General features: G+C 46.9%; 52 protein-coding genes (2 of these 52 cut by a window edge). 32 read left to right on the top strand and 20 right to left on the bottom strand.

Translation table 11 applies throughout. The features are described 5' to 3' along the window. Nucleotides 1-23, top strand: partial view of a hypothetical protein gene (locus L1285_RS13845; RefSeq protein WP_046004443.1) — the final stretch only. The gene continues 289 nt to the left of window position 1, outside the view; the window shows 23 of its 312 coding nt (coding positions 290-312); its start codon lies off the left edge, out of view; its stop codon occupies nucleotides 21-23. Then, nucleotides 20-1,633, top strand: coding sequence for a PepSY-associated TM helix domain-containing protein (locus tag L1285_RS13840; RefSeq protein WP_235412804.1), 1,614 nt, complete (start codon nucleotides 20-22; stop codon nucleotides 1,631-1,633). Before L1285_RS13845 ends, L1285_RS13840 begins: the two co-directional genes overlap by 4 nt. Before the next feature lie 79 nt (nucleotides 1,634-1,712). Here L1285_RS13840 and L1285_RS13835 read toward each other — a convergent pair whose 3' ends face one another. Further along, complete coding sequence (locus L1285_RS13835; protein ID WP_235412803.1) at nucleotides 1,713-2,234, bottom strand: TetR/AcrR family transcriptional regulator; 522 nt, start codon at nucleotides 2,232-2,234, stop codon at nucleotides 1,713-1,715. A 223-nt stretch (nucleotides 2,235-2,457) separates the two neighbouring features. Here L1285_RS13835 and L1285_RS13830 point away from each other — a divergent pair, with 223 nt between their 5' ends. The 5 genes from L1285_RS13830 to L1285_RS13810 all read left to right on the top strand — a co-directional run bounded on the left by L1285_RS13830 (nucleotide 2,458) and on the right by L1285_RS13810 (nucleotide 8,366). Further along, entirely contained in the window at nucleotides 2,458-2,667 is a 210-nt protein-coding gene (locus L1285_RS13830; protein WP_235412802.1) for a hypothetical protein, read from the top strand. Nucleotides 2,668-2,786: 119 nt separating this feature from the next. Next, nucleotides 2,787-3,269, top strand: a complete 483-nt coding sequence (gene purE, locus L1285_RS13825) for a 5-(carboxyamino)imidazole ribonucleotide mutase (protein ID WP_046004439.1) — start codon at nucleotides 2,787-2,789, stop codon at nucleotides 3,267-3,269. Between the two features lie 2 nt (nucleotides 3,270-3,271). After that, nucleotides 3,272-4,420: a 5-(carboxyamino)imidazole ribonucleotide synthase gene (locus L1285_RS13820; RefSeq protein ID WP_235412801.1), complete on the top strand. Its 1,149-nt coding sequence runs from the start codon at nucleotides 3,272-3,274 to the stop codon at nucleotides 4,418-4,420. 225 nt (nucleotides 4,421-4,645) lie between these two features. Next, nucleotides 4,646-5,587 carry a YeiH family protein gene (locus L1285_RS13815; RefSeq protein WP_235412800.1) on the top strand — a complete coding sequence of 314 codons (942 nt, stop codon included), beginning with the start codon at nucleotides 4,646-4,648 and terminating at the stop codon, nucleotides 5,585-5,587. 304 nt (nucleotides 5,588-5,891) lie between these two features. After that, nucleotides 5,892-8,366 (top strand): S9 family peptidase, encoded by a 2,475-nt coding sequence (locus tag L1285_RS13810; protein WP_235412799.1) that lies wholly within the window; start codon nucleotides 5,892-5,894, stop codon nucleotides 8,364-8,366. 43 nt (nucleotides 8,367-8,409) lie between these two features. Here the strand turns inward: L1285_RS13810 and rrtA are convergent, their stop codons facing one another. After that, a complete protein-coding gene (gene rrtA / locus L1285_RS13805; RefSeq protein ID WP_235412798.1) occupies nucleotides 8,410-8,982 on the bottom strand; it encodes a rhombosortase in 573 nt (190 codons plus the stop codon). Between the two features lie 82 nt (nucleotides 8,983-9,064). Between rrtA and ggt the strand changes: the two genes are divergently transcribed. The 7 genes from ggt to L1285_RS13770 all read left to right on the top strand — a co-directional run bounded on the left by ggt (nucleotide 9,065) and on the right by L1285_RS13770 (nucleotide 16,259). Continuing rightward, entirely contained in the window at nucleotides 9,065-10,828 is a 1,764-nt protein-coding gene (ggt, locus tag L1285_RS13800) for a gamma-glutamyltransferase (RefSeq protein WP_235412797.1), read from the top strand. Nucleotides 10,829-11,001: 173 nt separating this feature from the next. Further along, nucleotides 11,002-12,696 (top strand): NAD-dependent malic enzyme, encoded by a 1,695-nt coding sequence (locus tag L1285_RS13795; protein ID WP_235412796.1) that lies wholly within the window; start codon nucleotides 11,002-11,004, stop codon nucleotides 12,694-12,696. 187 nt (nucleotides 12,697-12,883) lie between these two features. After that, the gene (locus tag L1285_RS13790) at nucleotides 12,884-13,699 is read left to right on the top strand and encodes an ABC transporter substrate-binding protein (protein WP_235412795.1); all 816 of its coding nucleotides are present in this window, start codon (nucleotides 12,884-12,886) and stop codon (nucleotides 13,697-13,699) included. 90 nt (nucleotides 13,700-13,789) lie between these two features. Then, nucleotides 13,790-14,488, top strand: a complete 699-nt coding sequence (locus L1285_RS13785; RefSeq protein ID WP_235412794.1) for an SIMPL domain-containing protein — start codon at nucleotides 13,790-13,792, stop codon at nucleotides 14,486-14,488. Nucleotides 14,489-14,536: 48 nt separating this feature from the next. Continuing rightward, on the top strand, nucleotides 14,537-14,911 hold the full coding sequence (locus L1285_RS13780) for an MAPEG family protein (RefSeq protein ID WP_235412793.1): 375 nt from the start codon (nucleotides 14,537-14,539) through the stop codon (nucleotides 14,909-14,911). Beyond that, nucleotides 14,911-15,549 (top strand): sulfotransferase, encoded by a 639-nt coding sequence (locus tag L1285_RS13775; RefSeq protein WP_235412792.1) that lies wholly within the window; start codon nucleotides 14,911-14,913, stop codon nucleotides 15,547-15,549. Before L1285_RS13780 ends, L1285_RS13775 begins: the two co-directional genes overlap by 1 nt. A gap of 137 nt (nucleotides 15,550-15,686) precedes the next feature. Next, a complete protein-coding gene (locus tag L1285_RS13770; RefSeq protein WP_046004430.1) occupies nucleotides 15,687-16,259 on the top strand; it encodes a tRNA-(ms[2]io[6]A)-hydroxylase in 573 nt (190 codons plus the stop codon). Between the two features lie 161 nt (nucleotides 16,260-16,420). Here L1285_RS13770 and L1285_RS13765 read toward each other — a convergent pair whose 3' ends face one another. Beyond that, complete coding sequence (locus L1285_RS13765) at nucleotides 16,421-17,371, bottom strand: substrate-binding periplasmic protein (RefSeq protein ID WP_235412791.1); 951 nt, start codon at nucleotides 17,369-17,371, stop codon at nucleotides 16,421-16,423. Nucleotides 17,372-18,096: 725 nt separating this feature from the next. Between L1285_RS13765 and L1285_RS13760 the strand changes: the two genes are divergently transcribed. Genes L1285_RS13760 through L1285_RS13740 form a run of 5 tightly spaced genes read left to right on the top strand, consistent with a single transcriptional unit; the run spans nucleotide 18,097 to nucleotide 23,619 of the window. After that, a complete protein-coding gene (locus L1285_RS13760; protein WP_046004429.1) occupies nucleotides 18,097-18,480 on the top strand; it encodes a response regulator in 384 nt (127 codons plus the stop codon). Beyond that, nucleotides 18,477-19,388, top strand: coding sequence for an AAA family ATPase (locus L1285_RS13755; RefSeq protein ID WP_235412790.1), 912 nt, complete (start codon nucleotides 18,477-18,479; stop codon nucleotides 19,386-19,388). The genes L1285_RS13760 and L1285_RS13755 overlap by 4 nt, the downstream gene beginning before the upstream one ends. 2 nt (nucleotides 19,389-19,390) lie before the next feature. Next, nucleotides 19,391-20,341 (top strand): DUF58 domain-containing protein, encoded by a 951-nt coding sequence (locus L1285_RS13750; protein ID WP_235412789.1) that lies wholly within the window; start codon nucleotides 19,391-19,393, stop codon nucleotides 20,339-20,341. After that, on the top strand, nucleotides 20,331-22,277 hold the full coding sequence (locus tag L1285_RS13745; RefSeq protein WP_235412788.1) for a transglutaminase family protein: 1,947 nt from the start codon (nucleotides 20,331-20,333) through the stop codon (nucleotides 22,275-22,277). Before L1285_RS13750 ends, L1285_RS13745 begins: the two co-directional genes overlap by 11 nt. Nucleotides 22,278-22,281: 4 nt before the next feature. Next, nucleotides 22,282-23,619, top strand: coding sequence for a Na+/H+ antiporter family protein (locus L1285_RS13740; RefSeq protein WP_235412787.1), 1,338 nt, complete (start codon nucleotides 22,282-22,284; stop codon nucleotides 23,617-23,619). A 103-nt stretch (nucleotides 23,620-23,722) separates the two neighbouring features. Here L1285_RS13740 and L1285_RS13735 read toward each other — a convergent pair whose 3' ends face one another. The 5 genes from L1285_RS13735 to L1285_RS13715 all read right to left on the bottom strand — a co-directional run bounded on the left by L1285_RS13735 (nucleotide 23,723) and on the right by L1285_RS13715 (nucleotide 27,493). Further along, nucleotides 23,723-24,634 (bottom strand): hypothetical protein, encoded by a 912-nt coding sequence (locus L1285_RS13735; protein ID WP_235412786.1) that lies wholly within the window; start codon nucleotides 24,632-24,634, stop codon nucleotides 23,723-23,725. Next, nucleotides 24,631-25,155, bottom strand: coding sequence for a GNAT family N-acetyltransferase (locus L1285_RS13730; protein WP_235412785.1), 525 nt, complete (start codon nucleotides 25,153-25,155; stop codon nucleotides 24,631-24,633). The genes L1285_RS13735 and L1285_RS13730 overlap by 4 nt, the downstream gene beginning before the upstream one ends. Nucleotides 25,156-25,369: 214 nt before the next feature. Beyond that, nucleotides 25,370-25,801, bottom strand: a complete 432-nt coding sequence (locus L1285_RS13725; RefSeq protein ID WP_046004424.1) for an acyl-CoA thioesterase — start codon at nucleotides 25,799-25,801, stop codon at nucleotides 25,370-25,372. Continuing rightward, nucleotides 25,798-26,646, bottom strand: a complete 849-nt coding sequence (locus L1285_RS13720) for a M23 family metallopeptidase (RefSeq protein ID WP_442960501.1) — start codon at nucleotides 26,644-26,646, stop codon at nucleotides 25,798-25,800. The genes L1285_RS13725 and L1285_RS13720 overlap by 4 nt, the downstream gene beginning before the upstream one ends. Beyond that, the gene (locus tag L1285_RS13715; protein WP_235412784.1) at nucleotides 26,639-27,493 is read right to left on the bottom strand and encodes a 6-carboxytetrahydropterin synthase; all 855 of its coding nucleotides are present in this window, start codon (nucleotides 27,491-27,493) and stop codon (nucleotides 26,639-26,641) included. The genes L1285_RS13720 and L1285_RS13715 overlap by 8 nt, the downstream gene beginning before the upstream one ends. A gap of 361 nt (nucleotides 27,494-27,854) precedes the next feature. Between L1285_RS13715 and fabA the strand changes: the two genes are divergently transcribed. After that, nucleotides 27,855-28,370, top strand: coding sequence for a bifunctional 3-hydroxydecanoyl-ACP dehydratase/trans-2-decenoyl-ACP isomerase (gene fabA, locus L1285_RS13710; protein ID WP_125779921.1), 516 nt, complete (start codon nucleotides 27,855-27,857; stop codon nucleotides 28,368-28,370). Nucleotides 28,371-28,450: 80 nt separating this feature from the next. On the opposite strand, the gene rmf is transcribed toward fabA, so the two are convergent. The 7 genes from rmf to lrp all read right to left on the bottom strand — a co-directional run bounded on the left by rmf (nucleotide 28,451) and on the right by lrp (nucleotide 36,028). Continuing rightward, nucleotides 28,451-28,621 carry a ribosome modulation factor gene (rmf, locus tag L1285_RS13705; protein WP_046004422.1) on the bottom strand — a complete coding sequence of 57 codons (171 nt, stop codon included), beginning with the start codon at nucleotides 28,619-28,621 and terminating at the stop codon, nucleotides 28,451-28,453. Between the two features lie 516 nt (nucleotides 28,622-29,137). Next, on the bottom strand, nucleotides 29,138-30,427 hold the full coding sequence (gene serS, locus L1285_RS13700; protein ID WP_235412783.1) for a serine--tRNA ligase: 1,290 nt from the start codon (nucleotides 30,425-30,427) through the stop codon (nucleotides 29,138-29,140). An 11-nt stretch (nucleotides 30,428-30,438) separates the two neighbouring features. Then, on the bottom strand, nucleotides 30,439-30,819 hold the full coding sequence (crcB, locus tag L1285_RS13695; RefSeq protein ID WP_046004573.1) for a fluoride efflux transporter CrcB: 381 nt from the start codon (nucleotides 30,817-30,819) through the stop codon (nucleotides 30,439-30,441). 5 nt (nucleotides 30,820-30,824) lie between these two features. Continuing rightward, nucleotides 30,825-32,177 (bottom strand): replication-associated recombination protein A, encoded by a 1,353-nt coding sequence (locus L1285_RS13690; RefSeq protein WP_235412782.1) that lies wholly within the window; start codon nucleotides 32,175-32,177, stop codon nucleotides 30,825-30,827. Further along, entirely contained in the window at nucleotides 32,170-32,826 is a 657-nt protein-coding gene (gene lolA, locus L1285_RS13685) for an outer membrane lipoprotein chaperone LolA (protein ID WP_235412781.1), read from the bottom strand. Before lolA ends, L1285_RS13690 begins: the two co-directional genes overlap by 8 nt. After that, entirely contained in the window at nucleotides 32,826-35,480 is a 2,655-nt protein-coding gene (locus tag L1285_RS13680) for a DNA translocase FtsK 4TM domain-containing protein (protein ID WP_235412780.1), read from the bottom strand. Before L1285_RS13680 ends, lolA begins: the two co-directional genes overlap by 1 nt. A gap of 68 nt (nucleotides 35,481-35,548) precedes the next feature. Further along, nucleotides 35,549-36,028 carry a leucine-responsive transcriptional regulator Lrp gene (gene lrp / locus L1285_RS13675; protein ID WP_046004417.1) on the bottom strand — a complete coding sequence of 160 codons (480 nt, stop codon included), beginning with the start codon at nucleotides 36,026-36,028 and terminating at the stop codon, nucleotides 35,549-35,551. A 139-nt stretch (nucleotides 36,029-36,167) separates the two neighbouring features. Between lrp and ald the strand changes: the two genes are divergently transcribed. The 9 genes from ald (at nucleotide 36,168) to L1285_RS13630 (ending at nucleotide 47,577) form a co-directional block, all read left to right on the top strand. After that, nucleotides 36,168-37,289, top strand: a complete 1,122-nt coding sequence (ald, locus tag L1285_RS13670) for an alanine dehydrogenase (protein ID WP_235412779.1) — start codon at nucleotides 36,168-36,170, stop codon at nucleotides 37,287-37,289. A gap of 136 nt (nucleotides 37,290-37,425) precedes the next feature. Further along, nucleotides 37,426-38,253 (top strand): HDOD domain-containing protein, encoded by an 828-nt coding sequence (locus tag L1285_RS13665; protein ID WP_235412778.1) that lies wholly within the window; start codon nucleotides 37,426-37,428, stop codon nucleotides 38,251-38,253. 84 nt (nucleotides 38,254-38,337) lie between these two features. After that, complete coding sequence (locus L1285_RS13660) at nucleotides 38,338-40,212, top strand: methyl-accepting chemotaxis protein (RefSeq protein ID WP_235412777.1); 1,875 nt, start codon at nucleotides 38,338-38,340, stop codon at nucleotides 40,210-40,212. A gap of 84 nt (nucleotides 40,213-40,296) precedes the next feature. Further along, nucleotides 40,297-40,890: a PilZ domain-containing protein gene (locus L1285_RS13655; protein ID WP_235412776.1), complete on the top strand. Its 594-nt coding sequence runs from the start codon at nucleotides 40,297-40,299 to the stop codon at nucleotides 40,888-40,890. Between the two features lie 54 nt (nucleotides 40,891-40,944). Next, complete coding sequence (locus tag L1285_RS13650; protein WP_235412775.1) at nucleotides 40,945-41,988, top strand: agmatine deiminase family protein; 1,044 nt, start codon at nucleotides 40,945-40,947, stop codon at nucleotides 41,986-41,988. Nucleotides 41,989-41,994: 6 nt separating this feature from the next. Further along, nucleotides 41,995-42,885 (top strand): carbon-nitrogen hydrolase, encoded by an 891-nt coding sequence (locus tag L1285_RS13645; protein ID WP_235412774.1) that lies wholly within the window; start codon nucleotides 41,995-41,997, stop codon nucleotides 42,883-42,885. Nucleotides 42,886-43,001: 116 nt separating this feature from the next. Further along, complete coding sequence (gene mfd, locus L1285_RS13640; RefSeq protein WP_235412773.1) at nucleotides 43,002-46,475, top strand: transcription-repair coupling factor; 3,474 nt, start codon at nucleotides 43,002-43,004, stop codon at nucleotides 46,473-46,475. Next, nucleotides 46,472-47,317 (top strand): CsiV family protein, encoded by an 846-nt coding sequence (locus L1285_RS13635; protein ID WP_235412772.1) that lies wholly within the window; start codon nucleotides 46,472-46,474, stop codon nucleotides 47,315-47,317. The genes mfd and L1285_RS13635 overlap by 4 nt, the downstream gene beginning before the upstream one ends. A gap of 11 nt (nucleotides 47,318-47,328) precedes the next feature. After that, nucleotides 47,329-47,577 (top strand): hypothetical protein, encoded by a 249-nt coding sequence (locus tag L1285_RS13630; protein ID WP_046004408.1) that lies wholly within the window; start codon nucleotides 47,329-47,331, stop codon nucleotides 47,575-47,577. Between the two features lie 123 nt (nucleotides 47,578-47,700). On the opposite strand, the gene L1285_RS13625 is transcribed toward L1285_RS13630, so the two are convergent. Then, a complete protein-coding gene (locus L1285_RS13625) occupies nucleotides 47,701-50,751 on the bottom strand; it encodes an efflux RND transporter permease subunit (protein WP_235412771.1) in 3,051 nt (1,016 codons plus the stop codon). Continuing rightward, nucleotides 50,748-51,872 (bottom strand): efflux RND transporter periplasmic adaptor subunit, encoded by a 1,125-nt coding sequence (locus tag L1285_RS13620; protein ID WP_235412770.1) that lies wholly within the window; start codon nucleotides 51,870-51,872, stop codon nucleotides 50,748-50,750. Before L1285_RS13620 ends, L1285_RS13625 begins: the two co-directional genes overlap by 4 nt. A 212-nt stretch (nucleotides 51,873-52,084) precedes the next feature. On the opposite strand from L1285_RS13620, the gene L1285_RS23875 reads away from it, so the two are divergent. Beyond that, nucleotides 52,085-53,050: an AraC family transcriptional regulator gene (locus L1285_RS23875; protein WP_235412769.1), complete on the top strand. Its 966-nt coding sequence runs from the start codon at nucleotides 52,085-52,087 to the stop codon at nucleotides 53,048-53,050. A 74-nt stretch (nucleotides 53,051-53,124) separates the two neighbouring features. On the opposite strand, the gene L1285_RS13610 is transcribed toward L1285_RS23875, so the two are convergent. Both L1285_RS13610 and L1285_RS13605 read right to left on the bottom strand, forming a co-directional pair. Next, nucleotides 53,125-54,219: a GGDEF domain-containing protein gene (locus L1285_RS13610; protein WP_235412768.1), complete on the bottom strand. Its 1,095-nt coding sequence runs from the start codon at nucleotides 54,217-54,219 to the stop codon at nucleotides 53,125-53,127. Nucleotides 54,220-54,288: 69 nt separating this feature from the next. Further along, nucleotides 54,289-55,158 (bottom strand): LysR family transcriptional regulator, encoded by an 870-nt coding sequence (locus L1285_RS13605; RefSeq protein ID WP_235412767.1) that lies wholly within the window; start codon nucleotides 55,156-55,158, stop codon nucleotides 54,289-54,291. A gap of 177 nt (nucleotides 55,159-55,335) precedes the next feature. Between L1285_RS13605 and L1285_RS13600 the strand changes: the two genes are divergently transcribed. Together L1285_RS13600 and L1285_RS13595 are read left to right on the top strand one after the other, a co-directional pair. Then, entirely contained in the window at nucleotides 55,336-55,704 is a 369-nt protein-coding gene (locus L1285_RS13600) for a VOC family protein (RefSeq protein ID WP_235412766.1), read from the top strand. A gap of 223 nt (nucleotides 55,705-55,927) precedes the next feature. Beyond that, nucleotides 55,928-56,329: an STAS/SEC14 domain-containing protein gene (locus L1285_RS13595; RefSeq protein WP_235412765.1), complete on the top strand. Its 402-nt coding sequence runs from the start codon at nucleotides 55,928-55,930 to the stop codon at nucleotides 56,327-56,329. A gap of 142 nt (nucleotides 56,330-56,471) precedes the next feature. Here the strand turns inward: L1285_RS13595 and L1285_RS13590 are convergent, their stop codons facing one another. Further along, nucleotides 56,472-57,671 carry the final stretch of a M9 family metallopeptidase gene (locus L1285_RS13590; RefSeq protein WP_235412764.1) on the bottom strand. 1,437 nt of this gene lie beyond the right edge of the window, so the window shows 1,200 of its 2,637 coding nt (coding positions 1,438-2,637); its start codon lies off the right edge, out of view; its stop codon occupies nucleotides 56,472-56,474.

The following is a 57,671-nucleotide window of genomic DNA, read 5'->3' as shown; positions in this document are numbered from 1 at the left end:
CAATTTTAAGGGGGCTGTTATGAAAGTCAGAGCGGATATTCTGAAAACCTACCAAAGCTTACACACCTGGACCGGAATAACATCTAGTCTGCTCCTGTTTATCGGTTTCTTTGCCGGTGCCCTGACTATGTTTGCACCTGAAATTGACCGCTGGGCTACACCCAACAAGCATCAAATGGCCAGTATAGACACGGAGCGTTATGATGCGTTGTTGGATACGGTATTGGCGTCACACCCTAAAGCCAGTGATAATGTGATCTTGCATTTTAATGACGCGCTGTCACCTGTGAGCTGGTATGAGCAGGGATCGCCGCGCGGGTTAAGGCTAGATGATATACGCTGGCATGCAACTTTAGATGAAAATGACCAGCTGGTCGCTGAGCAGGTGCCCGTTAACCGCTTATCGGAGCTGTTGGACATGTTGCATCGCACCGCAGGTATTGGCGGTGAAATAGGCCATACACAGTCAGGTGTCTTTGTCCTTGGTATTGCAGCCGGTCTATACTTCCTGGCACTGGTATCTGGTGTGATCTTTTTGCTCCCAACCTTGGTCAAGCGGTTTATGGCGGTCCGTGATCAGGGTGAAAGAAAGCGCTTTTGGCTGGATGGACATAATTTATTAGGGATAGCCAGCCTGCCTTTTCATATTGTTATTGCGTTGACTGTTTGTGTATTCGCTTTTCACGACCTGCTTTATGGTACTTTGGCGCAAGTGTATGGCGATAAACCGCTGTTCCCACGTAATCCGCCATCAAAAATAGAGCGTAACATTGCTGATTTGCCAAAAGTCAGTGAACTGGTGGCTTTAGCGCAGTCGCATGCACCGGGTTATCAGGTGGCTCAGATTAAGCTAAGCAACCTGAATAAGCCTTCTGCGTTTGCGACTATAGATGTGGTTAATGAAGGTGAAGTAGCCAGAGGCGCGCTTCATGATTTTATGTTTATTAATCCTTATACACTAGAAGTGGTGTCCTCCAGTGTGGCTCACCCGGAACAAACCGTTTGGGCGCGACTGGTGTCGAGCTTCTTTGGATTACATTTTGGTAGCTATGGCGGCGATCTGATGCGCTGGGTTTACTTTGTGATGGGCCTTGCAGGTGCCTGTTTGTTTTATTCAGGTAATATACTTTGGCTTGAAAAAAGACGTCAGAAGGGTATACAACAGCGCAGGGCCTATCGCATTATGGGCGCGCTGACCGTAGGTGTTTGTTTGGGCGCATTGACAGGGATAGCGGCTACGTTTGCCAGTAGCAAATGGCTAACACTGCTTCCTGTGAATATCAATCAGGCATATATGTTTGTTTACTACGCAAGTTTTAGCTGCGTAATGATAAGTGCGTTTGTATACGGGCCGGCAAAAACAGCCATAAACTCCTTGAAGGTTCTGGCACTGCTGTGTGTATTGATACCTGTTACTTCTGTACTGGCAGGCTTAGTTCCTGCGGTTAATTTATGGTTTCCAAATAGTGTAGGGACTTTGATGGTAGAGGTGATTGCATTGGCATTTGCCGTTGTGTTTTGGTGGCTGTCAGGTCATGTTAAACGCAGAGCAATGGCTAATGAGCCAGGCAGCATCTGGCATCTTGAAACACCGGATACCGTCACGTCAGAACTATCGGTTAAACACAGCTAAACAGTTAATGTAAGCAGGCAGAACACACGAAAGTTCTGCCTTTTCTTTAGGTATATAAAGAACACATCATACATAATATTTAATATAACAAAGTCAACTTATTAGTGAGAACTCGCAACATGCTTTCTTTGCAGGAAATAGGGTCAGACAGACCTTGTATGAGTGTCATAAAGTAACAGTCCATCATAACCGTCGCTTTTGTGTCGTCATACGCTTGTTCAGCGAACAGGCGTTGTTTAAACATCTCAATCTGCTCGGAAAAATAGGCTTGGTGCCACAGTAAATCACTCAGCAGTGCCTGGCTAAACTCTCTGTGCTGCAAGTAGAACGAAAACAGGTAGCCTGCATAGTGACGTAACTTAAGCCGTGCGGAGTGGTGTTGATCAGCACTGCTTGCTTGTTCAATCACCACATCTATGCGTTGATGCATGGCCGTTTTGAGAATATCAATTTTATTGGGAAAATGGCTGAAGACAGTACCCACCGCAATGCCAGCGGCAGTCGCTATCTGACGGGTAGAGGTGTCTTTGTAGCCGTTTTCGACAAACAGTTGCCAGCTTTCATCCAGGATCAGCTGCTTGGTTTTTTCACTCTTTTTCATTGGTTTCCAGCCTAACCGTTTTCAGCATTATATCACGATAAGAAGTCGCCTTAACATAGCCCGTCATATTTCAGTTGCCATATGCTTGCGTTTAACTGACTGATTAAGAAAGAGTGTTAGCCTTTATCATATCAGTATGAGTAGCTGCTATAACAATATTTATTGACATTTGAGCGCGCTCAATTAAAAATATGAGCGCGCTCAAATATATTAAGGAGGCGATATGTTGCAGCGATTCTTAGGTTATGTTTTGTTTATTCCATTCATCGTTTTTTATAGTTATGTGCTTGGCCCTGTACTCAAAGCCGTTCTGCTGCCAGGCGGACTGGCAATCCTGTTTTTTATTTTGGGACCCGAGGCATTTTTCTCTCACTGGCGCAAAGCCCGTAGCAGTCAATCTGATATTGCCGTGACAAATAACATCCCCGGTTAAACTGCTCTAGCAGAAATGTCGATTCGCTTTGCCGCGCCACTTGGGTATAATACGCCTGAAGTTGGCGCATACCCCAAAAAACTGCGCCTAAATCGTTCAATTTAAACTGAGGAATAATTATGACGGTTGGCATCATTATGGGCTCTAAGTCCGATTGGCCTACAATGCAACACGCAGCAGAAATGTTGGATAAGTTCGGTATCGAGTACGAAACAAAAGTCGTTTCTGCACACCGTACACCTCAATTGCTCGCTGACTACGCATCCTCAGCCGCTGAGCGTGGTATTAAAGTGATTATCGCCGGCGCCGGCGGTGCTGCTCATTTACCGGGTATGGCCGCAGCGTTTACCAGCTTGCCTGTATTGGGCGTGCCTGTTAAATCTAAAACACTTAATGGCGTAGACTCCTTGTTGTCTATCTGTCAAATGCCTAAAGGGGTTGCTGTCGGTACACTGGCAATTGGTGATGCTGGTGCCGCAAATGCAGGCCTACTGGCTGCACAAATTTTGGGCTGTCAGCAAAGTGAAATTTTTGAAAAGGTTGAAGCCTTCCGCAAGGCGCAAACTGAAACCGTTCTGGCTAACCCTAACCCAGCAGAGTAGTAATGAAAGTATTAGTTTTAGGCGCAGGCCAGTTAGCTCGCATGATGAGCTTGTCGGCCACGCACTTAGATATCCAGGTTTCAGCCTACGATGTTGCCACCCAGCAAGTAATTAATCCGGTTACTTTTGAAGCGCACTCAGCCACACTAGAGCAAGCCATTGCGAATGTAGATGCGATCACTGCGGAATTTGAACATATTCCGGCTGACGTGTTAGCTGTGTGCCAGCAAACCGGCAAGTTTTATCCCGGCGCAGAAGCCATCTTAACCGGCGGCGACCGCGGCAAAGAAAAAGCGCTGCTTGAAAAGGCTCAGGTGGCCTGTGCGCCTTATGCCCTGATCACCGAAAAGCCGCATTTTCTGGACGCTATCGACAAACTCGGCAAGCCACTTGTGGTTAAAACCTGTCAGGCAGGGTATGACGGTAAAGGCCAGTGGCGCGTCAAGCATGACGATGAAATGGATGCCATCTGGCAGGAAATGTCTGAGTTTCTGGCTGCCGGTACCGACACCACGCCTCACGCTATTATCGCGGAGCAGATGATCCCGTTCGACAGAGAAGTGTCTATTATTGGCGTGCGAGACCATCACGGCCAATGCCGCATCTACCCGCTAACTGAAAACCAGCACACCAATGGCGTACTGACGCTATCTGTTGCGGGTAAGGAAAAATCAACAATTCAGGCTCAGGCAGAAACGGCTTTCTCGGCCATTGCCAGCGAGCTGGATTATGTTGGTGTACTTGCGATAGAGTTTTTTGATGTCGACGGCACTTTACTGGTCAATGAAATTGCGCCGCGCGTGCACAATTCTGGCCACTGGACGCAACAGGGTTGTCATGTCAGTCAGTTTGAAAACCACATGCGTGCAGTTGCGGGTTTACCCATAGGTGATACCAGCCTTGTCAGACCAACAGCTATGATCAATGTGTTGGGACAGGCGAGTATTCCTACCGAGGTATTAAGTGTGAACGGTGTTACCAGTCACTGGTATGGTAAAGCGGCTAAACCTGGACGAAAGATGGGTCATATCAATGTCTCAGCAAGTAGCTTACATGAACTGGGTGAGCGCCTTGCGGAACTGGCGGAAATACTCCCGGAAGATGCCTATCCAGGCATTGCCCAAACCAGTCATGCATTGATCCTCAATTAAGGATTGCCGACGCCGGGTTTACCCGGCGTCATTTTATCTGATGACCGCGTACGGGCGCTAATACCAATTTGCTTAATTAAGTGTTCTATTTTGAGGCGAGAAAATATGTTCGATAACTAGGCAAAGATTTTGCTATTTAGTTGTTCTAAATGAGAAATTTTTAACACCGTTAGCGTCATATTTGCTCCTTCAAATTGACCAAGTATTAAGTGAAATTGGTATATTATGTTATTAGAACGACCAGGTCTTCACAAAGCCTTATTTCTGTTTGCCTTTTTATTTACACTTTCGCCTTTTGCCAGTGCGTCTTTGGCACTATTTATCGGCCTTGGATTTGCGCTTGTATTAGGGAATCCTGTGACTGATCTTTCCAACACCGTATCAAAATGGCTGTTAAAGATCGCCGTGATAGGCTTGGGGTTTAACGTCAATATCGAAGATGTCCTGGCTGTTGGCAGCAGCTCTGTGGTGTTAACCGTTGTCAGTATCACAGCGACAATTGGGCTGGGTGAAATCCTCAGTCAGGTGTTTCGTCTCAATCGCAATACCGGCACGCTCATCTCATTTGGTACCGCTATTTGCGGTGGCAGTGCGATTGCTGCCATGGCGCCTGTGATCAAAGCAAAACAGGATGAAATCGCGATTTCCCTGAGTGTCGTCTTTGCCTTAAATGCGCTGGGCCTACTCATTTTTCCCTGGCTGGGCCATTACTTTTCACTTACCGAAAGTCAATTTGCGATTTGGAGTGCGCTTGCGATTCACGATACCAGCAGCGTTGTTGCAGCGGCTGCGATATACGGACCGACCGCGTTGGCAATGGCGACCACCATTAAACTCACCCGAGCGATGTGGATAGTGCCTTATGCGGCCATGGCAGGGGTATTCTCGCGCTCTAGTGAAAGAGCCAGTATCCCTTTGTTCATTGTTGGTTTTGTTGCGGCTGCTACTATCAATACCTGGTTGCCCGAGTATCAAGGCGTCTGGTCTGTATTTTACAGCGGCGCTAAGTCAGTGCTGGTTGCCAGCTTGTTTCTGATCGGCAGCGGTGTATCCATGACCATGTTGCGTCAAAGTGGCTGGCGACCATTTGCAATGGCAACTGTGCTCTGGTTTATCGTCAGTGGTGTAATGCTGTTACTGATATTGGACGGCCTGATAGCGCTGTAACCTCAATGGTTCAGGGAGTTACCGGCATGCAGATCAGCAGATTACAAAAAAAATAAAAAAAATGAATTTTTTTGGAACTTATTCAGGCGACCACAGGTCTACTTTTATGAGGCGTGGATAGGCCTCATTTCATACTCGTTGTCCATCAACGACTATGTGAGCGCAGAGAGTATTTGGCCAGTATCTTTACTGGCCTTTTTTTCGCAATAATCGCTCAAACTGGTCATTTGTCTAAAATTGTTCGAATTATCTGTATTCATTTGCTTAAATTAGCACTCAATAGCAAATTTAGATAATTCATAAAATGAAACAATCTCTTACTTCTCTCGCCGTGGCATCAGCGTTATTTCTGGCTGGTTGTCAGGTCACTCAAACAAGTAATAATAAATCAACAGCATACGAAACAGTCCCCCCAGCCGTCATGGCCAGCTCTGAAGCGACAGGAACTGAAAGCATCACGCTCGAACAGGCAATGGCTCATCCCGACTGGCTTGGCAGAAAACCGGAAGGCGCTTTTTGGAGCGCCGATAGTCAAACTGTGTTGTTTAAGCAAAAACAAGTGGGAAGTAAACTAAGAGACACTTTCAGCTATGGTGAGAAAGGGCTTGAGCAAATCGCCTTATCGAACCAGCACCAGATAGGTGCAGGTGATGCGGTTTATTCGCGCGATGGCAAGCTTCAAGCCTACCTCTTTTCAGGCAATGTATTTGTCAAAGATATCACCACCAACCAGGTCACCCAGCTGACACGTTCCAGCAAAAAAGCCGAGCAACTGCAGTTTTTGACCAACGGGCAGCTTGCCTACATTGCAGACAATACCTTTTATGCCATTGATCTGACGTCAGGCCTGACTACAGAGCTTGCTAAGCTCATCACGGCAAACGCGCCACAAGGCGTCACTGAGCCACAGAGTTATCTTGCTAAGGAGCAACACAAGCTCATTGGTTATGTTGCACTTCAGCATAAGAATGCCAAAGACGCGCAAAGCCGAAAAGAGGCGCTGATTGCGCAAAATGATACGCTCGACGAAAACCTGTTTTACCTGGGTGAGGGTCAGCGTATCGTCGAGACCAGCTTATCGCCAGCGGGTGATAAACTCATTGTTGCCACCACCAAAGACGTGCCTGAGCGAAGCGCACAAGACATCATGCCTAATTACGTTACGCAAGATGGCAATATTGACCCCGTTAAAGCGCGTAGTCGTGTGGCAGACAACAAACCCATTGAGCACACGCTGATATTCATTGACCTGAATACCAAAGGGCAACACGCTTTGAGCTACCAGAGCTTGCCGGGTTTTGATGAAGATGTACTGGCCGAGGTAAAAAGCGAAAACGCCCGTGCCCAGGGTAAAACTTACACCAGCAAAAAGTCACCACGTCACATTGCACTGATCCTTGACTGGGCCTGGGATCAGTCTGCCATCCAGTGGAACGCACAAGGTTCTCAAGTCGCAGTGATGGTTGAGGCCTGGGACAATAAAGACCGCTGGATTGCAACCGTTGACTTTGCTAACAATAAGCTGGTATCGCAGCATCGCCTGCACGATAAGGCCTGGGTTAACTACACCCACAATGACTTTGGCTGGCTCAACCATGAAGATACGCTGTATTACCTGTCTGAAGAATCTGGCTACAGCCATTTATATACCAAGCCACTGAAAGATAAGGCGACTCAGCTGACCTCAGGAAAATACGAAGTGTCTGAGCTGACGCTGACCAAAGATGATAGCGCTATCTATTTTAAGGCGAATATAAAGCATCCGGGTGTCTATGAGATATACCGTGTGAATGTGCAATCAGGTGAACTGGAAACGCTGACCAACCTCAATGGTATGACGGATTATGTGCTAAGCCCGGATGAAAGCAAACTCTTGCTGACGCATTCAAAAATAGCCATGCCACCGGAATTGTTTATTGCCGATGCAAAGCCGGATAGTGTAGCCAAACAGATCACCCATACCGTCTCTGAGGCATTCCTGAGCAAAAAGCTCATCACTCCCAAAGTTGTCGCTGTGCCATCCAGTCATACCGACCAACCAATTTATGCCAAGGTTTACTATCCGGCCGATTATCAGGAAGGTGAGCAAGGTAAGACACGCAAAGCGGTGATTTTCAATCATGGTGCGGGCTACTTACAAAACTCACATATGGGGTGGTCCGTTTATTTCCGCGAGTTTATGTTCCATTCTCTGCTCGCCAGTGAAGGCTACGTGGTCATGGATATGGACTATCGCGCATCTAAAGGATATGGACGAGACTGGCGTACTGCCATTTACCGCCACATGGGTAAACCTGAAATTGAAGATTTGGCCGATGGCGTGAACTGGATGGTTGAAAACGTCAACGTCGACAGAGGTGCAGTGGGTACGTATGGCGGTTCTTATGGTGGCTTTATGACCTTTATGGCGCTGTTTACTCAGCCTGAACTATTTCAGGCCGGCGCAGCACTCAGACCTGTCACTGACTGGGCGTATTATAACGATACTTACACCTCCAATATCCTGAACCGCCCGGCGGATGATCCCATTGCGTATCGTCGCAGCTCACCCATTTACTTTGCCGAAGGCCTGAACAAACCTATGCTGATCAATGCGCCTATGATCGATGACAATGTGTTTTTCCAGGATGTGGTTCGGCTGGTGCAAAGGTTGATAGAGCTTGAGAAAGAAAATTATGAAACGGCAATTTATCCGGTAGAGCCGCATGGCTTTGTGCAGCCTTCAAGCTGGCTGGACCAATACCGTCGTATTTATAAACTGTTCAAAGAAAACCTGTAATTTAAAGATGGCGCAGCGCACAGCAGCTGCGCCTTTTTAAGCACTATTTCTTTTGCCACAGCAAGGGCAGGGCCAGCATCACACCGCCAATAGCACCAATTAAATGTGATTCAATCGCAACGCGGGATGAAATTAACTGACCGACTTCATCGCTGGGGCCGGCATATTGCTCCCAGGCGAGTTTACCGAGAATACCCAAAAAGAGCAGCACACCAGTTCTTTCTCCCACTTTAATATCTTTTATTGCTCCCCAGACTATTACGCCATGAAGTAAGCCACTGAGGCCAGTATAAATACGGATATCCGGACAAAAAAGCCAGATGCCCAGACCTGTCCACAACCCAAGCAGCAGCAGATGAACCGCATAAGTTTTTGGCGAGCGGTATTCTGCATGTAACACCCAGATAAACACCACGCCGACCACATTCAGTAGCCAGTGCGTCCAGTTGGTATGAACATACTGGCTGGTCAGGATCCGCCAAAATTCGCCCTGGTCAATCAGCTCACGGTTGAAGGTGAGTAATGCCTGGACAGGTGGCAGCATAAGTACCGCACAAAGAACAATCAAAATTGCAGGTGGCAGAAGGTAGCGAGGCGCTAACGGCAGATCAAACATAATATTTCTTAGAATTTTTTTGCATATTGTGCCTGTTTACTTTTATGATGCCAATCATCTATCAGAAGAATTTCCAGACTCTATGAAATATCGCCTATCACTTGCCACACTGGCGCTCGGCGCCGCATTACCATTCACTTCTTCAGCATTAGACAACAACACCAGAGAAGTCAGAGAGCCCGAAGCCGCGACCGGATTGCAGCTAAAAAAAGAGAAAACGGCTAAAAAGTACATGGTGGTTGCAGCCAATGCCCATGCCAGTAAAGCCGGGCAGTTGATGCTACAACAAGGCGGTAGTGCCATCGATGCTGCCATTGCCGCTCAGCTGGTGCTGACCCTGGTTGAGCCTCAATCCTCAGGCATTGGGGGCGGTGCGTTTATTCTGCATTATGATAAAGAAAACGAATACCTCACCACTTTTGATGGTCGTGAAACGGCACCGAAAGACGCAACCCCGTCATTATTTCTAGACAAAGAAGGCAAGCCGGTTCGCTGGATTGAGGCGGTTGTAGGGGGTCGCTCTGTGGGCACACCCGGGATACTTCATGCGTTAAAACAGGCACATGATAAATATGGCAAGCTCAAGTGGCGTCATCTGTTTAAGCCTGCAATCGAGTTGGCCGAGAAGGGTTTTAATGTGTCGCCCCGCCTACATATGCTGTTAGAAAAGGAGCTCAACCCGGGTCTGACTAAGCTATCCCCGGCCAAAGAGTACTTTTATCCTGATGGTAAACCACTCGAAACCGGCACGCTACTGCGTAACCCGGAGCTGGCCAAGCTCTACCGCGAAATCGCCGAGTTTGGCCTGAAGGGCTTTTATGAAGGTAAAAATGCCGATGATATAGTGCGCGCAGTGCAAAAAGCCGCCATCGCGCCAGGTGTGTTGTCATTGTCCGATCTCAAAAATTACCACAGCAAAGAGCGCGCGCCCATTTGTACCAGCTATCACAGCTACCGTGTGTGTTCAATGGCACCGCCCAGCAGTGGCGGGATTGCCGTGCTGCAGATCTTAAAACTACTGGAAGGTAAAAAGCTCAGTCAATATCAACCGAATGATCCGCAGGCGATTCATTTATTCACTCAGGCTTCGCGCCTGGCATTTGCCGATCGCAACTATTACATTGCCGATCCTGACTTTGTTGAAGTACCCACACAAGGCTTACTCAACCCAGCTTATCTGAAACAGCGGGCCAAGCTCATCACAGACAAGGACAACAAAGAGGTGCCCATTGGCGATCCCAGCAAAGGCACTTTGGCATACGCCATGGACGACAGCTATGAATTACCCTCAACCACGCATCTTTCTATTGTTGATGCCGATGGCAACGCGGTTTCGATGACGTCCTCTATCGAGATGGCTTTTGGCTCAACCGTGATGGTGAACGGCTATCTGTTAAACAATCAGCTGACTGACTTTTCGCTGTCACCAAAAGTGGGGGACTTGTGGGTTGCCAACCGGGTTGAGGCACACAAGCGGCCGCGCAGCTCGATGTCGCCGGTGATGGTATTTAATAAAGATGGCTCACTCAAATTGGTGGTTGGCTCTCCGGGTGGCAGTCGGATCATTAATTATGTTGCACAAACCATCATTGGCGTACTCGACTGGGGACTATCACCACAGCAGGCGATTGACTTGCCAAGGGTGACAAATCGAAACCAATACACCACGCTTGAAAAGGGCACCGAGATCGCAAAATTAAAGCCAGTTTTGGAAGCCAAAGGTCATACCGTCAGGGTCAGAGATCTGAACTCCGGTATTCACGCCATCGAGGTGAAAGATGATCTGTTAGTCGGGGGCGCCGATCCGCGCAGGGAAGGGGCTGCAATGGGTGAATCCAGCGAGTAACCTTGGCGCTCATTCACTAAATAACGTATAATGTACGGCTCTGTTTACGCATTGACCATGTCTCAGCAGAGCCGTTTTTTATTGGTCTGACATGCTTAAAATTCATTGAATTTTAATGCATTTGCGCAATAATAATCCCTTGTACTTAAATTAACGAGTCACAGCTTGTAAATATGACTAAACAATCCGATCCCAATTATCTCTACATTCCATACTCTGGCCCTACGCTTTTAGAAACGCCGCTATTAAATAAGGGCAGTGCATTTAGTCAGCGCGAGCGCGAGAACTTTAACCTGACAGGTCTCGTACCGCCACGCTTTGAAACTATTGAAGAGCAAGTCGAACGCTGCTATCAACAGTTCTCTAGTTTCAACGACAACCTTAACAAGCATATTTATCTGCGTGCTATTCAGGACAACAACGAAACCCTGTATTACCGCCTGGTACGCGACCACCTTGAAGAAATGATGCCAATCATTTACACCCCAACAGTGGGTGATGCGTGTGAAAAGTTTTCAGATATCTATCGTAGTTCGCGCGGTTTGTTTATTTCGTATGAAGAACGTCATCAAATCGATGATATTTTGCGCAATGCAACCAAAAGCAAGGTCAAGGTTATCGTTGTGACCGATGGCGAGCGTATTTTGGGCCTGGGCGATCAGGGGATCGGCGGCATGGGTATTCCAATCGGTAAACTCGCGCTGTATACCGTCTGCGGCGGGATCAGCCCAGCCTACACTTTACCTGTGATGCTTGATGTAGGTACAAACAACGAAAAACTACTCAACGACCCTATGTATATGGGCGCGCGTCACAAGCGTATTTCTCAGGAAGAGTATGACGAGTTCCTGGACTTATTCATCAAAGCGGTCAAACGCCGCTGGCCGAATGTGTTGCTACAGTTTGAAGATTTCGCACAGCCTAACGCTATGCCATTACTGAGCCGCTACCGTGACGAGATCTGTTGCTTTAACGATGATATTCAGGGTACTGCCTCTGTGACTGTGGGCTCACTGTTAGCCGCGTGCCGTGTTAAAGGCACTAAACTGTCTGAACAAAAAGTGGTGTTTGTCGGTGCAGGCTCTGCCGGATGTGGTATTGCAGAGCAGATCATAGCGCAAATGGTCTCCGAAGGCATTTCTGATCAACAAGCGCGTAGCCAGATCTTTATGGTTGACCGCTATGGCCTGCTGACTGAAGGTATGGAAGGGTTACGTGACTTCCAGGCAGCCTTAGTTCAGTCAAAATCAGCGCTAGAAGCCTGGAGCTTCAGTGGCGAATTTGCTTCGTTACTAGACGTGATGCATTGTGCGCAGCCTGACATTCTGATTGGCGTGTCGGGTCAGCCAGGGCTGTTTACCGAGCAGGTTATTAAGGCAATGCACTCAGGCTGTGAGCGTCCAATTATCTTTCCATTGAGTAACCCTTCTCGTCAGGTCGAAGCACATCCAAAAGATGTAATTGAATGGACCCAGGGCCAGGCAATCGTGGCAACCGGTAGCCCATTCGAGCCGGTTGAGTTCGATGGTCAAACCTACACCATTCCGCAGTGTAATAACAGTTACATCTTCCCGGGCATTGGTCTGGGCGTGTTGGCAGCCAAAGCGTCACGCATTACCGAATCTATGCTGATGGTCGCCAGTGAAACACTTGCTGAGTCTTCGCCATGGGCTAACACCGGTAAAGGCAGCTTACTCCCTTCATTGGTTGAAATTGAGCCACTGAGCAAGCGCATTGCTTATGCCGTTGCTAAAAAAGCAATGGAAGAGGGCGTTGCGCTGGAAATGCCTGAAAATCTGATCTGGGCAGCAATTGAGAAGAACTACTGGTTACCTGAGTATCGTAACTATAAACGCTGTAGCGTATAACTCAGTAGTATAAACAGTGTGGCGCAATTGTGATTTTTGCGCCACACTTGATCTCAACGCTGTTCGCTCAGCGTTGGGCTGTGCACGGAGCACTGTAGAGAATCTGTGCAGATCCGACCTCACTTTGCTATGCAGCAGGAATCCAGCAAAACCGGCTTTGCATTGATGTTCGATGTAGGTGAACTGAATGCGCTACGCCATCTTACTTATTGTATGTCTCTGCTCGGTAACCGTAAAAAGTGAACCGATACACATAGACATTATCTCTGATTACTCTCCTGACTCTAAACAAGCGCCCGCCGACTTGGCAACCCAGTTACTACTAAAAATCGAACAAACTCTTCAGGGCAAAGTAACCCTGGATTTTATGCCCGCCAGCCGCGAAAGGGAATGGCGCGAATTAGTACGTAACCCAAACGCCTGCTTGTACAACAAGGTTAAGACACCTGAACGCGAAGCGATGGCGTTGTTCACCGCCTATCCGCTAATGTCTTTTCCGGCTAATCGCCTGATCCTCAAAAACCAGCCAAATATTCCCGATACCATTTCACTGGGAACTGCGCTCAGGATGGGGTTCAACATAGGTGTGTCCGAAGGGCGCTCATATGGCCTCGAGATTGACAATTTTATTACAGCTAACCGCAATGCATTTTGGGTTGCAGAGGGGAACCAAAGCGCTTATCGCCTCAGAACGATGCTGAGTCAGGGCAAGCTGGATGGGATCATTGAATACAGCTCGGTATTTATTAATGAACATCCTTCGGCACAGGCCCTTAATGGCTACAGCTTTCACGCAATAGAAGAAGCTGGGTTGACCATTTTTGGCTATATCGCTTGTGCTCAATCGAACGAGGGAAAGCGAGCGATTGATCTGTTGCAAGCTGCGCTGCAAAGGCCAGATCTACAGCAGGCGATCATCACCGCGCATACGGGGCTGTTTTTTAAACAAGAAGAGCCCTTCATACTGCGCGCTTTACACAAAGCGTTTAACATTCAGCATTGATTAACAAACTTGTGCTTTAATTGGCGCATCTCTTGTGGTTTTATAATTCATAATCACATCATCCTATTCCAACAGAGTAAGGAGGCGTCCATGCGCTCACTTTTAGCCGCTGCAATTTTTGCGATCAGTACCTGCGCACAAGCAGGCAGTTTACCCGAGGGTCCACATTTGTATGTAAAGGGCATGTCGTCAATGGAAGTGCAGCCTGATGCAGCCATTATTCGTGTCGCGATAACTGAAAAACACAAGTCATTACCGGATGCCAAATCTAACGTTGATCAGATAATGGCAAAGGCAATCCAAATTGCGCAAGACTTTAACATTAAAAGCAACGATATCCATGCCGAGCAGCTAAATGTACACCGCCAGACACGCTACAACCGCACCACTAACGAAGAAGAGTTCGACGGTTTCAGAGTAAGCCGCAGCCTGACGGTAAAACTCAAAGACCTTTCAGAATACCCTAATCTGCTTCAGGCTTTTGTAGACAGTGGTATCAATCAGTTTAATAACACTGAGTTCGTTGTTGAAGACAAAGCTGCATATATGAAAAAGCTTAAAAAGTCAGCCATTGAAGAAGCCAAAGCGGCCGCCAAAGAACTAGCCGATGACTTTGATGTTGACTTGGGCCGACTATACTCTGTGTCATTTTCACCGATGAACGTACCTATGCAGCCTTATGCCCGTGGCAAAATGATGGCCGCAGAAGCGATGGATGTCAGCCAGGCTTATAATACCGGAGATACAACACTGACTGCCGAAGTGTATGCAGTGTATTTTATCGAGTAAACTCTCTATACTGGACCTACTTATAATACTTACAAGTAGGTCTGCGCCATGATAACAGGATTTTTTGCTGCCATATTTACCCTTTTTTATATCAAACTCAGCTTTGATATCATAGGTTTACGCCATAAACATCAGGTTGCGCTCGGAGACGGTGGTCATCCCGCGTTAGAGCGGGCGATCCGCGCCCATGCCAACTTTATGGAATACACGCCGCTGTTGTTAATTCTCTTGTTTGCGCTGGAATTTCAGGGCGGTGAGGCAATTTGGTTGTACCTCACCGGCGGCACCTATTTAGTCGGCCGTATTTTGCATTCATTTGCGCTGAACATGGCTAATCTTAAGCTGCGTGTGATGGGAATGGCACTGAGCTTTTTATCATTACTGGCGCTGTCTATTATTAATCTTTATTGTTATTTTGTTTAATGGAAAAAATCTTTATTGCCGGCTTGCCAAGAACCGGTACTACCAGCGTATGTGCTGCATTTCTCGAGTTTGGGTTTAAAACAGCACATACAGCTTACACACGTGAAGCGCTATCGCAAGCGCAGGTGATTGCAGACACACCAGTTTTTAATGACTACGAACAACTCGCTACTTTATATCCGAACAGCCGCTTTATATATCTGGACAGAGCCATGGAAAGCTGGGTCCCATCTGTCAGGCGTTTGCTCACCCGCATGCTACCCAGGCTAGAGACTCAGCAGGGCGGATTCAACGACACTTTAAAACGCTGCTACTTTGATACTTTTGCCAACTTGAGTGCTGATAATATCGCGTGTGATCACTACCTGACAGACATCTACCAGCGCCATCGTCAAAAATTACTGCGATTTTTAGACACAAGCCAGATTGAGTATTTGATATTGGATGTGTCGCACCCGCACAGCCTGCAACAATTGAGCGATTTTGTGGGTATAGACACAAACTCAACTAAGCCAATGCCAAACCTTAACCAGGGTGGTAAAGTCACAGCCTGGAAGCAAATTGAGCATCCGCTCAAAGTCGAGTCAACCCGTCATGGCAAGGCAGACAGAGACAGCCTGTTATACAGTGAACAATAAAATGTCCGATATTAAAAACTCTACTTTAAATGTGCATAAAGAGCAGGGGTGTTAGCTGCAAATTGTTTGCTGGCTTTGGAAATTAGCGCCTGAGTTGGGTAAAATGCCCCAAAACCGATAACGGAACAGATTAAACGATGTTTGAATTAAAATTCCACACGCCATTCGACTGGACTCATAAAGTCATGGCTGACTTTGATACCTTTTTACAGGATCACGCAGCCGCTGAGAAAAAAGCCTCTGGTATGGCCATGTCTATGTTGAGCCATTATCCGGATCGCATCAAACTGGTAAAAGCGATGGCGGATCTGGCCATCGAAGAGATGATCCATTTTAAGCAAGTGCTGAAATTATTGACCGACCGTAACGTAACTTTAGGTAATGATAAAGCTGACCCTTACATAAAAAAAATGCGTGCCTTATTTCGACAGGGCTCAGATGAGTTCTTAATCGACCGCCTGTTAGTTGCTGCCGTGATTGAAGCACGCGGCCATGAACGTTTTTCGCTGGTCGCGGAAGCTTTACCCGAAGGCAAAGAAAAAGATTTTTATGTGACCATTGCCAAATCAGAAGAAAAGCACAAAAACCTGTTTGTTGAACTAGGTTACGAGTATTTTGACAAGACCGTGATCGACACACGACTGGAAGAAATACTGATTGCAGAAGCCGAGATTTGCGAAAGCATTCCATTTAGCGCTGCATTGCATTAACTGGGTAAAGTTCAGGCTAAAAATGCGCCACTTTTCATTATGTTAAATTGCGCATAGAATTAAAAAGGGAGGTATACCATACTCCCTTTTTTGTTCCTGATAATGCCCATAACAGAGAAAAACAGCAGGGTGCTTAGCTGTTTTAAAATAGACAGCCAGTATTACTCGCAACTCTTAGCGGTATTGTATTTTATCTCTTCCATAATGCCGTGTTTTTTAAATTCGGCTATGGCCTGATTTAGTTCAAACAGCAGAGTTTTGCCGTACTTATTGTGTTTGGAGACAGCAAAGAACAGACCATTCATTTGTAAAATGGGGTCAACCATAACCAAGTTTTTTGTCTGAGAGGTCGCATTGTTAGCTTGCGACAAAGCGGCAATTTCCATTTCAATAACTTCCGGGTCGCCGATGATAAGATTAACGCGCCCGGCCATTAGCAGCCTGATATTGTGGGCGTCATCAACGGCTTCAATAACGTTAAATTTTCCTGCGTCCATTAAGCGGTCAAACTCCGGCGTATTTTGATAGCCCCGAACCACACCAATGCGTTCATCGGCCAAAGCGCCGAGACTGGTAAAGTGGTCCGTGTTGTAGTCCCGACGTTTGTAAAGTGCAATTGGGCCCCAGCCAAATGGTTCTGTCAGTGTGAGATGATCCAAACGGCGCGTACCGGGTAAAGTATCCGAAGGCGCTTCGGGCTCAATAAAATACTCCGGCACCAGAATATCTACTTTACCATTTTCAGCATTGGCTACGGCGCGAGCCCAGGGGTAGAAAGTCACGGTTGCGCCATAATTTTGGCTGTGCAACAAAGCGATTACGGCTTGCATTACCCAGCCTTGCTTACACAAACTTTGTCCGATATAGGGCTGCCATTCCAAAGTGGTCACATCGACTTGTTTGGGTGCAGTGAGGTTGTAGCGAAAAGTATGATCACTGACTTTTTTACCAGACACAGTATGCGTGCCTTTATAGTCTCGGTAGATTACGCTTAGCTGCTTGCTGAGTGTGACAGAAGCAAGGCTGTGGAAAGTAAAGACACTGAAAAACACAAACAAAGCAAATGACATTGTTGAAAAACTCTTAGCCTGATTAAATATAAGCTTAGACATAAACTAGGGCATTGTCACAGACACCATATTTAACATAACGTAAATTATAGGATATTTAATGAGGTTAGGTTGAGAGTGCCTTTGAGCTCCCGGTTTAACTATAAATTAGCTTTTAATGTCCAATACTAGACGGTATCGGACATTAAGTGATTTCTGACATAAAATGGACTGTTTGATTATTTCGCCCTGAGTTTTCAATTTCATGGGATTCATCACAGATGGCCACAGCCATAGTCTGTTTTACACAATAAACTAATCTTGGCTCAGCCAGTCAAATTAAAACTCCTGGCATTGATAAGCTCAGCAACTTATACCAATTTGCTTAATTGTTCGATAACACCACTCCCGCGTCCTGCTATCGCTGAGGTACCTACGTCCATGTAGGCAAGGCAAAAATTTGCGAACTCCTACCTTAGGTAAAGTTCTAAATGAGAAATTTTTAACACCGTTAGCGTAATATTTTCTCCTTCAGATTGAACAGGTATTAAGTGAAATTGGTATTAGACTTGGTTAAGATTATTAGCAACGCGGATCTGTTGTGTTTCGCCTGGACTGTAATTTTGCCCGATTGATTGAAAGCGCTAAGCCTGATCTCAAAACTGACTTTTTATGTCCTTGTTATCTTATCGCTATGATGAATTTACAGTTAATTTATAAATTGCCATTGAGCTCACTTTACGCTTGTCTTAGTATTAGCCTTGTCGTTCAAAAGAAGTAAATACAATATGGAACTTGTCAGACCCTTAGAGCCAATTTTGATCATCGATGACGTTGAAGATGTGCGCAGTTACCTGATAGACATTCTTGAAAACCTGGGTTTTGAAGAAGTCTATGAGTCTGAAGACTTCAAATCTGCAATGCCCTTGATGGCCGAGAAATCTCCCAACGTGATTTTCCTGGATATCGAGTTACCCGATACCGATGGCACACAAATTCTCGAGTACATCAATGATAACTACCCCAATGTGCATGTCATTATGTGCTCCGGCCATAACAGCCTGGAGAATGTACAAAATACCTGGGAGTTGGGTGCAAAAGGCTTTATTGCTAAGCCATTTAACGCGAAAAAAGTCGATTCAGTAATGAAAAGACTCGAAATGATTGCATGAATAAAACCACACAAGACATCATTAGTCAGCTATCTGAGCTGATCCTGGGTAAAGAAGAACAGATAAGGTTAGCCGTTGTCTGCTTACTTTGTAAAGGACATCTGCTTATTGAGGATCTGCCCGGCATGGGCAAGACCACCCTCTCCCACGGCCTGGCCAATGTGCTTGGGCTGAGCTATCAGCGTGTTCAGTTTACCAGTGATTTACTGCCCGCAGATATTACCGGCTCCAGTGTTTTTAATACCTCGCAACAGAGCTTTGATTTTCATCCGGGTCCCATTTTCAGCCAGGTTTTACTGGCCGACGAAATAAACCGTGCCAGCCCGAAGACGCAGAGTGCTTTGCTTGAAGCAATGGAAGAACGCCAGGTAACCATGGATGGTAAAACCCACCCATTACCTGAGCCATTTTTTGTTATCGCAACACAAAATCCGCTGCATCAGTCAGGTACGCACCCTTTGCCAGAGTCTCAGCTCGACCGTTTTTTCCTGCGGATCAGCCTGGGCTACCCCGATGAGCATGCCGAAAAAAGCCTGATCCTCGGTAATAATCTGCAAAGGCAATCTCTGAGTGAGTTAACCTGTGTACTGGACTTAAATGCGCTGGCAACCCTTCAGCAAGCGGTGCTTGACGTTAACCTGTCAGACTCGGTTGTACAATACATCATCAATTTGGTTAACTTCACACGTTACAGTGGTCAGTTCAGCGATCCCCTTTCGCCACGGGCAAGTATCGCATTAGGGCTGGCAACACGCGCCTATGCCCTTACCCAAAGCCGGGATTATGCGTTACCTGACGATGTCCAGGCTGTATTTGCCGCAGTAGCCGGCCACCGTCTGAACATTTCTGCCAACGAGCTGGATGATGTGGTCAAGGGGATTTTTGATAACGTTGCGGTTGTATTGTAACTATGCGCCGTGACTGGTTACAGTCCTGGCTGGCTGACATCATCAAACGTAAACATAGCGCTGCGCAAATTACCCTGTCGCACCACAATATTTATATTGTTCCCTCCAGGCAGGGAGCATTCTTCTTGTGCATGGTCATCCTCAATTTTGTTCTGGGCAGTAATTATCAGAACAATCTTATTCTTGGTGTGGCCTACGTCATGTTACTGATCCTGGTGCTGGCGCTGATATACGGCTATCTCAATTTGCATGGCTTGAGCATTCAATTACTAGACGTAAAAAACAATTTTGCCGAAAAGCCTGTTGAGGTCCTGATAAAACTCACCTCGCCACACCGATGCTATTCTCTGGATGTTGCCAGCCAGGAATTCGACTGTAGTGATTGTAACAGTCACTATTCGCAAGGTGCCCAGGTTATGTCACTGTTTTTACATCCAGGGCCCCGTGGCCGTTACCCGCTTGGCAGACTCAAGTTATCCAGTAACTATCCATTTGGCCTGGTTCGCGTCTGGACTTACCTGAACGTCAACCGAACGTTTTGTGTCTATCCTGCGCCACTTGCCTGCCAGCTGACATTTAGCGAGCAAGAAGTCACGGCTGAAAAAGGGCAGTATGTGCATCAAAGCACGCAGAGCCATGAAAACTTTGACGGGCTAGAACGATTCAGACCCGGCATTAGTAAAAGCCGCATATCCTGGCGCCATTTCGCTAAAAGCCAGCAATTGCTGGTCAAGCAATACAGTGGTGACAGCTTCTACTCTCAGCATACTTTCGATTATGCGGCACACGATGGCCCTAAGGAAGCGCGTTTGTCTAAGCTGTGTTATCAGGTACTTGAGGCGGACAAACAGGGAGATGAATTTGCACTCAGGCTGAGCAATGCCGTTCAGGTGACTGCGGGCCGAGGAGACAAACACAGAGAAGCTTGCCTGGAGGCGCTGAGTGACTTCTGACAAACTACTGGGCGGCCAAACCTTACTGACTACCCTTTTGTATGGGCTAGTCAGTATTTTGTTGTTTAACAGTTTTGGTCTTGTATTCACCTGCGCCATGTTGTTGATTGTGCTGTTTAAACTGGCCATTTACCGGGGGCTGGTTCAAGGCCCTTCAGAAAAGCTGGTCAACCTCTTAGCATTTACCGTCATACTGGTGGTGTTTGTCGCCATAGGTTTTTCTAACCTGGTAGAAATGTTCGTTTCTTTATTACTGGGTGCCTGCGCACTGAAAACCATTCAGGCAAAAACGAAAAAACAAGCGATGTCGGTGCAGTTATTAAACTTTTTTGTCTATCCCTGCTTCTTTATCTTTTCTCAGAATGTGTTGTCTTTGTTATTTGTACTAGTGCTTTTGGTGGTAAATTTGGCCCAAATGCTGTGGATTGAGCATGGTATTGCGCTGCGCAGTGCTATACGCCAGGCTGCCAGACATTTACTGCTCGCATTGCCGCTGGCTGCAATCATGGTTGTACTACTGCCCAAAGTATCACCATTCTGGCAGCTACCCGGTGCCAATAAAACCCAAACCGGTCTTTCTGAGGACATAGATCCGTTTGAAATCTCAGAGTTATCTCGCTCGGACGAGTTGGTGTTTCGAGCCATTCTGCCCGACAATACCCAGATGAAACCGCCATTTTACTGGCGTACTTTGGTCCACGATAACTATGATGGCACGCGCTGGCGCGTTTCACCACAGCACGATGTCCCTTTGCAGGCACCTTTCCGTGCTGTCGGTGAAAGCTATACGGTTATCGCTAGAGCATCGGGTAAAACCTGGCTGTATAATCTTGGCCAGGCCAAGTCATCCACTCGGGGCGTGAATACCAACCAGTTTGGCACTTTGTTTATGCAAAAACGCCTCAGCAGCAGCATGGAATATCAAGTTACGCCCATCCACGCTGCCGGGCCTGGTTTAGTAAACTGGCAATATCAGCTCAACACCGCCCTGCCCGACGGCATTAACCCGTTGGCCACAGCACTGGCGTTGCAGTGGGATGCATCGACCGGCAATACCGCTGAATTTATTCAGCAGATGAAGCAATATTTTGTACAAAATAGATTTCATTATTCATTAAAGCCGCCCACCATAAGTGATCGAAACAGCATAGACAGGTTTTTAACCGAAACACGCGAAGGGTTTTGCGGTCATTATGCGGCCAGTGCTGCTTTTATATTAAGAGCAGCCGGGATCCCCGCGCGTCTGGTTTCGGGATATCTGGGTGGTGAGTATAATGCACAGCGAGGATATTACAGTGTTTATCAGTATGATGCCCATGCGTGGGTAGAATACTATGTTCCTCAGCAAGGTTGGTACCGCCTCGATCCCACGGCCTGGGTTGCGCCTGACAGACTCAGCGGTTCTTTGTCTGAGCTGACCGCGTTAGAAGATGAATTTAAGGATAACCTGGGGCTGAGCCTGATGAGCTACTCAAATCTGGCTCTGGTCAACTGGGTCAGACTGCAAATAGAGCAGCTCGATTATCAATGGACCCGCTGGGTGTTGAACTTTGATCAGCAAAAGCAATCCAGGTTGCTACGCGACTTATTTGGCCAATATCACAGACTGTTACCCGCGCTGAGTGTATTTTTGTTGCTGATAGCCATATTCGTTGCCCGCTTCTGGTATTTGCAACGTAAGCAGGTGATTAAATTGCCCGAAGCCGTGAGATTGCATCATGCTATTTGCCAGCTTGCTGAGGGGGATTTACATAAAGTAACCCCCGCACAGGCGCTGCTGGCTTTGCAGTCTCAGTACCCTGATTTGTCGCAGGAACTGGCAGAGTTTAATCAATATTTTGTAAAATCAAGATTTTCCCGAGCGCAACTAACCAAATCGGAGGCGACAAGGATGAAAGCGCTGGGTCGTTTAATAATAAAAAAGGCGAAAAAGTAATATTATGAATGCTGTTATTGTTGGTGTTTTGCTGATGCTCGGCCTGACACTGTTTAGAGTGAACGTGATTGTTGCAATGACCATCAGCGCGATGGTCGCCGGGTTGACTGCTGGTCTGGGGCTGTCGGATACATTAAATGCGTTTAATTCCGGGCTCTCTGGGGGTGCAGAAATTGCGCTCAGTTACGCCATGCTAGGTGCTTTTGCCGTTGCCATTTCGAAATCCGGCTTAACTCAGATTTTGGCTGATAAACTACTTTCGCTGGTCCATGGTAATCAACAAAACTCGAGCCAGTTACTGAGCATGTTAATCATGGTCATTATTTTGGGTTGCTCGATTGCCTCGCAAAACCTGGTTCCGGTTCATATTGCATTTATCCCTATACTGATCCCACCGCTTTTGGTGATTTTTAACCAGCTGAATATCGACCGACGTGCCATTGCCTGCATTTTAACTTTTGGTCTGGCAACTTCCTATATGGTTTTGCCTTACGGCTTCGGTGGTATTTATTTATACTCTATTTTGCACAAAAACCTGGTTGATAATGGCCTGGAGATTGTTAATACACAGGTCCCTTATGCGATGGTGATCCCTGCGTTTGGAATGCTAGCGGGCCTTGTCATTGCGGTTTTTATCACTTATAGAAAAGACCGTGACTACACTCAGGACACACCTTCTGGCCACGTAAAACCGGCAGATAAGCCACAGCTTAGTGCCCAGGAAAAGCGTAAAGTGATCATGGCCGGGACATTAGCCGTCGTATGCTCTTTGCTTGCACAAAACGTGAGTGGCTCCATGATCCTGGGTGGCCTGGTCGGGGTGATGATGTTTAGTCTGTTCGGTATCGTAAAATGGGACCAAAGTTCGGATGTGTTCAGCAAAGGCGTTGCTATGATGGCGATGATTGGCTTTATCATGATCTCTGCCCAGGGCTTTGCCTCTGTGATGAAAGAAACCGGTGATGTGGCCAGCCTGGTGAGTGCTTGTGCTGACTTTGTTGGCGAGAATAAACCACTGGCGGCAGCCATGATTTTATTGGTTGGCCTGCTGATCACCATGGGCATAGGTAGCTCTTTCTCAACCGTGCCAATCATTGCTACGCTGTTTGTTCCCCTGTCAATGGAGGTCGGATTCTCGGCGATGGCCACCGTCGCTCTGGTAGGTACAGCAGGTGCGCTGGGTGATGCAGGCTCACCGGCTTCTGATTCGACCCTTGGTCCAACATCGGGTTTAAATGCCGATGGCCAGCACGACCACATCTGGGACTCAGTAGTGCCAACTTTTATTCACTTTAATATCCCGCTATTAATTTTTGGCTGGATAGCCGCAATGGTGCTTTAAAACCAAAAAAGTCGACCTTAAGGTCGACTTTTTACATTCAATGTTATCATCTGCCGTGTAAAAGTGTTTCGTGACTACTTACACGCTAAAGCCAAGTACATCACTAAGTGCTTTTCAGATCGTTGAACAGCACGTGAAACCAACGAATGTCCTCAGGGCCAAGCTGTGCTTGTTTGTAAAGTGTTGGGTCGTGGTATATATCTTTGTAGATATGATACATAGCAATTTCAGTTAGTACTTGCCATTTATCGCCGTCAAGTTCCTTAATTTCCAGCGTACTAAAGTTAAAATCAAGCAAAGGGTCGTGCTGGTTTTCCGTAGTACGTAAGGCCAGATCAAGCTGTTGTAAAATCGGGTTGATTACCTTAACCGTACTTGCGTCGCTGAACTCTCTCAGTATATTTTCTTCTGCTTGCCTGATGGCTTCACCTTCTTTACGTTCAGTCAGTGTCTGCGCAGCGGGTCTGAGCGTGAATTTAGATACTATGCCTGCAACACCTGGGAGTAACGCTTTTGCGGCGATCCCCGCACCGAGCAAGGGGTTCGTTAAAGCCGCTATGCCACCAATCAAAAGCATACCATAGGTGAGTTTGCGGTCTAATGCATCTATCTGATCTGCCAGAGAATGAAGTGAATTCGGGTCCTCACTGGAGCGTTCGATAGCAAGCTGAGCAGCACAGTTCACCATATATTCACGCAGCATGGCTTCAGCGTGAACGGTTGGAAAGTGAAAAACACGCCTTTTTGGTAGTTTATTAACTTCAGGCACGCCTTCGGGAAGATTTCTTAGAGTATGCAGAGCAAAACCATGTTCACTGAGCGCAAAGGGCACAACAAAATAGTGCTTCTCATCATACTTTAAGGTGCTATTAGTAGCGGTTCTCTCCACAGAAATAAAAATAGGCAGCCCGTTCACCTTTTCTCTTACAAACTGAAAGCCTGACAAAAGATCTGCTGACACCTTTTCTGGCATGTCAGACAAAACGGCTTTGCCTTTGTTAAGTAACTCTTTCATATAACCCTTTGTAATAGATCAGCGGCATATATGCACATCGTTTTTGGCAGTTTATCTTGCATTGTAACGGAATAACATCGGAGCAATTTGGCCCCTGCCCGCTGCGCGATTTTGATACTTGGTATATTGAAATCCAGACAGTGAAACTCAATATATCGTATCTCTTGTTCTTCTTTCAGGCTGGGTAGCATCACACTAAGGATCTGATCTATTATTGCGTTTCCACGTGCCTGTTCACACAGCCAGTATCCAATCTCGCAGGTATTTGGGGCTTCTACCGATTTAAGCGCGAAAACGCCCATAAACTGTTTATGATACATGATCGAAAAATAGCGACTGCCGGGCATGTCTTGGCGCTCGGCGATGTATTTTTTGGCGCTATCCAGATCCGTAACCGCTTGCGCCCAGGGCAAATAAATCTCCAGGCCCTCTCTGCTCATATCTACAGCTTCCAGCAGTACATTAGCTTGTTCTATGCTCAGAGGAGTGAGGTATAAATGCGGTGAAATGTAGTAATCCATGAATTCCTTCCAAGTATAAGCCTATCCTACTTATTGAGTTCCTTGTGCCTCAATAGTCGTATTGATGGTACGCCAAACTAGCTTGCTTTTACAAACCAGTTTGTTGAAAAATGGGACTATTCTAGTCTGTGCTACGTTTACTAATATTACCCCACTGTATGATGTGTTCCATTTTAATCAAAAGGAGACTTGTTGACTCCCCTATTGCTGTCTGTTAGCTAAAACCGTTTAGCATCTGATCGCATACAACCGGTGTTGGTCTGTGGTTGTCATCAACGGCTACAAAGGTAAAGCTACCTGAGATGGCCAGGTGCTTATCATCTTTGTGCATGGTTTCCAGGTAGATGTGTACCTCTACTTTTAAGCTGGTGTTACCGACATGAACCACGTTAGCAACGAGCTCTGCAAATGTGCCAGCCGGGATCGCTTCTTTAAAGTCGACTCTGTCTGATGAAATGGTTACCAAAGGTTTGCGGCAAAAACGCGTCGCAGCAATAAACGCGACCTCATCCATCCAGGCTAACGCATCGCCACCAAACAGTGTGTTATGGTGGTTGGTACGACCTGGAAATACCGTTTTGGTAACCGAGGTTTGCGAGTCTTTAATTCGTTGAGCAATTACTGCGTCTTTATCTGTTTGTGTCATTCTTTACTGCTTTTCGTTGCGAGTTTATCAATCATTAAAAGTTGTGGATCCAGGCGTTCATTAAACCAGTTAAAGCGCCAATCCAAATGTGGCCCAGTTACCCTGCCGGTGGCACCAATATCTGCAATATGGTCACCAAGCTCAACAACCTCTCCTTCCTCAACATGTAACTTGTTGAGGTGAATATAGGTAGACGTAATGCCATAGCCATGGTCGAGGATCAGCGTACCGCCACTGTAATAAAGGTCGGGGTTGGCAAAGACCACTTTGCCAGATACTGGCGCTAATACCGGCGTGCCCGTTTTATTGGCGATATCCAGTCCAAAATGGGGCCTTCTGGGTTTGCCATTAAAGTAGCGCTGGCTGCCGTAAACCCCAGATATTCTGCCCTTTGCTGGACGGTATACCGGGTCATCAAAATACGGCAAAGTGCTCAGCTTGCTTCTAGCGGCGCTAACCTGCGCACCTTCTTTGCGGATCCGAGCCAGCACTTCCTTTGGTGGTGAGACATATTTTTTCTCAACCCCGGTAATACGGTCAATGTCATAGTCGCGAGACGTGATCAGCAAAGTTTTAGTATGAGTTTTGCCGTCTTTGTCGACCCAGCTCAGGCTGTGTTCAACGCCGGCGTCCCGGCCAAAACCAAATACAAACTTACCATCCGGGGCAATGGTCAGGTCTTTATCGTTAAGCCTGGCAGATTGTACCCCATCCAGCTGCGCAATCACCATCCCCCCCTGGGTGAGTGATCCTTTCAGCTCAATGGCATGAGCAGAGCCCATACCAAGGCATAAACCGGCCAAAATCGTGGCCGTTTTCTTTGCTTTACTTAGCCAATCAGGCATAAGCGATTGCTCCTTTTCCAACGCCTTCAAACGCCTTCACTTTCACTTTTCGCTCTGGATACTGTGCTTTGATCTCACCAGCGAGATACTCTGCAATACACTCAACGGTGCTGTCACAGGGGATTAAGTAACACCGTGCTTTACTGATAGCCAGCTCAAAGTACCCCTGAGATGCCGAGTAAGCAAAAGCATAGTCATTATCGCGTGCACTAATGTGCTTTAGTGCGCTTGCATCAATCAGATCTTCTTCACTGCCCAGGTAGATGTCCTGCCAGCGCTCCGCCCACTCTTTTTGCAAACGAGGCATACTAATATCATCAAGATAAATGCCAATGTCAGAGCGGTGCCCGTGAATAATACGCTGACAGTTGCCGTCATGCTTTTTCAAGCCGTGGCTGTAATGGTAGTAAAAGCTGCGACTAGGCTCAGGGCGTAATTCAATTTCAACGTCTTTTACGTTGTCCGGCATTTTCGGCAAAATTTGTTGCTTCAGAAAAGCAATAACCGTGGCTTCGCTGATAGTCTCACCTTCGACAATGCACACCGCTTCGTCAGGCGCGCTCATCGCCAGGTGGTGGCCACCAAATTCACCATCAAACTGCACTCTGCCGTCTTGCGAAGAAAACCCGCATTCCAGTTGACTCGGTATGGCCAGCTTATGATCAATTGTGTCATCGATAATCGCCTTGATCTGTTTCTTTACCTTGGCAAAGTCCAGCACCATCGACTCTTCATTTAACTGGCCATGCAATGTCATATCGACAATCCAGCTCTCGCCCACGGCGCCGCGTTTACTACACAAGTAAGAAAAATCAATTACCGTCAAAGCATCTACAAAAAGGATCATAAACTTCCGTTAACATTAAAAACGACTGAGTCAATTATAAAGATTTTTAACGCAAAAATCGCCCTGAAAGGTCGAGAAACAAAGAAATTATCAATTTGAGCCGACTCTTTGAATGATTTTCATTCATTAACCTCAACCTTGCCTGATTGTTGCGCTTTCAAAGCGCTATTAGCCTGTTAGCACAAGCGCACAGTTTGGCCGGCGGCATTAAAAAGACGAGGCTCAGCCAAGGTAATTGATAGATAATTAACCGCCAAATAGGTAAAGTGCTCAAAGAGCAGGCAAATTTCAACTGTTCAGAGTTGTTTGGCGTACAAGTGTAAGCTAAAGTAGCGACAATTAAAGACTAAGACTGATGATTATGGAACCAAAAAATAGCTATACAAAAGAAGAATTGATCCTGTGCGCTGAAGGCAAGATGTTTGGCGAGAACAACTGTCGTCTGCCAATTGATAACATGCTGATGATGGATCGTATCATCGAGATTAACGAAGACGGTGGTGAGTTTGGCAAAGGCCAGATTATTGCTGAGCTGGATATTAACCCCGATCTGTGGTTCTTTGACTGCCACTTCCGTGGCGACCCTGTCATGCCAGGTTGTCTGGGCCTGGATGCTATGTGGCAAATCGTTGGCTTCTTCCTGGGCTGGTCAGGTGGTCCGGGTCTTGGTCGTGCACTGGGTGTAGGCGAAGTTAAATTCACCGGTCAAATCCTGCCAACCGCCAAGAAAGTGACTTATCGCGTAGACATGAAGCGGGTTATCAAGCGTAAACTCTTTATGGGTCTGGCTGATGGCACGGTAGAAGTAGACGGTCGTGTTATTTACGAAGCAAAAGACTTAAAAGTAGGTCTGTTCCAGGACACCAGCGCATTCTAATTTAGTGTGCTGATGAAAAAAACAAAGCCCCTTTATAGGGGCTTTTGACGTTGCTTAGTCATTAGATATTTTATAGGAATTTAGGTTTTGTACATGTTGCGGTTATCTATGGCCTCTCGCCATCCCCCCAACCATTCTGATCTGTGCTCTACTTGCTGATATGGACATAACTCTTTGGACCGGCCCGCTAAACCTGCTTTGAATCCCTGGGCATGTGCTCTTTCTAAACGGTCTCTTTTCTGTCTCTTCATAGGTAAATTCCTCACCTTCTATTTTTTAAGTTGCTTTCGTCTTAACGACATCCACATTTAATAAATAGTTAATAAATTCGTAAATATCAATCCGTACGAAACACGAAAAGGTCCTCTGTACAATTTGATTCAGTGCTTCGCCGCAGGCTGCCTAACAGCCGATAGCTCGAATTTCATTTAACTACTAACATTTTTACTATTGCATATGGTTAAACAACGGCCGACTGTGAATGCACTATTTTGCCAGACACACGTCGACTAATTCAGGATTGGCCAAACCTTCAAAACCAATAAATCATATATCGTTTTGACATGCAACTAGCTGGCGGTGAGTGGGGAGAACTAAAAACAACAAAAAGGATAATTCTTGCAAAGAATGGGAAGTTTAATAGAATTACCATCTAAAAATAGATGCATAAAAACTTATTTATACAAAAGTCAGCGTAAAAAAACATTCATTAATTTGTAATAAAAAAGGCCGCAGGAATGCGGCCTCAGATCAATGCGTTAAGTGCTTTACTGAATTTTTTCAAGACCACCCATGTAAGGTCTTAGTACGGTTGGCACCACAATAGAACCATCTGCTTGTTGATAGTTTTCTAATATTGCTACCAGGGTACGGCCAATTGCCAGACCAGAACCGTTCAGTGTGTGCAGCAACTCAGGCTTCTTCTCACCGGCACGGCGGAAACGCGCCTGCATACGACGAGCCTGAAAATCTTGCATATTTGAACAAGAAGAAATTTCACGATAGGTATTTTGTGCTGGCAACCACACTTCCAGGTCGTAGGTTTTCGCCGCACCAAAGCCCATATCGCCGCTGCACAGTACTACTTTACGATATGGCAGTTCCAGCGCTTGTAAGATCGCTTCTGCGTGGCCTGTCAGCTCTTCCAGCGCAGCCATTGAGTCCTCAGGCTTGACCAGCTGAACCAGTTCTACTTTGTCAAACTGATGCTGACGGATAAGACCACGGGTATCACGGCCATAGCTGCCCGCTTCACTTCTGAAACATGGCGTGTACGCAGTCATGCGAACAGGTAGCTCTTTTTCGTCAAAGATTTCGTCACGTGCGCAGTTGGTCAGCGGCACTTCTGCGGTGGGGATCAAGCTGTAACCATCCTGATCTTCACTCAGCGCTTCTGTATGGAACAGATCTTCTGCGAATTTAGGCAGCTGTCCAGTACCGTAAAGACTTGCTTTGTTAACCAGGTAAGGCACACACATTTCAGTGTAGCCATTTTTATCTGTGTGCGTATCGAGCATAAATTGTGATAATGCACGATTCAGACGCGCAATGCCGCCACGCATAACAGTAAAGCGTGAGCCACTGAGTTTAACACCCGTTTCAAAGTCAAGGCCTTTACCCAGCGCTTCACCAAGATCAACGTGATCTTTTACCTCAAAGTCGAATGTTTTAGGCTCACCCCATTTGCTGATTTCAACATTTTCGCTTTCATCAGCACCCACAGGCACATCTTCGGCCGGCAGGTTAGGTAAAGTTGCTGCGATATCTTGCAACTGAGCCAGCACTTCATCTTGCTCTGCTTTTGCAGCGCTAAGCTGATCGCCTAAATCTGCAACTGCGTCCAGTAGTGGCTGTACGTCTTCACCTTTGGCCTTGGCCTGGCCTATTGCCTTGGAGCGGCTATTACGCTCACTTTGCAGCTCCTGCGTTTTGGTTTGCAGTGTTTTTCGTTTTTCTTCCAGCGCATTAATCGCTGCCACATCAAGCTCAAAGCCACGTTTTTTCAAACGCGCTGCTGCTTCCTCAATGTCCTGGCGTAAATACTTTGCATCTAACATAGTTTGTTCTTTTAACCTTTTTGCATGACTAAGCACAGGCCTATCCAGGCCATGAAAATACACATCACGACATTCAACACTATATTCAGTACCATTTTCAGTATCTGACCTTGCTGAAGCAACAGCAAAGAGTCCATCGAAAAGGTAGAAAATGTCGTTAAAGCACCCAAGAAGCCAATCCCAACCAAACTTTTGGCTGGTGATACTTCTATGATCTGCTTATCAATTAATCCGTAGAGAATGCCCATCAACAGTGAACCCAGAATATTAACGGTCAACGTGCCAAAAGGGAATCCCTTACCCAAGAGTTTTAGGGTGATATCACTAATAAAAAAGCGCAGACAGGCACCGAGTGCGCCGCCTGTTGCAATCATCAGGTAAGTTTTGAGCAAGTCCATCAGCGCTCGTCTTTATCTTGATAGCGCTTTTGCGCGCTTTGTTCATTTAATGAGCGCAGGTAACGGAGCTTTTCTGCGATTTGCTTTTCAAGGCCTCTGTCGCTGGGCTCATAATAACGGCGCTGCTGAATATCCGCAGGAAAATAACACTCTCCAGCGGCAAACGCCCCAGGTTCATTATGCGCATAGCGATATTCTTCACCAAAGCCCAGCTCTTTCATCAGTTTAGTGGGCGCATTGCGCAGATGTTCCGGCACCGGAAAATCGGGATCACTGGCGGCATCCTGTTTAGCCTGATTAAACGCCATGTAAACCGCGTTACTTTTGGCTGCACTGGCCAGGTAAATGGTCGCCTGTGCGATGGCTCGCTCGCCTTCACTGGGCCCCACTCTGTGATAAATATCCCAGGCATTGAGCGCCACCTGCATGGCACGAGGATCGGCATTGCCTATGTCTTCTGTCGCAATCGCCAGTAGCCGTCTGGCCACATAGAGCGGATCGCCCCCTCCGGCTAGAATACGGCAATACCAGTATAAAGCGGCATCTGGGTCACTGCCTCGTACTGATTTGTGAAACGCCGAGATCAAATCGTAATAGATGTCGCCGCCTTTGTCATATTTCGCCAGGTGCGAGGGTAAAACCTGCTTTAACACCACTTCGTCGATTACAATTTGCCCATCCCCGCTGGCACCTAAGTCCGTGGCCTGCTCAAGCAGGTTTAGCGCTTTTCTGGCATCACCGTCTGCGGCACGTGACAACGCCTCAATGACGGCATCGTCCAGGGTTACCTGCTGACGACTCAGCTCTTTATCCTGAGCCAGTGCCTGGCGCAGCACCTGAGCAAGCTCGTCAAGACTCAGCGGCTTGAGTGTGTAAACCCGTGCGCGGGATAATATCGCGTTGTTGAGCGCAAATGACGGGTTCTCCGTGGTTGCGCCGATAAAAATAAAGGTGCCGTCTTCAATATGTGGTAAAAAGGCATCCTGCTGCGACTTATTAAAGCGGTGGACTTCATCGACGAACAATATGGTTCGCATACCGCTCTGGCTCAGACGATGTTTTGCATCGAGCACTTGCTCGCGGATCTCTTTAACTCCGGCTGTGACGGCAGAGAGCTTACAAAGTTGCGCATTCGCATGATGGGCAATGATTTCGGCAAGCGTAGTTTTGCCCACGCCAGGCGGACCCCATAAAATCAAACTATGGCAGCGTCCCTGAGTGATTGCACGGCGCAGTGGGCTGTCTGAGCCCAGGATATGGCTTTGACCTATGTAGCCGTCAAGTTCGGTTGGGCGCATTCGTGCAGCCAGTGGCCGCACGTCGGGCGCAAAGTCAAACCCCAGATTAGTCACTTTGAGTCTGGTCGTCGACGACCACCCCTTCAGGGATCACAAACTTAAACTGCGCGGCATCGATTGGTACATTAACCTGCGCATCGCTAAACTCAAAGCTGGAGATCTGGCCCGATGAATCCGTCACGTTTAGTTGGCCAATCTTCAGGCCGCCGTCAGCAAACAAAACGTCGAGGCGCTCCACCTGAGCCCCCGACTGAACAGGTTCTATCCGATAGCCTCCGGCAATCTCAGCAACCTGATACTTTTGCCATTGTTTTGGGTCTTGTGTTGTTAACAACACAAAGGGGGTGGTATCAATTAATCCAAGCGTGTTTAAGATAGTCGCTTGCTCCGCGAAGCTATCAAAATAGACCGTACGTAACCCATCCGACACCAGCAGTGTTTCGTCGGGTTCATCCTGTTGCCAGCGAATTTTCGCGGGATACTGTAAAGCGATTTCACCTTTACCTGATTGGATGAGGTGGCCCTCGTGATCAATCACACTTTGTTCAAACTGAGCCCGAAAACTTTCAAGCCCCTTTAGTTTATCTTTTAATGACTGAGCAGCCACACTGACGGGCTGCTTATCTGTTGCTTGTGCCGCCGCAAAAGCAGCTGGCGTTGCCCCAATAACACACAGGGCCAGGATAAGTGGTTGTAACTTCATTAATTCGCTCCACCTTTGGGCACCAGGACTTCTCTGGCGCCATTGTGCCCGGGCGCACTAACAACGCCGGACATTTCCATTTGTTCAACCAGACGAGCCGCGCGGTTATAACCCACGCGCAGCTTACGCTGGACACTTGAGACCGACACCTTGCCAGTTTCAATCACAAATGCCACGGCTTCATCGTAGAGCGGATCCGACTCCTCGTCTTCACCCTCGCTTGTTTCGCCTGGCAGTAAAATATCTTCTGTGGCCTCACCACATAAGATGTCTTCGATATAGTTCGGTTTACCCCGCGCTTTCCAGTCGCTCACCACCGCATGTACCTCATGGTCGTCGACAAACGCACCATGCACACGGATTGGGACGCTGGTGCCTGGTGGCAGATACAACATATCACCCATACCCAGCAGGTTTTCAGCGCCCTGCTGATCCAAAATTGTGCGTGAGTCAATTTTACTCGATACCTGGAACGCCATCCGGGTTGGGATGTTGGCTTTGATCAAACCCGTGATCACATCAACAGAAGGACGCTGGGTTGCCAGTACCAGATGAATACCCGCAGCACGCGCTTTTTGTGCGATCCGGGCGATTAACTCTTCCACCTTTTTACCGACAATCATCATCATGTCAGCGAATTCGTCAATCACCACGACAATACTTGGCAGCTTATCGAGCTCCTGTGGCTCATCTGCCATGCCATCCGTATCCTTAAACAACGGATCCAGGATTGGGTGGCCGGCTTCTTTGGCATCCAGTATTTTCTGATTATACCCTTTGAGGTTACGTACCCCCAGAGCCGACATCAGCTTATAACGGCGCTCCATTTCACCTACGCACCAGCGTAGCGCATTGGCCGCTTCTTTCATGTCGGTCACCACCTCGCATAACAAGTGTGGAATACCTTCATACACCGACAGCTCAAGCATTTTCGGGTCAATCATGATCATCCGTACGTCTTCTGGTGGCGACTTGTATAGCAAGCTTAATATCATCACATTAACGCCCACTGACTTACCTGAACCAGTTGTACCCGCGACCAGCAAATGCGGCATTTTAGCAAGGTCGGCCACCACAGGCTGGCCAGCGATATCTTTACCCAGTACCATAGTCAAGGGTGATGGATTCTGCTCAAACTTAGGGGCGTTGATCACTTCGGATAACCGCACTATTTCACGGTTCTTGTTGGGCAGCTCAAGGCCCACGTATGTTTTACCCGGGATCACTTCCACCACGCGTACGCTGACCGCAGACAACGAACGAGCCAGGTCTTTTGCAAGACCGGTGATTTTTGCAACTTTAATGCCCGGTGCCAGATCCAATTCAAAACGGGTAACAACTGGACCGGGGTAAACTCCCATCACTTTTGCCTGAATATTGAAATCAAGCAGCTTAGCTTCAACCAGACGAGACACGGCTTCCAGCTCTTCTTCCGAGATTGGGTTTTTCGCTTTATCGGGCCTGTCGAGCAAATCAAGAGACGGCAATGGATCTTTCGGTGGCTCAGCTTCGAGCAACGCCTCGAACTGCTCTTTAGCAGTCGGTGGCGGCTGATAACCCGATGCCGGTTTTTCTTTGGGTTTTAAAGGTCTTGCTGGTGACACCACTTTGGTCTCGGCGGGCGCCGGCGTATCGTCCAATGCGTTTAGTGCAGCAACCGTATCAAAGGCCTCATCATCAACCGCAGAGAAGTTAATTTCCTGCTCTAAAATATCGTCCAGTTCATCAAAAACACTCGGCGCGACGGCAATATCGTCGCTATCATGCGTTGCTTTTTCAGTCTCTTCGGCGTGATTTACCACAGGCTCGCTCTGAGCGTCTGATTTAGTGCCAAACAATCTGTCTTTGAGCTTTTTCGGTTTGCTCTTTTCAAGCTCTGCAGACTCATCTTGTGGCTCCCCGGCTGACTCCGTGCTCTGAGCAGTACTTTCTATTGCAGGCATGCTCGGGGGGTCTTCAGCTTGCTGTTCTTTGGGCTCACTCAGTGTCACTGCGGCGCTCGAAGTAGTCTCTGCTATCGCTTGTGATTCATCTACTTCCCCTGAAGGGATAACCGACTGATTTTCTTTACGCTGCTTAAGCTTAGCAACACACCACTTACAAAACGCCACCACCTTTTCGCCGATATAATCAACAAACTCAACCCAGGAAACGCCGGTTAACAGCGTCAAACCAGCAAAGAAAAAACACAACAATAGAATGGTGGTGCCGGTAAAGTTAAACGCAGGCATCATAGCACTGGCGACCACATCCCCCACTACCCCACCGGAAGAAAAATTGTAAATATCATCAAAGTTAATGCTGCTGATAGCGCTGGCAGAGGTGATAAACAAAGTACCGCCGATGAGCCTTAATCCCAGCGTGGTGTAATCGAGCTGCAATAATTTGTGTGGTTTTTTAAATAATAAGTAGCCGAATAACTGAATAAAAGCCGGCACCAGAAAGGCCAGCCAACCAAAACTGAGCAGCAGAATATCGGCAACCCAGGCACCGGCAGCGCCAGTGATGTTATTGACCTTGATAAATTCGCCCGTTTGCGTCCAGGCGGGATCGGCCGGATCAAAGCTGATGAGTGCGCACAGCGTAAAAATTGCCGCCGCCGTACTGATGATCAGGCCAGTCTCCAGCAGGCGCTGAATACCATTTAAGCGCATTATGTAATACCTAAATACTGTTTAGTTAATTCTAACATGACTTTTTGCACACCTTAGCAAGAATTTCCTTAGGGTGCACAAGGTTTTATCACTTCACCTTGCTCACCTTTTACTTCTTCCATAACAACATAGGTACGGCTTTCACTGATACTGGGCAATTTTAATAATATCTCACCCAGCACGCCACGATACTCAGACATATCAGTTACCCTGGTTTTTAATAGATAGTCGAAGTTACCGGATACCAAGTGACACTCAATAATTTCGTCGTGTTGCTTTACCGCCTGATTAAACCGGTCAAAAACGTCGGGCGAGTTTTTGTTGACCGTAACTTCAACAAACACCAGCAGACCCTGACCCAGCTTTACCGGGTCTACCACGGCCTTATACCCTTTTATATAACCTTCACGCTCAAGCTTTTTGACCCGCTCCAGGCAAGGTGTTGCGCTAAGCCCAATCCTTCTGGCCAATTCTACATTAGAAATTCGTCCGTCTTTTTGCAGTTCAACTAAAATCTTTCTATCGGTTCTATCTAACTGAGTATGCATGAAAAGTTTTTTATCCTGAATATTTACTTAATACAGTATTAATAACTACTGAGTATATAAAAAAAGGTAGGACATACTAGCAAACCATATCTATAATGGTCGAAAATTTTTACCCCGTTCTTAATTGAGGCGAATTGTTATGATTATTGGTGTACCTAAAGAAATAAAAAACCACGAGTACCGTGTTGGTATGGTTCCAGCAAGTGTTCGTGAACTGATTAATCACGGCCACCAGGTAATAGTAGAAACAAATGCCGGTATCGGTATCGGTTTCACAGATGAAGACTACATTCAGGTAGGTGCTGAGATCCGTGACACGGCGGCACAGGTTTTTGAAGAAGCAGACATGATCGTGAAAGTAAAAGAGCCACAGGCTGTTGAGCGCGCGATGCTACGTGAAGATCAAATCCTGTTCACTTACCTGCACCTGGCACCTGATCTGCCTCAGACAGAAGACCTGGTTAAGAGCGGCGCAATCTGTATTGCATACGAAACTGTTACTGACAACCGTGGTGGTTTACCACTATTGGCACCTATGTCAGAAGTTGCTGGTCGTATGTCAATCCAGGCTGGTGCGCAGGCACTTGAAAAGTCAAACCTGGGTCGCGGCATGCTTTTGGGTGGCGTACCAGGTGTTGAACCAGCGAAAGTCGTTGTGATCGGTGGTGGTATGGTTGGCCGTAACGCAGCACAAATGGCTGTTGGTATGGGTGCTGACGTAACAATCCTTGACCGTAACATCGACGTTCTGCGTAGCCTAAACGCACAGTTTGGCAGCCAGGCTAAAGTTATCTACTCAACAGTTGATGCGCTAGAGAAGCACGTTGTTGAAGCAGACCTAGTGATCGGTGGTGTTCTAATCCCAGGTGCAGCTGCTCCTAAACTAGTTACAGCTGAGCACATCAAAGCAATGAAGCCTGGTGCAGCAATCGTTGACGTTGCTATCGACCAGGGTGGTTGTATCGCCACTTCTAAAGCAACAACACACGCAGAGCCAACTTACATCGTTGATGATGTTGTTCACTACTGTGTAGCAAACATGCCAGGCGCAGTACCACGCACTTCTACGTTTGCGTTGAACAATGCAACACTGCCTTACATCATCAAGCTTGCAAACCAGGGCTACAAAGAGGCGCTATTGTCTGACGAGCACTTCCTGAATGGTCTGAATGTAATGAAAGGTCAGATCACCTGCAAAGAAGTTGCTGAAGGTTTCAACATGGAATATGTTGACGCACGTGCAGCGCTTGCTAACGTGTAATAGACACGCATAGTGTTTCAAAAGCCTCGCTTAAGCGGGGCTTTTTGCTTTTTACTGCGCCCTGAAACAGAGAGTTGCCTGCACCGTTGATTATTGACTATCTTTTTATAATAGTCAGTTGTACAGGTAGTGTTGCATGGCCATTTCCCTCACACAGCAAGAAAAACTTATTTTAAAAACGGTCAATATCCCTCCGCGCCCTCAAGCGTTATTGCAATTCTCGGAAGAAGCGAAACAACCAGAACCCAACATCACAAAAATCTCCGACATACTGCAAAGTGACGTGGCGATCAGTGCGGCCATTTTGCAAGTCGTGAACTCTGCCGCATTTCGGCGCTCTCGCGAGATCGATTCCATTGAACAGGCTGTGATGATGCTGGGTCTAAAACGGCTTATTCCCCTGGTGAAAGCCGTCGCTTTAAAGTCATCCGTTGACTTGCCACCCGCTTTAAGTAACTTTTGGGAAACCCAGTCAGAGATAGGACAACATGCATCCGTCATCTGCAATCGCCTTAATCGCCCTGCGCTTGCTAACCACGCTTACATGCTTGGGTTGTTTCACGGCGTTGGTATTCCCATTTTATGCCAACACTTTGACGATTATCAGAGCGTCCTGGATAAAGCTCAATCCGATGGCTGGACTGAGGCCAGTCAGTTTGAGTTCGCACAATATCATACCAGCCATGGCACCATAGGCGCTTTACTGGCGCAGCAATGGCGACTGCCAAAGATAGTCATTAATGTGATTTATTATCAGCACGATGTCGATGGCATTCTCACTTCTGGAGAGCTGGATAGTCTCGGTAACGATTTGCTGACTATCTTAAAAATTGCCCGTCATAAAACCTATTTATCGACCAACCCGGTAAGCGAGCAAAACCCCGAGTGGCAGGTGATCAAAGATGATGTGATGGATTATCTGGAAATGTCCGATGAAGAGCTAGATGAACTCTGGGGTGAATAAACTCGCTCCAGGCTATTTAAATACCTAAATAATTGAAAGTTTCCGTCAATGATTTACCTTTATAGAGGGAAGCAGTTAGGAGATATGCCTGTGAAGTTCAAATTTAAGGTAATAGCCGTTTCAGCCTCAGTGCTCTTTCTGGCCCTGTTATTACTATCACTCAAACAGTATTTTTTACTGAAAGATAATCTACAACAACAAGTTAATGATAGTGTTGGAGAAATCATTCAGGGGATCAGTAATACTGTGACCTCGCAAATGCAAGGTGCCATTGATTTGGCAGTCCTGACCACCGGCCTTGTTGAACAAAGCGACACCTTGCAGGAAGCCCTGCCGCTTATCTCACAGCCTAAGCTTAAAGAAACATTTTTACTGATAGGCTACGGCGAAGACGCCACAGGCAAGTATGTGGCCAGCGACCCGGGTTGGGATCCTGGCCCTACCTGGGATCCACGAGTGCGCCCCTGGTTTGCCGGTGCCAAGCAGGCAAATCAGCTGATTGTGACCGCGCCCTATGCTGACTCTGTTACTAAAGAAATCGTGGTGTCGGTGGGCACGCCTGTGAAAAAAGCCAGCCGTTTCCATGGCGCTATCTTTTTTGATGTCAGTCTGGCCAAGCTCGGTAATATGATCAACTCGTTCGAGCTTTTCGATTCCGGCTTTGCTTTTATGGTCAGTAAAGACGGTACCATTATCTCCCACCCCAACACAGAGCTTAATGGCCAGCAAGCAAGCGAATTTTTAGGCCGTACTCAGGTTTCACAAACGGTGCAGGAAGTGGAAATGAACAACCGCACCTATCTGGTCACCTTTAAAGATGTGGATGGGCTGGACTGGTATGTTGGTGTGGCACTGGAAAAAGACAAAGTGTTCGGAGCGGTCGACACCATGGCGCAGGACGCGACTTTGTTCTCAATTATCGCCGTTATCGCAGCAGTGGTTGTACTCTCTTTGGTCATTAACTTACTACTAAAACCACTTGAAGACATTAATCTTGCTATGGCGAATATCGCGCAGGGCCATGCCGATTTAACCGTGCGCCTTGAAGCCTCCAGCGAGCCGGAATTTGCCTCACTAGCAGAAAACTTTAATCGCTTTACCTCGCGCCTGCAAAATCTGATCGCAGACATTCAACAGCTTGGTCACGAAGTGTTAGAGGATGCCCGTCAAACATCAACCGGTGCAAACCAGGCAACCATGGCCATTGAGGAGCAACTGAATGCCCTCAATACACTGACAACCGCGACAAGCAATATGTCGAGCACAGAGCAGCAAGTGGCGGATACCGCGCAGCAAGCTGCGGACGCCATACAAAATACCGACAACCTTGCCAGTAACGGCGAAACCATAGTGGCCGAGTCGACCGACGCCATCACTGAGCTGTCGTTGCAAATCAAGCGAGCGGTCGATGTGGTGGCCGAGCTGGAAGTGTCTTCTTCGGGCATTGAGCAGATCTTGTCGGTGATCAATGGCATTGCAGAACAAACCAACCTGCTGGCCCTTAACGCTGCCATTGAGGCCGCCCGTGCTGGTGAATCGGGCCGTGGCTTTGCCGTTGTGGCAGATGAGGTCAGAACCCTGGCGCAACGCACTCAGGAAGCCACCACCGAAATCAAAGCCATGATTGACCAATTGCAAAGCGGCGCGCAAAGTGCCGTTGGGGTGATGAATCAGAGCCAGAGCATTGTGGAAAAGTCGGTCAGCAAAGCCAACGATACCCGCGACGCGCTGGAGTCTATCCGCCAGTCTATCGCCAGTATTGTGGATTTAAATGTCAACATTGCCGATATGATCAGTGAACAAAAGCATGTGGTAGAAGAGGTGAATAATAACGCCTCGCAAATTCGTAATCTTTCTGACACCGTATTTGATGAAGCCAAGGCCGTTGATCACACCATGCAGTCTCAGGTAGAGAAAATTGCCAAGCAGGAAAATATGTTAGAACAGTTCAGAGTCTAATTTTGCCACAGCATAATACTAGCGAGTGCGATTAAAACTCGCTAGTATATGGATATAAAGACAGTATCAGTATCATTTCGGCATATGCATAGCGACCTTAAAGAGACATTCGAGCAATATTTTCAGATTGCCGAATCAAACCAAATCAATTTGTACCCGGTAGATGCCAACATGGTACCAAAGAGCCAGGCACAGCTCGAAGCTGCCATTCCACCGCTGTTCAGACTGGCAAATGAAATCAACGAGCTGGACTTAAATGCGCTGCGTCCACTGCGTAACCTGGGTGATGTAGCAAGCGATCTGGCCGCCTATCTGCAGGCCCAGTCACGAAAAATCGACTTAATCATGAGTCATATTCTGGCCACAGAGCAACCTGAAGACGAGCTGTTGAGATGCGACAGCTACGGCGGCGGTGGCATTACCGCAACGCTTGAGCAGGACTATGAGATAGGGCAGAATTTCAGAACCAAGGTTTTTTTACAGCACGAAGCCAGTGCCATATTTTGTTATGCACAGGTCATAGACAAAGAAACCGTGGACTTGGGCTTTCGCTATACCCTGGCTTTTACTCAGATCCGCGATAACGATCAGGAACTGCTGGTCCGAGCCAGTTTACACGCCCAAACCCGGCAGCTAAAAAAGCGTCAGTCGCCTGACGAAAACGAACAAAATAGCTGACAGCCAAGCTGTCAGTGCTAAACTAGTCGTCTACTAATTTTGATTGATAACACCATGAGTTTTACACTTTTACCTGAGTGGGCGCCGCAAGATGCGGTGATGCTCACCTGGCCACATCAAGATACCGACTGGGCAGATATTTTACCCCAGGTTGAACCCGTTTATATCGCTTTATGTCAGCATATCTCTCAGGTTGAGAAAGTGGTTATTGTGGCGCACAACAGCGAGCTCAGAGCACACATTACCAAAGCGCTGATAGCAGCGGACGTCGATATGACGCAAATTGTGTTCGTGGATGCGCCCTGCAATGACACCTGGGCCCGCGATCATGGTCCACTCACTACCCGTGACGCATCGGGTCAGCTGTCTGTGAAAGACTTTACCTTTAATGGCTGGGGTAATAAGTTTGCGGCCGAGCTGGATAATCAGATAAACGCGCAGCTTCATGCTCAAATCGTCAACCCTGCAAACCACTATGAGCGCATAGAGCTGGTACTTGAAGGCGGCGGTATTGAAATTGACGAAGCCGGTACCCTGTTAACCACCTCTGAATGTTTGCTCAATCCAAACCGTAATCCGCACCTGAGCAAAACAGAGCTTGAGCAGAAGCTAAGTAACACACTGGGAGCAAAACAGTTCCTTTGGGTCGACCACGGGTTTTTGGCAGGTGATGATACCGACAGCCATATTGATACGCTGGTGCGCTTTGCCCCCAATGATACTTTGGTGTATGTCAGCTGTGATGACCCGCAAGATGAGCATTATGCGGCCCTGAGCGCCATGGAAACACAACTTAAGTCGTTTCGTACCTCGCAAGGAAAACCTTACAACCTGGTTGCCCTGCCGTGGCCCAAAGCGGTCTTTAACGATGAAGGTGACCGTTTACCTGCCACCTATGCGAATTATCTGATCATCAATGACACCGTTTTGATGCCGTTATATGGCGATGACAACGACGCCCAAGCGCTGACTCAATTGCAAAGCGCTCACCCGGAACGTACCGTGATTGGCATTGACTGCCTGCCTATTATTCATCAGTTTGGCAGCCTGCACTGTATTACGATGCAGCTACCCGCCGGATTTTTAAAACAGGACTAAATTTTAATGAGCAACAACACGTTAAAAGTCGCACTGGTTCAGCACAGCAATAGTGCAGATCTACAAAACAACCTGGACAAGTCCATTGCGGGGATCCGCGATGCGGCGGCCCAGGGCGCTAAACTTGTGGTATTGCAGGAGCTTCATCGCAGCCTGTATTTTTGCCAGACCGAGGACACCGACCTTTTTGACCTGGCAGAAACCATTCCAGGCCCAAGTACAGACCTATTTTGCCAGCTTGCCAAAGAGCTGAACCTGGTGATCGTTGCCTCGCTTTTCGAAAAACGCGCAACCGGCTTGTATCACAACACGGCGGTCGTGTTTGAAGCCGACGGGAGCATTGCCGGTAAATATCGTAAAATGCACATTCCCGACGACCCGGGCTTTTATGAAAAGTTCTACTTTACACCGGGCGACATGGGCTTTACCCCAATTCAAACCTCAGTCGGTAAACTGGGTGTACTGGTATGCTGGGATCAATGGTTCCCGGAAGGCGCACGCTTAATGGCGATGGCTGGTGCTGACATGTTGATCTACCCGACCGCTATTGGCTGGGATCCGCGCGATGATAAAGACGAGCAAATTCGTCAGCGCGATGCCTGGATGGTAGCACAGCGCGCTCATGCCGTATCTAATGGCCTGCCAGTGTTAAGTGTCAACCGCGTTGGCCACGAAACCGACCCTAGCGCGCAAAGCGAGGGGATCCAGTTCTGGGGTAACTCATTTGTTGCCGGGCCTCAGGGTGAACTACTGGCACACGCCAGCGAGTCTGAAGAGCAGCTTCTGGTGGTTGAACTGGACCCAAGCCGCAGCGAGTCGGTACGACGCATCTGGCCGTACCTGAGAGATCGTCGCATCGACCACTATCAGGATCTTTGCAAAATCTATCGGGACTAAATCATCCCATCAAACGGCCTAGACATTCAGTCAGGCCGTTCTGTTTTATCATCGCAAAAGTGCATTGAATAAAACACAGTGTAATAAAAACAACGTGCAGTAACAGGAGTATATGAATGGCAACAGCGCAGTGGAGCAAACTTCCCTGGGTCAAATCACAAAAGGATAAAATCCATTGGGGCCAGCTGGTCGGTAGCAGCATGTCCATTGCCATCAGCGAGGGCGTCAGGCAACATGATGCACTGGTTGTGGTCGTCACCCCCGACACGCCAAGTGCGCTGCGCCTGGAGACTGAGCTGGGTTATTTGCTGGGCGAAGACAAAGTCCATGTTTTTCCCGACTGGGAAACCTTACCTTACGATCACTTTTCGCCGCACCAGGACATTATCTCGCAGCGTCTTGCCAGTCTGAACTCTTTGCGCCAACAACATCAGGGCGTATTACTGCTGCCGGTGTCGACTTTAATGTTACGCACCGCACCGCCGGAGTTTATTTACGGTAATGCCTTACAGTTTAAAGTTGGTGACTCGCTGGATGCACAAAAGCTCAAAGAAACACTGGCACAGGCCGGTTATCGCAATGTGCAGCAGGTGATGGAGCACGGCGAATTTGCCGTGCGCGGTTCTATCATAGACTTGTTCCCGATGGGCAGCACCACGCCATTCAGACTCGACTTTTTCGATGATGAACTCGACAGTATTCGCCTGTTTGATATTGAAACCCAACGCTCCAGCGAGCAGATCAAGTCAATCGACCTGCTACCGGCCCATGAATTTCCAACCAATGACGAAGACATAGAACGTTTTCGGATTGCGTATCGGGAGACCTTTGGCGCAAGCAGTGAGCAGGACTCCATTTATATGCAGGTTACTCGCGGCAACTGGCCGGCGGGTATCGAATACTATTTGCCGTTGTTTTATGAGCAAGTTGCCACGATTTTTGACTATCTGCCGGAACAAGCGGTGCTTATGCACCTGGGTGATATTGAGCAAGCCGCCTCGGAGTTCTGGCTCGATGTTAACAAACGCTATGAAAGCCGTCGGGTTGACCCGCTGCGCCCTCTGCTGGAGCCGGTGCGCCTGTATCAAAATGTCGAAACCCTGTTTGAGGGCTTTGCACGTTACCCCAGAATTCGTCTGAGTGAAGCAAGCTTGGGCACCAAAGCCGGTCATACTAACCTCAGCGCCAATTTGGTAAGCGATGTTCGCGTTGACCATAAACAGGCCGACCCTTACAAGCCCTTGCTGGATTACATTGCCACCCAGAAGAAGAACAAAGGCCGGGTGCTGTTCAGTGTTGAATCGGATGGTCGTCGCGAATCTTTGATGACCTTGCTCAAACCAAGCGGCCTGAAACTCAAAGAATTCGACAGCTTTGGCGACTTTGTCGCTGCGCGTAACGATGTGGGCCTGGTAGTCAGTCCGCTGGAGCGCTCGGTAATGCTGGATGGTGACAAGCCACTGAGCATACTAACAGAACAAGAGCTGCTGGGCATTAAGGTGTCGCAGCGCCGCCGTCGCAAGCATAAATACGATCAGGGTCAGGATGCACTTATTCGCAACCTGGCCGAGCTTAAAGAAGGCCAGCCGATTGTGCACCTGGACCATGGTGTCGGGCGTTATCTTGGCCTGCAAACCATCGACGCAGCCGGTGTTGCCACTGAGTTTGTAACCATCATCTATGCCAATGATGCTAAGTTATATGTGCCGGTATCGGCACTGCATATGCTAAGCCGCTATTCTGGTGGTGAAGAGGCCTCGGCGCCGCTGCACAAGCTAGGCTCTGATGTATGGGAAAAAGCCAAGCGCCGCGCGGCTGAAAAAGTCCGTGATGTTGCCGCCGAGCTTTTGGACATTTACGCTAAGCGCCAAAGCAAGCCCGGCCATTTATTTAAGCTCGATGGCCAGGCCTATCGGGAATTCAGCGATACCTTCCCGTTTGAAGAAACTGACGATCAACGTAACGCCATTGACGCCGTCTTGGGTGATATGCAAACGCCACTGGCAATGGACCGCCTGGTGTGTGGTGACGTTGGCTTTGGTAAAACTGAAGTGGCAATGCGCGCCGCATTTGTGGCCATTAACGACAACAAACAAGTCGCCGTGCTGGTCCCCACCACTTTGCTGGCGCAGCAACACTATGAAAACTTCCGCGACCGCTTTGCCTCTTTGCCTATTGAGGTGGGCGTATTGTCTCGCTTTAACAGCAGCAAAGAGCAAAAAGACACCCTGGATAAGCTCGAAAACGGCCAGCTCGATATTGTCATTGGTACACACAAGCTGCTGCAACAGAGCATCAAGTATAAAGACTTAGGCCTGCTGATTGTCGACGAAGAGCATCGCTTTGGGGTCAGACAAAAAGAGAAAATCAAACAGCTGCGCGCGGATGTAGACATACTCACCCTCACTGCCACGCCTATTCCCAGAACGCTGAATATGGCCATGAGTGGCATGCGTGACCTGTCAATCATTGCCACGCCACCAGCAAAACGCCTGGCGGTTAAAACCTTTGTGCAAGAGCGTAACGATGAGGTGATCCGCGAAGCCATTCTGCGGGAAATTAAACGCGGTGGTCAGGTCTACTTCCTGCACAACAATGTCGAGACCATAGATAAAACCGCAGCCGACATTGCCGCACTGGTGCCCGAAGCCAGCATTGCCATCGCCCACGGCCAGATGCGTGAAAAAGAGCTTGAGCAGCTGATGAGCGATTTTTATCACCAAAAGCATAATGTGCTGGTGTGTACCACCATCATTGAAACCGGGATTGATATTCCGTCTGCCAATACCATCATCATGGACCGCGCAGACAAGCTGGGCCTGGCGCAAATGCACCAGTTACGTGGCCGGGTTGGCCGTAGCCACCATCAGGCTTATGCTTACCTGCTCACCCGCAACAGCCAGACGCTCACCAAAGATGCGGTAAAACGCCTTCAGGCCATCGAATCACTGGAAGATCTTGGTGCCGGCTTTGCCCTGGCAACCCACGACTTAGAGATACGGGGTGCCGGTGAATTGCTCGGTGATGAGCAAAGTGGTCAGATCCAGACGGTGGGCTTTACCCTGTATATGGAAATGCTGGAACAGGCCGTTCAGGCACTCAAAGAAGGCAAAGAGCCGACCCTTGAGAACCTGTTACAACAGCAAAGCGATGTGGACCTGAAAATCCCCGCCCTGCTGCCTGATGACTATATCCATGACGTTAATATGCGCCTGAGCTTGTACAAGCGCATTGCCAGCGCCAATGATGAAGAAGCACTGGACGAGCTAAAGGTTGAGCTTATCGACCGCTTCGGCCTGTTGCCGGATGCTGCGAAAAACCTCTTTAGTATCCAACTTTTGAAATCAAAAGCGGCTAAACTGGGGATCACCAAAGTAGAAGCCAACCAAAAAGGCGGCTACTTTGAATTCAGCGCCAGTACCACGGTTAACCCGACATTCATCATTGCTCTGATACAAAGCAACCCGGCTGTGTACCGTATGGAAGGTGCCAGTAAGTTACGCTTTAATATCGAAGAGAAAAATGGTCAGGAACGCTTAAAACTGGTAAATGCAATGATAGACGACTTTCAGAAAAAGGCGGTGGCATGATAAGGACGGCCCTTTCACTGACAATACTAAGCACAGCGATGCTTGCCTCTGCACCTGCCAGCGCAAAACGCTGGTATGAAGTTGAGCTGATCGCCTTCGCTCAGCAGGATAACGAGCAACTGCAAGAGGATTTTACCATTGAAAATCCCGAGCTGGATTTAAACCGAACGCTGGACCTGCTTACTAAGGGCTACAACAGTGCCGGCCAGCAGGCTTGCCTCAATGGTGACAGTCGTTTTGATCCGCGCCCGGTTACCAGCCGCTTTGTTCAACAGGATGCGTCCTGGCATTGCGCTGACGGCGCAGACTATATGGAGAAGTATCAGCAGCTACCGCTGACGCCCTACGCTGAGCCACAAGACCATAAGCAAAGCATTTACTTGCTTAATGAAGAACAGCTAAGGTTTGACAGCGTGCTCAATCAGCTAAAAAGGAAAGGACTTGAACCCATTCTGCACACCGGCTGGCGCTTTCCCGACCAAAGTAAAAAGCGTGCGCCTAATATACTGATTTATGGCGGACAAAAGTTCGAGCAACCCGCCAGCTATGTGGCTCGTTTAGGTGCCCAAGACGACGGCTTTATCAGCTTGCTGGGTGAGCCCAAACAAGTTGCGCAAAAAGAACAAGCTCCGACACTGTGGCAGCTACAGGGCTGGATGAAAATCCACATACGGCATTATTTATACGTCACCAGTAACTTTGACTATCATTACAAAAGTGATGAGGGCGACTTAGAGAGCGCCAGAATGTCTCAGTTTACCCGGGTATACAGCGGCGACATCCATTATTTAGATCATCCCAAAATGGGGATCATCTTCCAAATCAGAAAATACAGACACTGACGGAAACTACTATGAAAAAAATTTTAACCCTGACTCTGCTTCTCGGCCTGGCCGCCTGCTCTAAAGTAAGTATGGAAAACTACGACAAAATCGAAGTAGGCATGGACAAGACTGAACTTGAGCAGCTCCTTGGCTCAGCAGATCAGTGCGAAGAGAAAACCCTGCACACCAACTGCACCTGGGGCAACGACAGCAAACATATTAAAGTCACGCTGGTATCGGATAAAGTCACGCTGTATAGCAAAAAAGGGCTGGAATAAGACTCGCAGGCAAACAGATTTCCTTGCCTGTTTGCCTCTTTTTACGCTTTCCCTGGATTACCTAACCCCTCCCTTTAACCAGGTATTCATTTAATGTTAAAAATATTTAGTTCATGAGGGAACTCACTGGAGTTTACTGTGTGTTTTGTAAAACAGTGAATAAAACACCGGTAAAAGAACCATAGTTAAAATAGTACCAAATGAAAGACCAGCCATAATTGAAACAGCTAGACCTTGCCAAAACAGATCTGGGATCAATGGAATTACTCCTAAAACTGTGGTCGCCGCAGCTAAAAATACGGGCCTTACCCTAGATACTGCTGCATCGATAATCGCTTGATGCGGTGTTTTGCCTTGCTCCTTTTCCAAATTGATTTGGTCAATCAATACGATTGCATTTTTGCTAATCATACCGATAAGACTCATAACTCCCAGGATAGCAACAAACCCAAAGGCAGCACCAGTTAACTGTAACCCAGCGGATACTCCGATCATCACAAAGGGAAGCAAAAGCATAATTATCAGCATCGGCCTCATCGCATTAAACAAACCGACCAGAATAAGTAAAATCACGCCAAACATAGGCAGCATTCCGGGCTTTAGATCTTCGTTTGAATCCGTTGTACTCTTATGCTCCCCAAACCAATGTAACGTATATCCTTCTGGTAACTTTATCTGTTCAAACTTTTCTAGCACAGATTGCCTCAACACAGCTGGTGTCATGCCTTCTATTGGAGAAGCCTGAACGGTAATAGCTCTATGTCGGTTATATCGCCAAATTACCGAATTCTCCCACTCCACTTTAATACCATCGACAACCTGATCCAATGGCACTGCGGCACCAGGTATAGAAGATTCGATCTGAAGCAGCTCTAAGTTTTTGTTGTCCCGGTTGTCCATATCTTCACGCACGATTATAGGTAGTTGTGTGTCTGCACGCCGATATGTGCCAACAGTATTACCGTCGTAGAAGCGCTTGGTTGTACTCGCTAGGTCAGACCGGGATATTCCAGATGTTCTGCCTTTAATTTGACTGTATTCGGGGACGACTCTAAGTGTTTGCTGCCTCCAGTCTGTTGATATGTGTTTTGCTAATGAAGAATCACGCAATATTGCAGCTCCCTGCTCGGCCAGCTCTCGAAGAACTGTAGGATCTGCATCAGCAGGGCCAATAAACCTCGCTTCAAATGTCCAGGTAATTGCCGGACCCACTGTATACCTTCTGACCCGTGTCATTGCATCAGGCATATTGTCTGTAAGCCAATCACGCAATTCGCTGGTAACTGCTTCAGAGTCTTCATAATTATGAACATTAACAATCAGTTGACCGAATGCTGGGTTTGGGTTTTCCGGTGATACTGGAAGATAAAATCGGGGCGACCCTTCTCCAATAAAGCTCGAGACAGTTTTAACACGTTCATCCTGTAGCAGGTGCTGCTCTATCTTTGATATATCATCTGATGTTGCTTGCAAACGGCTGCCCTGGGGTTTCCAAACATCAACCATAAACTTGGTCATAGCAGAGTTAGGGAAGAAAATCTGTTTGACATTACCAAACGTTCCGAGCGCGACCATCAGCAGAAAAATTAAGCTACCTACTGTGACCAACCGCTGTTTTAACGCCAATTCAAGCATCGAGCGAAAGGTCGAAAGCAACTTGCCTTCTTTGTCATCGTCGTTAGTCTGAGCATCCAAAAGTAACATACATTGCAAAGGAGTCAGAGTAAGAGAAACAAACCAGCTCACCAATAGCGAAATTGCGACCACGATAAATAGCGTTCTACAGTACTCACCCGTTTCTAAATTAGATGCAAAAATGGGGTAAAAAGCCATAATGGCAATAATCGTTGCCCCCAATAGCGGCATAGACGGTGTCTGCGCAGACTCAAGAGCAGCTTGAGCTTTACTTGCTCCTTTTTGCAGTTTAACCACATATCCTTCTGCAACAACAATTGCATTGTCTACCATCATACCTAGTGCAATAATCAGGGCGCCTAGCGACATACGGTGTAAGTCGATACCAAACAAAGCAAGAAAAAAGAAAGTACCTAAAATGGTAAGGACCAGTGCCGATCCTATAACGACTCCCATCTTCCAGCCCATCGCTATAGCCAATACGACGAGAACTATCATTACAGCCTGGGCAAAGTTTACCAAGAATGAATTGACAGACTCATCCACGACCTGCGGTTGCCAGTGAATTTTTTCCACTTCTAGCCCAACAGGAAACCGAGCTGACATCTGATCAATCTTTGCGGCAACCAACTTACCAACCTCCACGACGTTGGTTCCCTCAAGCGGAGCAATTGAAAGAACAATCGCAGGACGCCCATTTAACCGCATCATTCTTTTAGCGGGTTCAACGTAGCCTTCCCTGATCGTACCTATGTCGTTAATGCGGATAAATTCATTACTGTTGGTTCGAGACTTAACATGGACGAGTAAATCTCCAATGTCTTGTGGAGATGTGAAACTTCCCGATGGATGAATATTCAGTCTGAATTGACCCGATTCAACGTGTCCCGCATCCACTACTAAATTCTGGGCTTTTAGTAACTCCGTTACTTCTGAAAAAGATAACCCCAAATTTGATAACTTTCCCTCAGACACATCAAGATAAACAACTGATTGCTGATTTCCCCATAGCCCAACTTTAGCAACGCCCTTAACTAAGCTAATTTCTTTCTTTAGCTGCTTAACATAGTCTTCCATCGCCTGATAGCTGTAACCATCACCAATCACTCCCACCAACATGCCATATACATCACCAAATTCATCTATCACGGTTGATGGCACAGTACCTGTGGGCAAAGCACCTTGTACATCACCAATCTTACGGCGTAGTTTGTCCCATACTTGAGGCAAGCGATCTGACCAATATTCCCCCTTAATTTCCACGGTGATCAAAGATAAGCCAGGTGTTGATCGTGAGTGTAAAGACTTTAGCTCTGGCATTTCCTGTATTACATTTTCAATCTTATCAGTGACCTCCAGCTCCACTTGCTCTGCACTGGCGCCGGGGTAAGGCGTCATAACTAGGGCTGTTTTCACCGTAAATACAGGGTCTTCTAATTGCCCTAACTTGAAAAACGAAAATACCCCGGCGATAGCAAGCAAAGCAACCGTAAACCAAGTTATGACCTTATTTCGCAGCGCGAATGCAGTAAGACTCATCTTCCACCTCCGAATTCAGCCAATAAACGTACGTTTTGTCCTTCTTTCAGAAAGTGAACACCAGCAGTCGCTATCCAGTCGCCAGCTGCTAAGCCTTTTGTGACAACGAGCCCCTTGCTGTTAATACCTGCTGTTTCTATCTCGACCTTCGTCACTTGCTGCAATTCTTGGCTATAACGCCACACATATGTTGTCGCACCATCTGCTGAGCTAACCACTGAACTTACGGGTATCACCACCTGGCTCTCCTGGCCTGGTAAATTGACATCCGCCATAGCAACCCCAGACATCCCCGGCAATATATCGATGCCAAGGGGCGGCTTCATGATCAACCTAACTTTATACGTTCTGGTTGCCGGAGAAGCCTCACTACTGACTTCTTTGATTCGAGCAGGTATCTCAATATCCGGAAATGCATCAAACACGACCCGAGGATTTTTGACATAAGGCAGGTTCGATATTTGGCTTTCCGAAATATTGATATCCATTTCAATTTTAGATATATCAACTAATCGAAAAATTGGACTATTGGCATTTATATCTTGATAGTTTTCCACGTAGCGTTGTACTATCACACCGTCAAATGGCGCTTTTAGCGTTGCGTAGCTTAATCTGTCCTCATCGGCATTCAATTTCGCTAAAGCCGCTGCATAGCTTGCTTTCGCACTGTTGTAGGCTGTACGACGAAGGTCAACGGTTGATTGACTCACAACGCCAGGTTCCCTTTTTTGAATTCGTATTACTCGGTCATACTCAATTTTGGCATTATTAAGTTGCGCCTCGGCATTTGCCAGTGCAGCCCGTGTGTTATCTAACGCGACTTCAAAATCCCGTTTATCTAGTTCGGCCAGTGTGTCACCAATCCTTACTTCCTGACCAATTTTAATCGGCATACTTTGCAAAGTCCCTGAAACCCTGAAAGATAACTCGACCTCTTGTGTTGCTCTTGCAATTCCCGGTATTTGATCTCCGGCAATTGGTTCGCCCGAACCAATTTCCATTGCCTTAATTGGTCTGATGGTCTCCACGGTTGTATCCACAACAGGCTTACACCCTATGATGCCAATTGACAGTGTGAGTCCGAGTAACATGCTATTTCTGTTCAGAAGAGCTAACATCATATGCCTCCGACTGTTTCTGATATGTTGAAGTAATAAAAAATTGCATTATTTGACCTATTTTTCTCAATTTCGATTTGTGATCGAAAGAGGATCGTTTGAAGAATCATTTAGTTCACGCGCTAAATTCATGGTGCCCATAATAGACTTGATAGAAAAACAGCTATATCCTTTTAATGACAATTTCATCCCAATATCGACATTTGGAGTGTTTCGTGAACAAAAAATTTGTGCCTAAAGAGTACAAAACACAGAGCGCATTTGATGCAACAACTCAGCTAAGAGCCCACTTTGGTTTTCACCACCTGAATACAGAGAAATCTGCATTTAACTACTTAGATAGAGTCTATAGCTTCGGGGATTTTCGACTGATTGAGATTAGTATCACAGGTTCTACTGAAGTAAAGCACTATACAAACCCGGACAACTATGAATTCGACTTCCCAGTGAATGGCTATTTTTTGATAGAATCCAAAGTACTAACAACAAAAGTGACGAATCAGGGTGTATTCATCACTTCACCAGGTACGAAACCTCACTTTACTTTGCCTGAAGGAATATCAGCATTGGTGTTACAGATCCGCAAAGATCACTTAATGTCAGCATTGAACAATATGGTGGGTTATAAAACAAAAAAAGAATTGTGCTTTCCCAACTCTATTGGGGACCAAGCGGCAGTAGAGTGTGTAAAAACGGCACTACACGGAATAATACAAAGCTTAAAAACGATAAAAAACTCGGATTTGCAAGCTCAGTACGTCAAACATGCAGATCAGTACCTTAAAACACTACTTCTGACAGTACTAGATAACAGCGCACAAGCATTAATCAATACGTCAAACCACCCGCCTTTACCTAAAGTTTTAAAATGTGCTGATACCTATATGCATGAAAATATAAACAAAAAGATTACCATGGCAGACCTAACACAGGTAACACAAGTCAGTTCAAGAAGTCTGACCTACAGCTTTAAGAAACATACTCAAAAGACACCAATGAGTTACTTGCTTGATCTCAGGCTCATGCGGCTAAGAAAAGCATTATTAACGGCTAAGTCTGATGCAAAAATACTGGCTCTCTCCATGTCTGTTGGGCTAACTCACTTGGGCAGAATGTCACTTGCGTATAAAAACCGCTTTGGTGAGCTCCCTTCTGAAACGCTAAAACAACTTAAGAAATAGTTAAACAAAAATTACTAGCTCAAAGATATAACGTGGAATTCATGAAGATATAAACATTCTCACGAATAACAAACCTAACTATTCTCGGTATATTCACAAACACGGTTTCTACCGAGTTTTTTTGCTTGATATAGAGCATGGTCTGCCTGGTTAAATAAATCCGTTATGCTTTGCATCATTCCACTTAATATTGTTACACCGAAACTCGCACTACAATTAATACAAATTCCCTTGTCGCATATCTGCTCATCTTGGATTTTCATTCTCAGGTTTTCCAATTTCCCCTTCGCATCTTTCATTCCTATCCCTGGAAGTATTAATGCGAACTCCTCTCCTCCATAACGAGCAACAACATCACTCTCACGCAAACCACTGGATAATATTTCGGCCACTTTTTTTAAAGTAAGATCACCAAAAGCATGTCCGTAGTTATCATTAATTTGCTTGAAATGATCTAAATCCAGCAGCACCACGCAAAGAGGGGTGTTATTCTGTATGGCTTCCAACAAAGCACGGTTTCCTCTTGATGCCAGCTCTGCGCGATTGGACAGTCCTGTTAAAGGGTCTACTGTAGCCAGCTGCTTCAACTTTTTTTCAAAATGATATCGACCTTTATCAAAAGTAATCGCCAAACAAATTAAAACCGTCATAGCAAAAAAATCAGACAAAAATCTCAACATCTCTCGATGGCTTGGTTCCAAAATGACAGCTGGATGATTCGAAGAATGATATTGAATGAAAAGATAACAAAGGCAACATAATAGTGATAAAAGTACCTTGGTGCTTTTGCGATTTTGTTCAAAAAGAAGCCATGGCATCGTTAATAGGATAAAGAAAGTGTTTTGGACACCGGCGTCTTTACCTACAATCATGTAGGCTTGTAAAAAAATATATATAACGACACTTGTAAACAATATCATCCTTGCCAGATAATAGTATTTTTTGTACTGAAGAACGACAGAAAAAATGCAGATAAGTAGCAACGGTAAACTCAAATAATACACAGAAAGATGATTGTGCGCCTCCAAGATGACAGCTTCGATACTCACTATCAAAAACGACAATAGAGCAAAAGCATTTGTGACCTCAACTTTGTGCACATCATGGGTGTTTTCATAACAGCCAATATGAATTATGTAGTCGCATGTGTACTTAAAAATCTTGACCATCAAATTATCCAACAAGTATTTTCTTACCATATTATCGGGGTATATATAGCTTCACATTCAGCATGGGGCCTATTCATCTGTAAACAAGAAGCTGTGTTCTCTCAAAGCACTAACAAGGCACTCCTTTACAACTTGAAGTTTTTTTGAATTTTTCACATCAATATGATAGAGAATCCACAATTCCCAATTGGGGACTCGCATATTATAGTCTATGATCTTAACGACTTTTGAGTGAGGCAAAAGTTTTGGCAAGTAGCAAGGCATGAGCGCGACACCAACCCCGGATTCAACGGCTGCATGCATTCCCTCTAAATTATCCACACGCAACGCTATGTGACATAAGTCAAAACTCGATTCAGCCCATGTAGGCACATCGACTTCATCCGCCCAAACCACCAATCCGACTGAGTTTTCTTTACCAACGGGTTTGTTGTCAAGCCCATATATTGCGTGGCTTAAAGAAGTGATTTTTACCCCAACGGCATCTTTTGGGGGTGACATTGTAAACCTTAACGCTAAGTCGGATTCTCGTGCCGACAGGTCATGTAGTGTGTCTGTTAAGCTCATATTCAAAACTATATTCGGGTAATCATCTAGTAGCTTGGCAATTGAGTTTGCTAAAAGGTACTTGTAAATGTCGTCTGGCATTGTGATCTTTACACAGCCAGACAAGCTGTGGTCATTTCCCGCCAACTTGCGCGATATACAGTTTACAGTGGTCTGGAGTGTCTCTATATCGTTGATAATAGACAGCCCCTCTTCAGTCAGCACTAGTCCCCCGGAGGTCTGTGTAAATAGCCGTTGATCTATCTGTTGCTCTAAAGTTGACACTCTTCTCGCTACCGTGGTGTGATTGACTTCAAGTATCTTAGCAGCGGCAGAGTAGCTACCTGTATTCGCTACTTGTAAAACGTAGCGCATATCATCCCAATTAAACATACGACCTCAAACTGTGTATTTTTGCAGAAGCTATGTGCAGGTTTGTGCATTTATAAAGATATGGATTACATCTATCATTCGGCACGCTAGAAGCTAAATTGTAATTTGAAACCCTGAGCTAGATTAGCAGAAGCACAGAAAATAACGTAATGAAATTGTATAGGAAGGCTAAGCAGTATGATTGGATATGTAACGGTAGGTACCAACAACTTAGAAACCAGTAGTCGTTTTTATGATGCGATTTTTGCTGAAATAGGTGCTACTAGATTTTGGGTGGAAGAACGTTTTATAGTTTGGGCAACGGAACCGGAGAAAAGTAAATTTTGTTTAATCAAACCATATGACGGTGAACCTGCGACCGTCGGTAATGGTGTCATGGTTGCATTTGAAGTATCAGACCCATCGTTGGTTGACGCATTGCATAATAAGTCCATTGACCTTGGCGGCAAGGATGAAGGTCTCCCTGGAAACAGAGGTGAGCATTTTTACGGTGCGTACGTTCGAGATTTGGATGGCAACAAACTGTATTTTTTCACCTCGATATAGGTGCTCAGCGTTCAGAGTACTTGAATGCATCTCCGCGATACGAAGTACCTGTAAAAGGTGCTTCTTACAATTCGTGTTTACCGCCTATCTACAGTGGGGCCTCTGTGTTTTATTGGCACTTGCCCCATAAATTAAAACGACCAGAGCTTTATTTCCTGTGTGGTTCCTCTGGATTCATCTAAACTCTTTTATAGGTAATAGAACATCTGTATATCGAGTTTACATGTCAGAATTCAATACACATGGTCAGTGGCGTTGTGAGATTGTTTACAACAACATTATACGTGTAGAGAGTACAGGAAGCTTCAATAAAGAAGGATATCAAGAGATAGTTGATGATATTAAGGAGCAAATCAAATCATCTCATTTAACCAGGTATGCCATCCTTTTCTATAACTATGAGTACGAAGGTGCCACTGTTGATGCATACCAGTTCGGGGCACAAGCCATGGCGCACTTTTTTGATTCTGGATGTGTCGCTTTTGCGAATGTTGACAATTGCAGCTGGAATGTAGAGGTTGAAGTCAAGTTCGCGCATTACAGAAAAGATGTCGCGCAAAGGTTTAAAGCTTTCACAGATGAAGATGATGCTATTAACTGGCTTAGATCTGTGCTTGATTCCTGACGCAATAACGCTGGCACTCACAGTGATGAACGAGTTTTCAAAACAAGGGCACACAAGTAACGCTCATATGCCCTCACGAGGGTAGCAGCTAAACTGCGGCACTTACCGATTCCTACCACTGGCAAGTTTTTAGCTGACTGACCTAGTTAACATCATAACGCCCCGTCAGCGTAGCGCCACTGAACATAGGGTCGGCGCTCAGCAGAATATAGTAAACGCCGCCACTCGTTGTACTAAAATGACAGGTTTCACGGTTACCGACTTTCCAGGGGCGACAGTCATAGTCTGTTTTGCTTGCCTCGGTACCAAACTTCACATGCAAGTCCAGCTCCCCTGTTCCGCCTGTGGTGCTGAAGGTAATATTAGTCGCGCCAGCAGGCACCGCCATGGTATACATCAATTGACCACTATCAGACACATTGACAGGGACAGCGACCCCATTTTGCAGTTCGTTTTCACCCGCAATAGGCTGCTGAATATATCTGACTAACAAAGTGGCATCTTGATAGCCCGTTTCGGTGCCAACCGCAATATAGTGCCACCCTTTTTCGATGTTATCTAACACCAGGGTTTCATCGTTATCGGGCCCTGTAGATTCATGGGTATAACGCCAGCCGTTATCCGGACGGCCATACTCATAATAAAGATCCGCATTGCCCGTGCCATGGCGTAGCGTGATCTCCAGAGAAACGTTTTGTAGCCCCTCGGGCACGTAAATGGGGTACTCTTTAAGTTGTCGGGTATCTGTACCTGACAAACACCTGGCCTGACCCGCCTGTGTTCTGTCAGATGCTAACTGCATCCCACAGGCATTGATGCCAACCTGGTCACTCCCCTGAATGTCATCAACATTCACAGGCTCCACTGGTGAGGGAGGACGCGTAGTATCAATAACACACCCTGTCGACTCTACTTGTGTCAGCCAGTTTGAAAACTGGTCGTCAAACAACTTCTGAGCAACCCATTTGTCTACCAGTTCAGAACGGTACCCCGCAAAATCACCGTCCTTAAACAACGCCAGCATATCGAAGAACGCGGCGTTTTGTTGCTCGTACATAAAGCGTGTTGCCAAGTAGCCCCAGTCGTAGATCCGTGTTTGCCCCACTCCATACTCGTTGCTGAATATAGTGGAAAGTGAATAAGTCCCCTTTCTGGCCTCCTCAACAGCATAAGGGTTACAGTTCTTCAGCGAGCTATATTCCGCAATCCCTTCACCGAACCAGACTGTACGGCCTGCACTATTGCTATCATTGAAGTCGCCTTGTGAGATATAACGCCCTTCCAGATAATGAACATATTCATGGCGTAGGTTCCAGATATCAAAAACCGGACGTTCAGAGAC

It is taken from the genome of Pseudoalteromonas sp. DL2-H2.2, from assembly GCF_021532535.1.
GTDB classification, from domain to species: domain Bacteria; phylum Pseudomonadota; class Gammaproteobacteria; order Enterobacterales; family Alteromonadaceae; genus Pseudoalteromonas; species Pseudoalteromonas rubra_A.
This window is presented reverse-complemented; position numbering and strand designations above follow the sequence as displayed.

Coding starts and splice junctions, on each gene's coding strand:
- L1285_RS13840 (WP_235412804.1), top strand. CDS start 20: ATGAAAGTCAGAGCGGATATTCTGAAAACCTACCAAAGCTTACACACC.
- L1285_RS13835 (WP_235412803.1), bottom strand. CDS start 2,234: ATGAAAAAGAGTGAAAAAACCAAGCAGCTGATCCTGGATGAAAGCTGG.
- L1285_RS13830 (WP_235412802.1), top strand. CDS start 2,458: ATGTTGCAGCGATTCTTAGGTTATGTTTTGTTTATTCCATTCATCGTT.
- purE (WP_046004439.1), top strand. CDS start 2,787: ATGACGGTTGGCATCATTATGGGCTCTAAGTCCGATTGGCCTACAATG.
- L1285_RS13820 (WP_235412801.1), top strand. CDS start 3,272: ATGAAAGTATTAGTTTTAGGCGCAGGCCAGTTAGCTCGCATGATGAGC.
- L1285_RS13815 (WP_235412800.1), top strand. CDS start 4,646: ATGTTATTAGAACGACCAGGTCTTCACAAAGCCTTATTTCTGTTTGCC.
- L1285_RS13810 (WP_235412799.1), top strand. CDS start 5,892: ATGAAACAATCTCTTACTTCTCTCGCCGTGGCATCAGCGTTATTTCTG.
- rrtA (WP_235412798.1), bottom strand. CDS start 8,982: ATGTTTGATCTGCCGTTAGCGCCTCGCTACCTTCTGCCACCTGCAATT.
- ggt (WP_235412797.1), top strand. CDS start 9,065: ATGAAATATCGCCTATCACTTGCCACACTGGCGCTCGGCGCCGCATTA.
- L1285_RS13795 (WP_235412796.1), top strand. CDS start 11,002: ATGACTAAACAATCCGATCCCAATTATCTCTACATTCCATACTCTGGC.
- L1285_RS13790 (WP_235412795.1), top strand. CDS start 12,884: ATGCGCTACGCCATCTTACTTATTGTATGTCTCTGCTCGGTAACCGTA.
- L1285_RS13785 (WP_235412794.1), top strand. CDS start 13,790: ATGCGCTCACTTTTAGCCGCTGCAATTTTTGCGATCAGTACCTGCGCA.
- L1285_RS13780 (WP_235412793.1), top strand. CDS start 14,537: ATGATAACAGGATTTTTTGCTGCCATATTTACCCTTTTTTATATCAAA.
- L1285_RS13775 (WP_235412792.1), top strand. CDS start 14,911: ATGGAAAAAATCTTTATTGCCGGCTTGCCAAGAACCGGTACTACCAGC.
- L1285_RS13770 (WP_046004430.1), top strand. CDS start 15,687: ATGTTTGAATTAAAATTCCACACGCCATTCGACTGGACTCATAAAGTC.
- L1285_RS13765 (WP_235412791.1), bottom strand. CDS start 17,371: ATGTCTAAGCTTATATTTAATCAGGCTAAGAGTTTTTCAACAATGTCA.
- L1285_RS13760 (WP_046004429.1), top strand. CDS start 18,097: ATGGAACTTGTCAGACCCTTAGAGCCAATTTTGATCATCGATGACGTT.
- L1285_RS13755 (WP_235412790.1), top strand. CDS start 18,477: ATGAATAAAACCACACAAGACATCATTAGTCAGCTATCTGAGCTGATC.
- L1285_RS13750 (WP_235412789.1), top strand. CDS start 19,391: ATGCGCCGTGACTGGTTACAGTCCTGGCTGGCTGACATCATCAAACGT.
- L1285_RS13740 (WP_235412787.1), top strand. CDS start 22,282: ATGAATGCTGTTATTGTTGGTGTTTTGCTGATGCTCGGCCTGACACTG.
- L1285_RS13735 (WP_235412786.1), bottom strand. CDS start 24,634: ATGAAAGAGTTACTTAACAAAGGCAAAGCCGTTTTGTCTGACATGCCA.
- L1285_RS13730 (WP_235412785.1), bottom strand. CDS start 25,155: ATGGATTACTACATTTCACCGCATTTATACCTCACTCCTCTGAGCATA.
- L1285_RS13725 (WP_046004424.1), bottom strand. CDS start 25,801: ATGACACAAACAGATAAAGACGCAGTAATTGCTCAACGAATTAAAGAC.
- L1285_RS13720 (WP_442960501.1), bottom strand. CDS start 26,646: ATGCCTGATTGGCTAAGTAAAGCAAAGAAAACGGCCACGATTTTGGCC.
- L1285_RS13715 (WP_235412784.1), bottom strand. CDS start 27,493: ATGATCCTTTTTGTAGATGCTTTGACGGTAATTGATTTTTCTTACTTG.
- fabA (WP_125779921.1), top strand. CDS start 27,855: ATGGAACCAAAAAATAGCTATACAAAAGAAGAATTGATCCTGTGCGCT.
- rmf (WP_046004422.1), bottom strand. CDS start 28,621: ATGAAGAGACAGAAAAGAGACCGTTTAGAAAGAGCACATGCCCAGGGA.
- serS (WP_235412783.1), bottom strand. CDS start 30,427: ATGTTAGATGCAAAGTATTTACGCCAGGACATTGAGGAAGCAGCAGCG.
- lolA (WP_235412781.1), bottom strand. CDS start 32,826: ATGAAGTTACAACCACTTATCCTGGCCCTGTGTGTTATTGGGGCAACG.
- L1285_RS13680 (WP_235412780.1), bottom strand. CDS start 35,480: ATGCGCTTAAATGGTATTCAGCGCCTGCTGGAGACTGGCCTGATCATC.
- lrp (WP_046004417.1), bottom strand. CDS start 36,028: ATGCATACTCAGTTAGATAGAACCGATAGAAAGATTTTAGTTGAACTG.
- ald (WP_235412779.1), top strand. CDS start 36,168: ATGATTATTGGTGTACCTAAAGAAATAAAAAACCACGAGTACCGTGTT.
- L1285_RS13665 (WP_235412778.1), top strand. CDS start 37,426: ATGGCCATTTCCCTCACACAGCAAGAAAAACTTATTTTAAAAACGGTC.
- L1285_RS13660 (WP_235412777.1), top strand. CDS start 38,338: ATGCCTGTGAAGTTCAAATTTAAGGTAATAGCCGTTTCAGCCTCAGTG.
- L1285_RS13655 (WP_235412776.1), top strand. CDS start 40,297: ATGCATAGCGACCTTAAAGAGACATTCGAGCAATATTTTCAGATTGCC.
- L1285_RS13650 (WP_235412775.1), top strand. CDS start 40,945: ATGAGTTTTACACTTTTACCTGAGTGGGCGCCGCAAGATGCGGTGATG.
- L1285_RS13645 (WP_235412774.1), top strand. CDS start 41,995: ATGAGCAACAACACGTTAAAAGTCGCACTGGTTCAGCACAGCAATAGT.
- mfd (WP_235412773.1), top strand. CDS start 43,002: ATGGCAACAGCGCAGTGGAGCAAACTTCCCTGGGTCAAATCACAAAAG.
- L1285_RS13635 (WP_235412772.1), top strand. CDS start 46,472: ATGATAAGGACGGCCCTTTCACTGACAATACTAAGCACAGCGATGCTT.
- L1285_RS13630 (WP_046004408.1), top strand. CDS start 47,329: ATGAAAAAAATTTTAACCCTGACTCTGCTTCTCGGCCTGGCCGCCTGC.
- L1285_RS13625 (WP_235412771.1), bottom strand. CDS start 50,751: ATGAGTCTTACTGCATTCGCGCTGCGAAATAAGGTCATAACTTGGTTT.
- L1285_RS13620 (WP_235412770.1), bottom strand. CDS start 51,872: ATGATGTTAGCTCTTCTGAACAGAAATAGCATGTTACTCGGACTCACA.
- L1285_RS13610 (WP_235412768.1), bottom strand. CDS start 54,219: ATGGTCAAGATTTTTAAGTACACATGCGACTACATAATTCATATTGGC.
- L1285_RS13605 (WP_235412767.1), bottom strand. CDS start 55,158: ATGTTTAATTGGGATGATATGCGCTACGTTTTACAAGTAGCGAATACA.
- L1285_RS13600 (WP_235412766.1), top strand. CDS start 55,336: ATGATTGGATATGTAACGGTAGGTACCAACAACTTAGAAACCAGTAGT.
- L1285_RS13595 (WP_235412765.1), top strand. CDS start 55,928: ATGTCAGAATTCAATACACATGGTCAGTGGCGTTGTGAGATTGTTTAC.